The sequence below is a fragment of the Aureimonas sp. ME7 genome, assembly GCF_903970965.1.
GTDB lineage: Bacteria > Pseudomonadota > Alphaproteobacteria > Rhizobiales > Rhizobiaceae > Aureimonas.
The window spans coordinates 56,677-113,093 of record NZ_CAJCKW010000007.1 but is presented as its reverse complement, the minus strand read 5'-3'; the positions used below and the strand labels follow the sequence as shown (position 1 = coordinate 113,093).

The following is a 56,417-nucleotide window of genomic DNA, read 5'->3' as shown; positions in this document are numbered from 1 at the left end:
CTCGTCGATCCTCCGCCGGGGACTTCCGAAACAGTCTCCTAGTCCGACTTGCGCAGGCCGCGGCGCACGAAGCCGGCTGAAACGCTGCGGGTGAGCTCGGTCTCGATCTCGTGCTGGCGGCGGGCGAGGGTGCGGATCGCCAGAAGGAGATCGCCCCCCGCCTGCGCCACGACCTCGTCGACCACGGCATCGAGCTCGTCATGTCGGGCGGCAGCGTGCATGGGAAACCCTCGTGTCCATGATTCGATGAGGGCGACCATGGCACGTCGCGCGAGGGCGCAGGACCTACACGCCGCGCTCTGTCCACCGCTTTCGCAAGGATGTGGATTTCAGGCGGGGGAGGGGTTCCGTGTGGCGCCCGGGACGATGCACCCGGCGATTCGGGTGAGCGCCGCGACGACGCCGGAAGGCGGGTAGGGCTTGGGCAGGAAGAGCCCGCCCTGCGGCAGGTCCTCCTCGCGCGGCCGCATATGGCCGGAGGTGACGATGATGGACACCGGCGGCCAGCGGTCGCGAACGGCATGGGCGAGCCTCAGCCCGTCCATGGCGCCGGGCATGTCGACATCGGTGAACAGGACGCGGATGTCGGAATTCCCCTCCAGAAGCCGGATCGCCTCGTCGGCATGGCTCGCCCCATAGGCCTTGAAACCGGCGTCCTCGACGAGATCGAGCGCGTCGAGAAGCAGGAGCGGCTCGTCCTCGACGACGAGCACCGCGATCGGGGAGGGATGGAAGGATTGGGCCATGCGGGCAACGACGCGAGAACGGTTTCGGGGCGCGACGGGTGTTCCCCCGCGCCCTTCGGGCATGTCGTATCGTCTAGGGCAAGGAAGGTTCCCATCCCGTGAAGAAGGGCGTCGATCCTGCGCTCGATCCTTCGCCGCCAAGTCGGCCGGTTCGCGGCTGCCAACGGTTCTTCAAGCTTCGCACGATAGAATTTGGCGGAGGTCTGCTATAGCAGTGCCCGCCAAACGGGCTAGATCGTTGCGTGTAGTCCACGCGCGCTGCGCGAAAAGCCACCCGAACCGGAGACCGATGCATGGATCCCAGCCTCTACACCGGAACCAAGTGGGGCGTCAGCTCGGCAGCCGGCACCGGCGGCGGCGTCGTCAGCTGGAGCTTCAACCTGTCCGGTGCGAGCCTTTACACGTTCGACGCCGCGATCGCGGGCGGCGCACAGGCGCTGATCCGCGCCGCGTTCGACGTCTGGGAGCGCATCGCCAACATCGACTTCCAGGAGGTCGCGAGCGCGGCCGCCGATATCCAGCTCGGCTGGGACAGCTTCGACGGCGCCTATGGAACGCTGGCGCAGGCGTCCTGGACCTACCAGGGCGGGCAGACGGTGCAGGCCGAGATCGCCTTCGACACGGCCGAAAGCTGGGCGCCGTTCGACGCGGGCGGCTCGTCGTTCTTTCTCGTCGCCGTCCACGAGATCGGCCACGCGATCGGGCTCGCGCATACCGCCGACCCGGCCTCGATCATGTATCCCTATCTCCAGTCGAACGCGCAGCTTTCGCCCGGCGACGTCACCGCGATCCAGACGCTCTACGGCGCGGCCCATTCGGGCACCTATGCCCCGATCGGCTCCGACGAGCGGATCGGGACGGCGGGCGCCGACAGGCTGGAAGGCACGGCGAATGCGGACTTCGTCCACGGGCTCGAAGGCAACGACGCGATCTTCGGATATGGCGGGGCGGACACGCTGTTCGGCAACCAGGGCAACGATACGATCAACGGCGGCTTCGGCAACGACGTGATCTACGGCGGCAAGGACGACGACGTCGTGTTCGGCGAGCAGGGCGACGACACCGTCAACGGCAACATGGGCAACGATACGGTCTATGGCGGCAAGGGCAACGATCTCGTCCACGGTGGCCAGGGCAACGACGCCGTGTTCGGCAATATGGGCAACGACACGCTCTATGGGGGCCTCGGCGACGACACGCTGACGGGCGGGGCGGGAAGCGACAGGTTCGTGTTTCTCGCCGGTCATGGCCGCGACGTCGTCACCGACTTCAGCGCGGCCGAGGGCGACCGGCTGGATTTCGACGGGCAGACCTACACGGCGAGCGAAGCGGGCGGCTCCACGATCCTCGCCCTGTCGGGCGGCGGCGTGGTGACGCTTCTGGGCGTCACGGGCGCGAGCTTCGAGGCGGCAATCGCCTGAGGGCGATCACGGCTCGATCGCCGTCTGGGGCAGCACGAATGGAACGGACGGGGGCGGGACGACACCGACCCGCAGCGACACGCCGAAGACGCGGCGAATCGTTTCGTCGCGCATCACGCGTCCCGGCGGCCCGTCGGCCGCGATGCGCCCGCCCGCCACCGCGATCATCCGGTCGGCGAAGCCGGCGGCGAGGTTGAGGTCGTGGAGGACGGCGACGACGCCCCCGCCCCCTCCCGCGAAGCGGCGGGCGATCCGCAAGACGCCGAGCTGGTGGCGGATGTCGAGGCTCGACACCGGCTCGTCCAGAAACAGGAAGCGCGCCGATCCGTCCGGCGAGACCGGCTCACCGATCTGGCAGAGAACGCGCGCCAGATGGACGCGCTGCTGCTCGCCGCCCGACAGTTCGCCGTAGAGCCTAGCGGAAAAGCCGGCAAGGTCCACCTCGGCGAGCGCTGCCCCGATCGCACCTCCCTCCCGCGCCCGCCCGCCCGCTTCCAGCCCGAGCCGCACGACCTCGGCCACGGTGAAGGGAAAGGCGAGCCCCGAGCCCTGCGGCAGCACCGCGCGCCGACGCGCCAGGATGGCAGGGTGGAGCGTGTGGAGATCTTCGCCCGCCCAGCGCACCGTTCCACGTTCCGGCCGCATCTCGCCCGTCATCAGCTTCAGGAGGGTGGACTTGCCCGCCCCGTTGGGGCCGACGATCACGGTGAGCGCGCCGGGCTCGACGCCAAGCGACACCGCCTCGATCACCGGACGATGGGGGTAGCCGAAGCCGGCCTCGACGAGTTCGATCATGGCCGTCTTCAGAAATCGGAAAGCGCGCGGCGGCGCAGGAGGATCCAGAGGAACACCGGCGCGCCGATGGCCGCCGTCAGGATGCCGATCGGCAGTTCGGCCGGGGCGACGAGGAGCCGCGCCGCCATGTCGGCGAGAAGCAGGAGGATCGCGCCGCCGAGCGCGGCATTGGGCAGGAGATGGCGGTGATCGGGTCCGAAACCGAGGCGCAGGAGATGGGGCACGACGATGCCCACGAACCCGATCGTGCCCGACACCGCGACGGCTGCGCCGGTCGCCAGCGCCACGACGAGGATGGAAACGCGCTTCAGGGCCTGGACGCGGATGCCGAGATGGAACGCCTCCGCCTCGCCGAGCACGATGCCGTTGAGACCGCGCGCCAGAAAGGGCGCGGCGAGAAGCGCGAGCGCCATCATCGGCCCGGCCGCCCAGAGCTTGGTCCAGTTGGCGCCGGCGAGGCCCCCGAGGCTCCAGAAGGTGATGTCGCGCAGCTGATTGTCGTCGCTCATGAAGACGAGGAGCCCGGTGCCGGCGGCCGCAAAGGCGCCGAGCGCGATGCCGGCCAGAAGCAGGAGCGCGACCGAAGAGCGGCCGCCCCGCGTGCCGATCCGGTAGATCAGGAGCGTCGCGAGAAGCCCGCCGCCGAAGGCCGCGAGCGGCAGGGCATATGCGCCGAGGAGCGCCGCTGCGGGCGCCAGCACGCCGCCCGACAGGACGATGGTGGAGACCGCGCCGAGCGCCGCCCCCGACGACACGCCGATGAGGCCGGGGTCGGCCAGCGGGTTGCGGAACAGCCCCTGCATCACGGCGCCGACGAGCGCCAGCGAGGCCCCGACCAGGGCCCCGACGAGAGTGCGCGGCAGGCGGATCTGCCAGACGATCACGGCATCGGCCACCGGCACGCCCGGCGCATGCGGCCCGGCGAGGAGGATCGCCGCGACGCGGGCCGGTGCCAGCATCGCGGGGCCGGTGCCGAGCGAGACGATGAAGACGGCGACAAGGGCGAGCGCCAGGACAAGCGTCGCCGCCCGCGCCCGCGATCGCCGATCCCCGGCAATGGCGGGCGCCGGCAGGCTTTGAGCGTCAGCGCGCAACGGCGGCCGCTTCCAGCCCGGCATCCGGGTAGAGCCGGCTGGCGAGATCGCGCAGGGCGGCGGGAAGGCGCGGCCCGAAGCCCAGGAGATAGCCGGCGTCCATGCGGATCACCGCGCCGGTCTGGCCTGCCGGGGTCGCCTTCAGGGCGGGGATGGCCAAGGGGTCGCCGCCCCCCGGCCCCGCCCGGTCCAGCATCAGGATCACGTCGGGCTGGAGCGCCGCGGCCGCTTCCGGCGACAGGGTCTGGTAGCCCTTGGCGTCGGCAAAGACGTTCTCGGCCCCTGCAAGTCGGATCACGGCGTCCGCGCCCGTTTCCTGGCCGGCCGCACGCGCCCGCCCGTCGGCGAGCGAGAGGATGAAGAGGACGCGCTTGCGCGCGCCCACCCGACCGAGATCGCGCTCGAGCCCACCGAGCTCGTCCTCCATGCGCCGGGCGATCGCCTCGCCCTCCGCCCCGCGGCCGACCGCGAGGGAGACGACGCGCACCTTTTGGAGAAGCTCGGTGATCGTATGGCCGCTCGGCACGTGGGTGACGGGAACGCCGGCGGCATCGATCAAGGCGACGGCCTCGGGCGGTCCCGCCCCGTCCTCCATCAGGATGAGGTCGGGACCCAGCGACAGGACGCCCTCGGCCGACAGCGCGCGCATGTAGCCGACATTGGGTTTTTGCGCGAGGGCTTCGCGTGGGAAGATGCTGGTCGTGTCGACGGCGGCGATCCGGTCCGCCTCGCCCACCGCGTAGAGGATCTCGGTCACCGCCCCGCCGATCGAGACCACGCGTTCGGGCGGCTCCGCGCGGGCCGGGGCGGCAAGGGCCATGGCGGCCGTGATGACCAAGGCGGCGATCGTGGTTCGCATGACGCGTTTCTTCCCCGCGTGTCGGATTCTCCGGGGACTAACGGCCAGTCGCGATCCGCGTCAAGGCAATAGTTACAGTCTGGAATTGTTCGAATATTCAAGCCGGTCTTGGAATTGTTATCATTCCATTGCTTTCAGGGCACATGAGCGAACCATATAGGGAATAATATTCAAATATTCGACTCCTCGTCCCTGCGCGGCGCTATAGGGCAAAGGCCTGAAGTGTCGGATCGAATACATTGGAAACGTTCTGATCTCCGATCCATCGAACTTCGGCGCGGTGCTGATGTCGAAGGATCCCGTCCCATGCGTTGCTTGAAGGTTTCTCTATCTCTGGGTGTCGCCGCATCGGCGATGCTGGCATCCGCCACGCTGGCGCAGGATGCCCAAACGAGCGACGACGCCATGAACCTCGAAGCCGTGGTGGTGACGGGGGGCGCCCAGGCCTCCGAGCCGGCGGGAACGGTGACCACGACGACCACGGGCCGCACCACGCTCGACGATCGCCAGATCGACGACATCGGCGATATCGGCCGGACGGAGGAAGCCGGCGTTTCCTTCAACCGGGTGAACAACAGCCTCAACATTCGCGGCCTCGACGGATCGCGCGTCCTGACCACCGTGGACGGGGTGCGCGTGCCCTATCTCCTGGACGCCACGCGCGGCGCCAGCGGGGGCATCGACACGATCGACTTCAACGCCCTGTCCTCGCTCGACATCACGCGCGGCGCCGATCCGCTGCTCGGCTCGGGCGCGCTCGGCGGGGTCCTCGCGGTGCGCACGCTGGAGCCGGGCGATCTCCTGCTCGGCGGCCGGCGGATCGGCGCGCTGTCGAAGAGCGGCTACGATTCCACCGATCGGAGCTGGTTCACCAGCAACGCGGTGGCGCTTCGCGCCGGCGACACCACGGCGCTTCTCCAGGGCAGCTATCGCGGCGGCCACGAGACGGACAGCCAAGGCACGATCGACGCGATCGGTCCGGCCCGCACCGAGCCGAACCCGCGCGATTACGACACCTACAGCCTTCTCGGCAAACTCTATCAGGACATCGAAGGCGGCCATCGCCTCGGGATCACCGCCGAGATCTATCACCGCCAGGACGATTTCGAGACGCGCACGACGCAGAGCGAAACCGGCACCTATCGCCGGGGCGACCATTTCTCCGGCGAGGAGGTGGAGCGCCGCAAGGTGGCGCTGAGCTACGACTACGAGGCGCCGGCACGGGGCGAGGGTTTCCTCGACGAGGCGCGTGCCGTTCTCTACTACCAGGGCATCGACCGCAATTCCACGGTGGACGCACGGCGTACCGGGACCTTGCCCGGCATCTTCACGCGCGACAATTCCAACGAGGAGGAGGCTTTCGGCTTCAACGCACACGCCGCCAAGGACTGGCAGCTCGGCAGCCTCGATCAGCGACTCGTCTTCGGCACCGAGCTGCGAACCGCCAAGACCACGCAGTATTCCGCCGGCATCGACGGCTGCCTCGTCACCCCGAGCAACCGCTCCTGCGGCAATCTCCACACCAACCAGGCCGACACGCCGGAGGTGGAGAGCAACCTCGTCGGCCTGTTCGCCGAGAACGAGACCCGCCTCTTCGGCGATCGCCTGCGCCTGACGCCCGGCATCCGCTTCGACTGGTACGAGAACACGCCGGAACTGACGCCGGAGTTCGAATCGAGCGCCGCCTACGACGGCACGCTGCCCGATGCCTCCAGCGACACGGCCGTGTCGCCGAAGTTCCTGGCCGAATACGACGTCGCCCCCGGTCTCACCCTCTACGGGCAATGGTCGCGCGGCTTCCGGGCGCCGACGGTCGGCGAACTCTATTCGCGCTTCGGCGCGGTCGGCACCTATCTGCGGATCGGCAACGAGGATCTGGAGGCGGAAAGGAGCAACGGGTTCGACGCCGGCATCCGAGCTGGCGACGAAGACCTCGGCGGCCGGCTTAACGTTTTCACCACGCGTTACCGGAATTTCATCGATACGGTGACGCTGGCGCCTCCGGGCGGCCTCTACCCGCAAGGGGGCGTGTCGTCCTACGAAAACATCCCCGACGCTCGCATTTCGGGCGTCGAGTTCGCCGGCCACGTCCGCTTCCTCGATCATTGGCGCGCCCGTGCCTCGCTCGCCTATGCGGAAGGGCGCAACCTGACGGACGACACCTATCTCGATTCGGTGTCCCCGCTCACCGCGATCTTGGGTCTCGGCTACGAGGAGCGCTGGTGGGGCGGCGAGGTGTCGACCAAGCTCGCCGCGCGCCGCGACAAGGTGGACGACGGGTTCAAAGCGCCGGGATACGGCGTCGTGGACCTCACCGCCTGGGTCGAGCCGGAAGCCCTGCCGGGCCTCAAGATCACCGGCGGAATCTTCAACCTCTTCGACAAGACCTTCTACGACGCGGTGAGCGTGCCCGACAGCCGATCGCAACCCGATCTCTACTATTCCGAGCCCGGCCGCGCCTTCAAGCTCAACGCGATCTACAGGTTCTGAGAGCGCTTTCCCGACAGGCCTGAACGGTCGTCATCGTCCTGCGGACGCTTGGCTCGCGGCGAAGCGCTTTCGCTCCGCGCCAGCATGGCTTGTCGCGAGCCGAAATCGCTTGCCTGCCGACCATCCAACCCAGGTGGAAAACGCCCTAGGCGGCGAGCGCGCTCCGGATCTGGTCGCGCCCGCAGCGCTTGGCCTCGTAGAGGCAGGCGTCCGCGCGCCGGGCGAGGTCGGCGATCCCGGCATCCTCCAGCTGGCGCACGGCGACGCCGAACGAGGCCGTCTGGCTGGCCGAAAGACCCTCGCGGCTCCAATCGTGCGCGGCCATGGCGTTGCGCAGGTCGATCGCGACCCGCTCGGCACCCAGCCCCAGGCGTCCGGGAACGTAGAGGACGAATTCCTCGCCGCCTGGGCGCCCCGCGAGCGCGCCCGGCGGCAGGACCTGCCGGATCAGGTCGGCGAAGGCGATCAGCACCCGGTCGCCCGCATCGTGTCCGAACGTGTCGTTGACGGCCTTGAAGTGATCGAGATCGCAGGACACCAGACCGTCTCCCGGCTCGCCGCCGATCCGGGCGACGGCGCTTTGAAGGCCCCGCCGGTTGAGAAGGCCGGTGAGCGGGTCCGCGTCCGCGTCGCGGCGGTAGCCGGCGAGCATGTCGGTTGCGATCGCCAGGAGCGCGGCGATGGCGAAGGCGAGTCCTGTCAGAAAGGCGCTCGCCTGCATCAGGTAGGCGTAGTCCGTATCCGCGAACGAGGCGAGGGTGCCGCCCGGCGCGGTGAGCGGCGCAATGGCGGTGCGAACGAGATTGTCGACCACCACCAGCCAGGATACCGCGATCACCGCACGGTCGGCCGGGGTGGGCGGCCAGACGCGAACCAGGAGAAGCGCGAACGCGACTTGCCCGGCGCATCCGATGTCGGAAAACAGAAGCTCGAGGGGAAGGCTGTCCAACCAGAGAACGGCGATCGCGGACGCGGCGATCACCGCGAAAAGGAAGGCCAGCCGCGCCCTTGCAAATTGCCTGACCCCGTAGCGCGCGACGAGCGCTTCGCCGAAGCAGAAGAAGGCGGTGGCAAACAGCGTGTCGGCGGCGAACGCCACAAGGGGAACGGGCAGAACGGGCAGAAGCGCGGGCACCGCGAAGGCCGCCCCGCTCAGGATGAAGCCGAGGCCCCAGAACCTTGCCTCCACCGGTGCGCCGGCCCGGCGCGCGCAAAGGAACAGGAAGCCGAACGCGCCATGGATCAGCGGGATCGTCCAGGCGAAATCCTCGCCCATGGTTCAAGCCTTCCGTTGCCGATCCGTTCGTTGCGCAGCTACCGTTCTGCACCCCGAGCGGTTTCGGAAGGATTGAGACACTCCCGAAAGCTGGAACGACCGCCGAATCGGACCGATCCGGCGGCTTGGCCCCGATGCCTCGCGCGTCAGCGCAGCGGGACTTCGCCCTCGTCCTCGCCGTTCCAGAAATGGATGCGGGTGGCATGGACCTTGATGAGGACGATGCCCGGCGTGTCGATCCCATCCTTGAACCAGTAGTCGAGATCCTTCGTCCAATGGGCTTCGAAAGCGCCCTTGTCGCGGATCAGCTCGGCATGGCCCTCCACGGAGATGAAGAGCGGCGGCTTGCCCAAAAGCCCCTTTTTGCCCTGGAAGCCGAGACCGACCTTGGGGTCGCGCTCGATGTCGGACACGGTGCGCGCCGCTTCATAGGTGAAGAAATACGAATCGCCCTCGTAGGCGACGTCGCCGTTGTTGCTCATCGGCCGGGCCGCGATCTCGCCGCCTTGCGTGCGCGTGGACAGCATGCAGAAGTCGATGTCGCCCATCGCGTCCGACAGGTCTTTCAGCGTCATCTCGCCCATTTCGGGTCTCCCGTGTCTCGGATGTCCTTCCAACGCGCGAAAGCGCGATCCGGCTCCGCTTCGGGTCAGCCGGACGTCACGGCACGTCGGGATTTTCCTTGATCGGCATGTCGTCGAGGATCGGAACGGTCTGGCGCTCGATCATCCGGTGGACGCGGGGGCGCTCGGTGCCCCGGTGCAGCGCCAGGAGCCGCTCGTAGATCACGGCATCGGCCTTGGTGCGGCGCATGTTGTGCCGGACATACTCGACCCAGGTCGGCACATGATAGGTTTCGGTCCAGATCTCGGGATGCTCGAGGTCGCGCAGGAGCGACCATTGTCGTGCCCCGTCGCGGATGCGGATGCGCCGCCGCTCGGCCATGGCACGCAGGAAGGGCTGCACGTCCCCTTGCGCGATCTCGTAGTCCACCATCACCATGATCGGACCGGAGCGCGAGCGAAGGTCGAGCCGGACCGAGGGTTCCTGGAACTGGCCGAGCGGGTCGAGGTCGAGCGACACGAGGGCCGGCACGGGAAAGCGCAGGCCCACCACCGCCCCGAAGGCGAGCGCTGCGGCGGCAAGGCTCAGCGCCATCGCCGGCCCGTAGGCATGGGCCGCCACGCCCCAGAGCCAGCTGCCGAGCGCCATGCCGCCGAAGGTCGCGGTCTGGTAGATCGACAGGGCGCGGCCGACCACCCAGCGCGGGGCCGACAGCTGCACCGTGACGTTGAAGAGCGACAGGGCGAGCACCCACGAGGCGCCGGCCGGCAGCAGTCCGAGACAGCTGATCCATGTGCTCGAACTGTTGGCGACGATGAGCGCGCTCGCCCCGAAGCCGAGGAACGCGCCGCGCACGATCGTCTCGCTGGCGAAGGCCTCGCGAAGGCGCGTGTTGAGGAAGGCGCCGCCGATCGCGCCGATGCCGAAGGAGCCGAGGAGGATGCCGTAGGTCGTCGCCGTGCCGGACACGAGGTCGCGCGCCACCAGCGGCAGGAGCGCCAGCATCGCCACCGCGCCGAGGCCGAACAGGAAGGCGCGCCCGATCGCCGTGAGGAGGTTGGGCGACATGGCGACGAAGGACAGGCCCGCCCCCATCGCCTGCCCGAAGCTTTCGCGCGGCAGGCCGATGGGCGCGCGCGGGCGCTTCCAGGCCAGAAGCGTCAGGATGATGGGCAGGTAGCTGACGGCGTTGAAGGCGAAGGCGCCTGCGGCCCCGGTCAGGGTGACGAGGAAGCCGCCGATCGCGGGTCCCACCGAGCGCATCAGGTTGAAGGCCATCGAGTTCAGCGTGACGGCGGAGGGAATGTCGCCGCGCGGCACGAGATCGCCGATCGAGGCCTGCCAGGACGGATTGTGGAGCGCCGTGCCGCAGCCGATCAGGAAGGTGAGGCCGAGAAGCGTGTAAGGTCCGAGCTGCCCGCTGAAGGCCAGCCAGGCAAGAACGATGGAGGTTCCCATCATCAGCCCCTGCGCGGCGATGAGGATGCGGCGCCGATCGAAACTGTCGGCGAGCGCGCCGGCCGCCAGCGAGAAGATCATGATCGGCAAGGTGGTCGCGGCCTGCACCAGCGCGACCATCTCGTCCGAGGCGCCGATCGTCGCCATCATCCAGCCGGCGCCGACCCCCTGCACGAGGCCGCCGAGATTGGACACCAGAACCGCCGACCAGAGAAAGCGAAAATCCCGACTGCGAAAGGGCTGGGTCAGCGAAGACGACAAGCGGCGGTTTCCTGGACTGCGAGAACGCGGACGGCGGCAAGGGAGCGGTTTTGGCGCTTCGCCGCTCGGCTTCCCACCGTCCTGAACGCAGTTATAGGCGCGAATGCGGTGACTTCGATGCGCAAAGCGCGGGCCGACCGCTCACGGAGCCGCCGGGCGATAACGGGGTTCACGTCGCGCCGAGGCGAGCCGCGACGAGATAGGGCGCTGTCAAGGTCCGTTGGCGGGCCAACTCGGCGGCGAGCGCCGGATCGGCCGTGCGCCGCGCTTCCTCGGCCGAGAAGCGCAGGAGGCCGTTCGGGCAGTAGCGCTCGTCGTCCCAGCCGGGATGGTCGAGGACGGGGTAGAGGCAGATGCCCTCCACCGGCACGCCGAGGCGCATGGCGGCGCGCGTCTCCTGCGCGACATAACGCAGCCATTCCGCGCGACGCTCGCCCTCCGTGCCCGTTTCGGCGATGAAGATCGGGCGGCCGTAGCGGGCATAGGTTTCGGCGAGGATCGCGCGCAGCGGCTTGTAGAGCGGATGGCCCCAGTCGATCGGCGGGCCACCGTGGATCCACTGGTTGTTGTAGTAGTAGTTGACGCCCACGATATCGAGCAGCGCCTCGCGCCCGCCGATCTGCGGCCAGGCGCGCCCGGCGATCATGTCCCAGGCCTGGAACTGGGCCTGCCGGTGACCTTCGGCATGCGCCGCCTCGTGCGGGCGGCCGGGATCGGTCGCGACGTTGATGACGGGGTCGGCATGGACGAAGCGGGCGCTGGGATCGACCGCCAAGATCGCTTCCATGGCCGAGATCGCGGCGCGCGACAGCTGCACCTTCAATTCGTGTGCCCGGCCGTGGAAGAACGGGTTGAGATAGCCGGCGTCGCCCCCACCCCAGGCGAAGAAGGAAATCTCGTTCACCGGGGCGTAGAACGGAACGCCATCCGTGCGCGCCCCGATCCGCCGCGCGGCCTCGGCGGCGAAGCGCGTGAAGCGCGTGACGAATTCGGGCCGCCAGATGTCGAGATCGTCCGGCCAGCCGTAGTGGAGGATGTCCCAGACGACCTGCGTTCCCGTGGTCTCGGCCGCCGCGAGCTGCGCCTCAAGGCTCGTCCAGTCGGTACGGCCGGGTTCCGGCTCGATCAGGTGCCAGCGCAACCCGTCGCGCACCGTGCGGATGCCGTGGCCCTGGAGCGCGCGGTAGTCGGCGCCGGCGAAGCGGTCGTGGTAGCTCGCCGCGATCATGTCGATGCGACGCCGGTCGTGGGCGCGGCGATGGGTGGAGGATTCGAACCCGCCCTGGAAGAAGGAGCGGAAGAGAGTGGGCACCGGGGGAGCCGAGCGGGCTTCCGCCAGCACCTCCTCGAACAGCGCTTCCCATTGGCGGATCACGACGGGGATGGCGTAGGTCCGCTCGACCGTCTCGCGCAGCGCGGCACCGAGTCGCCCGGCGCGCGCGGGGTCGGCGAGAAGCCCGAGCACGGCCTGCGCCACGGCCTCCGGACTTTCGTGCGGCACGAAGAGACCGCTTAACCCCTCCTCGATCTGCTCCAGCGTCCCGTTGTCGGCGGTGGCGACCACGGGCAGGGCGGCGGCGCCCGCTTCCGCCACCACATGCGGCATACCCTCGCCGCGCGACAGCCAGACGAAGACGTCGAGCGCGGACAGGAGTTCGGGTACGTCCGCCCGGTCGCCGAGGAAGCGCAGGGCGCTGCCGAGACCCAGCCGCGCGGCCTGGAGTTTCAAGGCGTCGGCGTATTCGGGTAGGAACGCGTCCGGCCCGCCGATCACCAGAAAGCGCGCGTCGGGGCGCGCCTTCAGGACGAGCGCGGCGGCGTCCAGAAAGTCCTCCACCCGCTTCTTCGGATCGAGCCGCCCGACCCAGCCGATCACCGGGGTTCCGGGCGCGAAACCGAGAGTCTGCCGCATGCGATCGCGGTGAGCGAGGTCGAAGACGCCGAGATCGACGGCGGACGGGATTTCCAGCGCATGATGCTCGCGGCCGGCCATGCGCGAGGCGGCGGCATCGCGGATGGTGCGGCAGACGCCGACATAGCGGTGGGTGAAATGCTTCGGCCCGCCGAGCGCCTCCGCGACGAGGCCGCCGTGCTCGATCAGGGGCGGGCGCAGACGGAGCCGCTCCAGCGCCGGGTAGATGTCGGCGACGTTCTGGCAGGACACGACGAGATCGTATCCCGGCACCTTGCCGGCGAGATAGGAGACCGTGTCCTCGAAGGAGAGCGTGTAGGGCGTCCGGTCGACCGAGACGCCCAGCGCTTCGAGCTGCCGGTGCGTCTGCTCCGGCATGCCGTCCTTGCGAAAGCAGGCGACGACGTCGATTTTGTAGCGCCTGGGGTCGAGATGCTCGGCCAACAGCCGAACCTCGGTTTCCTCGCCGCCCACCACCAGCCAGGCGAAGACGAAGAGGATGCGGACCGGCTCGCCCCTTGCCTCCATTATTCAGCGACCTGGAAGACGACCTGGAGGAAGTCCGGCCGCTCGGTGACGAGATGGGCGAGAAAGGCCGGCCCGTCGTCGAAGGGCACGACATGGGTGATCAGCTGCGAGCGGATGTCGTCGCCGCGTGTCTCGAGGAGCCCGATCGTTTCCTGCGCCAGACGACGCCGGTTCCATTCGAAGCCGAGGCCGCGCGGCACGCGGTTGATCTGCGCGCAGCGAAGGTTCAGCCCGTTGTGGTGAAACTCCTCGCCAAGCCGCACCGCGCCCGCTCCGCCCTGGTAGAAGGCGAGGTCGATCACCGTGCCCTGAGGCCGGAGAGCACGGAACGCGGCGTGGAGGCTCCGGTCGTCGGCGCGCGTCTGGAAGACGAAGTCGGCGCCTCGGTCTCCGCCGCCGTGGTGCCAGTTTGCCTTGGCGTAGGCCCAGGCTTCCTCCTCCTCCATGGCGGTGAAGCCGAGCGCCTCGATCCGGGCGCGGCGGAAGGGCGAGGGGTCGGCGACGACCACCTCGGCCGCACCGGCGCGCGCCGCGAACAGCGCCGTCAGGAGACCGACGACGCCCCCGCCGATGACGAGAACCGGACGGCCGGCAACACCCTGCCCCAGGCGCTCGACATGGGCGCCGGCGAGTTCGGCGTCGGCATGGAGGATGCCGTTGGCCGCGATCGGCCCCATCTGCGCGACATAGATGCCGAGCATCGGGTCGATCCCGGTTGGCAGCTTGACGAGGAGGTCGTGGAACGGATCGGCCGTGTGGCCGCTCTTGTGGGCATAGGTCGAGGCGACGACCTCGCCGGGCCGGAAGCCGCCGGCGCGCGATTCGGAGACGCGCCCCACCTCCATGTAGCCGAGGAAGGGCACGGGGAAGTGCTGCCCCGCCTCGCCGGGCACGAAGACGCCCCGCCCGCCGTCCCAGCGCGAATGGAGATAGGGGTTGGTGTTCTTGTAGAAGGTCAGCTCCGTACCGGCGGAAAAGCCGGTGTAGAGCGTGTCGAGCCGCACCTGGCCCTCGTCCGGCGGTCCCTCCTCGTATTGGAGGAAATAGGCCTCGCCCGGCCGCTCGACGCCGAGCGATCGGATGTGGCGGTGGCCGGGCGGCAGCCCCGCCGGGGGCTCGTGCCGGGGCTGGGGGCGAAGGGGCTGAAGAGGCGCACGGCTCAAGGCCGGATGTTTCACGGGAATCACGTCACCGCTGCGCGCGGACTGCGAGACCGCCAGCGCCAGACGGTGCGTCGCCAGGGCGTCGGCATAGGTGCAGCGGATGTGGTTTTCGCGGCCCGCCACGGCGTCGATGAAGTCGCGGTCCTCCCGCCAGACGGGGTCGCCGTCCGCCCCGCGCACCGGGCGTCCGCGACCGACATCGACCATGATGTCGTGGTCGGTCAGCTCGATCGCCAGCTTGTCGGCGAAGATGTGGAGGCCGACGCGGTGGTTCCAGCCGAGAAGGCAGGTGGAGGCGACGTTGGCGACCGTGCCGTTCTCGAAGGTGAGCGTCGCCGTGGAGGTGGTCGGCACGTCGAGCCCGGGAAACTCGCCGCGCTCCTTGTGGCTGGCGCGCCCGTAGACTTCCGTCACCTCGCCGACCAGGAACCGCGCGAGGTCGAGAAGGTGCGTCGCCTGCTCCACCATCTGCCCGCCCGAGCCCGCCTGCTTCCACCACCACTCCGGCGGCGGCGTCGAATCCAGCCAGTAGCCGGACAGGAGCTGGGCGGGATTATCGGCCAGAAGCCGGCGCGCTTCGTCCACCGTGTCGAGATAGCGCCAATGGTAGCCGACGCCGGTGACGAGACCCTTGGCTTCCACCTCGGCCGCGATCGCCTCTGCGGTCTCGATGTCGAGCGCCACCGGCTTTTCCACGAAGAAGGGCAGGCCGCGTTCGATCGCGGCGCGCTCGGGGCCCCCATGGGCGAAGGGCGGGATGCAGATGTAGACGGCGTCGGGTGCCACCGCGTCCATCATGGCGGCGGCGTCGGTGAAGGCGCGCGCGCCGAAGCGGTCGGCGGCACTTTTAGCGCGAGGCAGGTCGGTGTCGGCGAAGCCGACGATCACGACGTCCTCGAATCCTTCCAGGATGCCGAGATGCCGGTGGGCGATGCCGCCGGCCCCGATGAAACCGATGCGCGTGGGCGTCATGGGGCGATCCTTGGCTGTGTTCGACGATGAGGGAGAAAGGCGACGGTAGAGCGCGGCGGTCGCCGCGCCCATGGTCTGGGCGCGAAAGCGGGCCGTGAAGCGCTCGTGCCCGGCGCGGCCCGCGTGGGCCATAGCTGTGGGGTCGGCGAGCGCTTGCAACAGGGTCTCGCCGAGGGAGGCTGCGTCGCCCGGCTCGGCGAGCCAGCCGGTGATCCCATCCACCACCGCTTCCGCGGTTCCCCCGATGCGCGTTCCCACCACGGGCCGCCCGGCCGCCATGGCTTCCAGGACGGCGAGCGGCAGGCCCTCGAAGAGCGACGGGAGGACAAGGAGATCGGCGGCGAGAAGAAGGTCGGCAACGTCACCCCGCTCCCCAAGGAAGCGGACGGCGTCTCCGAACCCAAGGGCGCTCGCCTGCGTCTCCAGCGCGGCTCGAAGCGGGCCGTCGCCGGCTACGAGGCAACGGAGGCCGGGATGACGACGGATCACGGCGGGGAGGGCGCCGAGAAGCGTGGCATGGCCCTTCTGTTCCGTCAGTCGGGCGACCGCGAGGAGGACGGGCGCGTCTTGCGCGATCGCCAGCTCGCGGCGCATGACCTCGCGGGTGCGCCGGGCGACGGGCGGGCGGATGCCGTTGCGGATCACGTGGGTGCGGGCGGGATCGATGCCGGCCGCCATGAAGCTGTCGGCGGCGCTCTGCGAGACGCAGATCACCCCGTCCAGCGTCGCGACGCCTTCCAGGTATTCCGCCCGCTGCGCCGGGTCGGTGAGGACGAAGGGCAGGTGCTCGGTGCGCAGGATCGTGGCGACGCCGGCCTCGCGCGCCGTCCGTGCCAGGGCATGTCCCTCCCAGCCGATCCCGGCATGGAGGTGGAGGATATCGGGGCGGAAGCGGGCGAGCGCCCCGGCGAAGGAGGCAGGATCGCCCGCGTCGAAGGGAAGGCCGGCGATGTCGAGCCCCACTGCGCGGGGCCCGAGACCGGAGCGCGGATCGGCGGCGACCGCGACGTCGAAGTCGCCGAGTTCGCCGGCCAGCGTCAGCATGTGCTCGCCGACGCCGGACGGCAGGAGGCTGTCGGTGGCGACAAGGACGCGAAGGCGGCGGCCCGCCGAAGGGGCTCGGCTCAAACGGAGGGCCCCGCCGTGACGCTCGCCGCCGCCGCGCCGGCGCCCGCCGGCTTGCCCGTCATCCGCGCATAGGTGGCGAGCGCCTGCGCCACGACCTGATCCATGTTGTAGTAGCGATAGGTCGCGAGGCGCCCGACGAAGCTGACATCCGGCGTGGCGTTGGCCAGCGCCTCGTAGCGCCGGTAGAGCGCCTGGTTCTCCTCGCGCGGCACCGGGTAGTACGGATCGCCCTCGTCGGAGGGGAACTCGTAGGACAGGCTGGTCTTGTCGTGGCGCTGGCCGGTCAGGTGCTTGTATTCGGTGATGCGCGTGAAGGCGACGTCCTCGCCGGGATAGTTCACGACGCCGACCGGCTGGAACTCGGGCCTATCGTGCGTTTCGTGCCGGAAGGCGAGGCAGCGATAGGGCAGGCGCCCGAAGCGGTGGTCGAAGAACTCGTCCACCGGCCCGGTGAAGACGGTATGGCCGACCTCGACCGTTTCGCGGATGTCGCGGTGGTCGGTGGAAAGGCGCACCGTGATGTTGGGGTGATCGAGCATGCGCTCGAACATCGCGGTGTAGCCACCCTCCGGCATCGCCTGGAAGCGGTCGGTGAAGTAACGGTCGTCCGTGTCCGTGCGCGCCGGCACGCGGGCGGTGACGGAGCGGTCGAGCGCCGAAGGGTCGAGACCCCATTGCTTGCGCGTGTAGCCCCGGAAGAAGGTTTCGTAGAGTTCGCGCCCGACGGCGCCGACCACCTCGTCCTCCGCCGTCAGCGGAACGGCGACCGGCTCGGCGCGCGCCTTCAGGAAGGCGGCGGCGTCCGCGTCCGATCGGAGGTCGCAGCCGAAGAGCGCGTTCAGGGTGGTGCGGTTGATCGGGATCGGCAGGAGCTTGTCGCCGACCCGCGCCAGGACGCGGTGCTCGTAGGGGCGCCAGCCCGTGAAGCGCGAGAGATAGTCCACCACCTTCGGGCTGTTGGTGTGGAAGATGTGCGGCCCGTAGCGATGAACGAGGACGCCGGCCTCATCCAGGTGGTCGTAGGCGTTGCCGGCGATATGGTCGCGCCGGTCCACGACGAGGACGCGTCGGCCGGAGCCTTCCGCCAGCCGCTCGGCCAGAACCGCGCCGGCAAAGCCCGCTCCCACCACCAGCGCGTCGAAGCGCTCGCGGCGCGGCTTGGCATGAATGGCGGGCAGGGACGGCTCGTCGTTGGCGGGATGGGCGCCCGCGCGCCGGGCGGCGAGGATCGCCTCGTCGAGAATGGCCGCCATCGCCCCTTGCGTCCGGTCCCAGGACATGTCGGCCAGGAGCGCGTCGGCCTCGTCGCGCCAGCGGCCCGTGGCCCCGAGGGCGAGCGCGCGCTCGCAGGCCGCGACGAAGGCGGGCGCCTCGCCCGCGATCCCGACGCCTTCCAGCGCGCCGTAGTGGCGCACGACGTCGGCGACCGGCGTCGACACCACCGGGCAACCGCCGGCGAGATATTCCGGCGTCTTGGTCGGGCTGATGAAGCGCGTCGCCTCGTTGATGGCGAAGGGCATCAGCGCCACGTCCCAGCGGGCGAGATAGGCCGGCAGCTCGTCGTAGCCTTTCCCGCCCAGCCAATGGAGGTTCGCGGCGCGGGGCAGGTCGGCCGGATCGATCTTGGCGACGGGGCCGAGCATCGCAAGCGTCCAGTCGGGCCGGGCGCTCGCGACAGCGGCGATCAGCTTGAGATCCAACCGCTCGTCGATCACCCCGTAGAAGCCGAGAACGGGGCCGGGAAGGGCTGCCTGATCGGTGGGCGGAGGCAACGTGCCGGCGCGCGCTCGGCCGAAATGGGCGACGTCCACCGAGGAGGGGAAGGGGTGGATGTTGGCGTGCCGGTGGCGCTTGGCCTCGAAAAGGCTCCAGCCGCCGGTGAACACGGCGTCGGCGCGCGCGAGGAGTTCCCCTTCCAGCGCGACGAGGCGCGGATCGGCGAAGCGGAAGGCGCTGAGCTCGTCCATGCAGTCGTAGACCACGGCCGCCGCCGGCACGCCTCCAGCGAAGGCGAACATCATCGGCGTGTAGAACCAGAGAACCGGCGGCGCCGCCATCGCCGTGTCGACCAGCATGGCGAGAAGCTGTGCCAGCCCCGCCTCGCGCTCCTCCAGGCTCCACCAGTGCGGCAGGCGCGGGCGGAGCGCGATGACGCCGTCAGCGGGGAAGGGGTGGAATTCGAGATAGGGCAGCGGGTGGTCGCAGGGGATGTGCTCCTCGAAGAAGAAGACCTTTCGGTCCCCGGCGAAGCGGCGCATCAGGTGTTGCGGGCGCTGGGTGACGAAGTCCCAGCGCAGATGCGAGAAGCAGATGATCGGGGGGTGGTCGGATTGTGGTTTGACGCCGTCGCCGAATCTGGCTCCCGATGGCCCGGAAGCGGTCGCAAACTCTGGCGTCATCACAACCCCTCACATGGTGGGCCCGGACCTAGCCGATCCCGGACGCATTCCGCCATGCGACCAATCGCGGCACGCCTATTTCGTGAGCTGCGACCGGAAGCGCTCGATCGTATGGGGCCAGATCCACCGCTCGCAAGCGATTTCGCGGGGGCGAAAGCGTTCCAGGCTATCGAGCATCCCCACCATCGCCGCGCCGAAATGCTCGGCCGGCGCGGTGCGTCCCGTTTCCGGCGTGATGAACTGGAGCCCGCAGGCGAGGCGCTCGTTGGCGAGAACCGGCAGGCCCGCCAGCATGTATTCGGTGAGAATGGCCGGGGCGCCGTCGTCGACCCCGCACACCACGCCGATCCTGGCCGCGTTCATCAGCCGGTTGACCTCGGCAAAGGGAACGCCGGGCGGGCCGACGAAATCGACCTGAAGGCCACGGGCCATCGCCTGTTCGCGAAGCTCGCCCCCCATCTCGCCATATCCGAAGACGCAGAGCGCCCGCAAAGGTCGCGGGGCGCTCGCCAACGCGTCGAACAGGATGTCGTGCCGCTTGTAGGGTTGGGCAGCGGCGACATAGACGACGTCGTAGGGCTTGGGCTCACCGAGCGGACGGAAGGTCTCGGGATCGGCGAATTCCGGCCCGATCGGCATCACGGCAGTCGTCATGCCAGGGTGGCGCGCTTCCACCTCGCGCGACTGCCAATCGGCGCCGGTCAGGACGAGGTCGAAGTGACGGCCGATCTCGGGGGGCACGCGAAGCGCGGGCGCGTCGATCGAGTTGTAGACCTTGAGGCTCGCCCGGCAGGCCTCGAGGATGCGCTCCTCGACGCCCAGCCCCAGGACGACGAGAATCTCCGGTGCGCCGACGGTCTCGATGAAGCGCAGCATGTCGGTGGAGCGGAAGGGCGCGCCCTCCCCGTCCAGCCGGAACACGCGGCGGGCGAGATGCGGGCTGTCGCGCCGCAGGGGCGGAACGTCGGCCGAGCGGGCGAAGTGCCAGATCTCGGCATGGTCGGCGAGCCCGGCATGCACGCAGGCGAGCGGCAGGCGTTCGAGATAGCCGCCGTGGACGGCCGGCGGGGCGCTCCCGGCGCCGGCGCCCGGCCCGAACGGCTCGGCGGCAAGGCGATCCGGCCAGCCGGCGGCCTGCCGTTCGATCGCCTCCGGCTCCATGTCGTGCGGCGGCCAGCCTTCCACGAGATCGCCGATCACCACGATCGCGGGTGGTCTCGCCGGCGTCGTCGGGAGTGCCATGATTCGTCCTTCGCGCCGGAATGCGGGCGGTTTCCCTTAACGGAGCGGCCGGACCCGGGGCAACGGCGGCGGGGCGGAGAATCCAGTATGTCGCAGCCCGCCGGTTGACGAGCCCACCGGAAAGACGAGCTTTTGAAACGCGCGAACCGCTGCCCGTTCCCTCGGCCCGGTTTCGCCAGACCCTTAGGAAAGGCCCGTCATGAACGCTCTTCCCCCGTCCCCAAGCCCCAAGCCGGTGTTTCGCGAGGTCGTCGGCGAGGAGGCGTGGGCGCGGCTGGGGAGCGCCGTGCGTCGGCACTACTTCCTGCGGCCGGACACGGACGACGCCATCACCGTTCGCGGCCGGATGGGCGAGGTCCGGCACAGCGCCCTTGCCACCTTGATCCTGCCCTTCGCACGCATCGCCGGCGCGCTGGTGCCCTATCAGGGCAGGGACGTGCCGATCGAGGTGCACTACCGCGTGCGTGGCCCGCGCATCCATTGGGACCGGGTGTTCCACTTTCCCGGTCGTGCGCCCTTCCACTTCCGCTCGTTCATGGTGCGCTCAGGGTCCGGCGAGGTGATCGAGTTCGTGCGCTTGGGGATCGGCATGCGCATGAGGGTGAGCGTCGAGAACGGGGCGCTGGTGTTTCGCGGCGCGGGCTATGTCTGGCGCCTGTTCGGCCGCGACTGGCCCATTCCCGCCGGCCTCCTCCTCGGCCGCGCCGAGGTGGTGGAAGGGCCCTGCGAGGGGCCTGACCGCTTCGAGATGGCGATGCATCTCCGCCATCCGCTGTTTGGCGAGCTGTTCCGCTACGACGGACGGTTCGAGCTCGGAGCCGAGGCGCCGGCGAGCGTTCCCTGAAGGCTGTCTGGCACGGCATCGACGAACCGGGCGCGCTCGGCTAGCGAGGGTACCATGCAGGTGTCGCGGCGCCCGAGCAGGCGGTAGCGGTTGCGAGCCAGAAGCCGGTAGGCCGCGTCGCGAAGCGGGCGCGGCACGATCCGCGCGAGCCGCAGCCACCGCCACGGGGCGGGCAGCCGATCGTACAGCGCCAGCACCGCGTCGCTTTCCTGCAAGGGCCGTCCGCGATCGAAGAACATGAAGGTGGTCGGGTCGTCCGGATCGAGCCCGTGGCGCGCCGCCAGATGGCGCCCGTAGGGCGACTGGATCGCGGTGAAGCGCAGCGCGCCCGCCCGGTCGATCTTCAGAAGAAGCTGCACCTGCCCCGAGCAGAAGTTGCACACGCCGTCGAACACCATCAATCCATCGGGCGCGTCGGGGTCGTGAAGAGATCGGGAGGGTTGCATGGGGGATGAACTGTTCAACGCGGAGGGCGGTTTCAAGGGCCCACCGGCATGTGGCGCAATCGCTCGAAATCGAGGCGACGCGTCAAGAAAGCGTCCACGAAAACCGGCCCCTCCCTTCGCGCAGCGCATTTCGCGCTCGCTTTCGGCTGGTTGTCCTCTACAACCCATGCGCAGTCATCGGGGGAGTTTCGCATGATCCGGCCTGTGTTCGCAGCCGCCCTTTTCGCATCGGTGTCGAGCCTGCCGGCCTTGGCGCAGACCTTCGACCAGAAGCCCGAGCCGGCCGCGGCGGGCACCAGCGAGTCGGTTGCCAAGGTCCGCGACGCCTTGATCGGCTATGTCACGGCGATCCCCTTCGATCGCGGCGTCCTGCGCGTCGAGCCCGACCCGGCCGGGCAGCGCATCACCATCGATCCGGCCGCCGTCCTCACAGAATTCGTCGGCACGCCGGTGCGCTTCGCCCCCTTCTCCTATGTGGTCAGCGAGCGGGCGGACGGAACCTGGAACGTCTTCAGCGACGACAGGCTGGACATTTCCGCCTCGCCGGAGCTGAACGGGGTCCGGCAGAGCTTCGTCTACACGCTGGACCGGCAGATGTTCAAAGGCGTCTTCTCGCCCGAGATCGCCGCCTTCCTGTCGGCGGAGGCGGGTGCGGAAGGCATGGTCAACGAGCAGAGCGATCCGTTCAGCCGCTCGGTCACCAACGTGCGCACCACCAAGATGACGCTGACGGGGGCCCCGAGCGCGGAAGGCGGTGCCGATCTCGGCTTCCGCCAGACCTACGAGGGCTACAAGCAGACCACCACGATCACCGTACCGACCGACGAGGGGCATGGTCCGGACGGCGAGGCGACGCCGGGCGAAGAGGCCGCGCCGAACGGCGAGACGACGCCCGGCGAGGCGGCGGTGCCGTTCTCCTTCGGCTTCGAGGCGAGCGCCGACGCGGTGGAGGCCGAAGGGTCGATCCGGAACGGGCGCACGGTCGCGGTCGCCGACCTCTACGCGCTGGTGCTGCGCCACGCCGACGACCTGGAGAAGGATGCCAAGGCGACGCTGGCGGGGCCGTTCGGCACGGAGCTCAAGACCGCCCTCCAGGCCGTCCTGCCCGTGTGGAGCGAGCTCGGCGGGTCGGCGTCGGCGCGGAAAATGGCGATCACCTCGCTCTACGGCGGACTCGAGATCGGCGAGGCGCGTCAGGCGCTGCGCTTTTCCGGTGTCCAGAACGATGCGTCCTTCGACATCGACTTCGGTTTGAACGCGATCGCGGTCCAAAGCCCGTTCGTGCCGTCCTGGGCCGTCTCGCTCCTGCCGCGCGAGATGGCGCTCGGGCTTGCCGTGTCGGGCGTCGATCTGAAGACGCCGGCCGACCTGGCGCTCGCCGAGGTCGACTTCGCCAAGGACCCGCCCTTGTCGGAGGAGACGCAGGCCCGCGTGTCCGCCGCCTTCGATCCGTCGAAGATCCGCACGAAGCTGAAGCCCAGCCGCATCCGCGCGGACGATTTCGACATCGCCTTTTCCGGTGATTTCGCGTTTGCCGACGAGCAGCCCTCGGCCGAGATCGCGGTGGATGTCGGCGGGCTCGACACCGCGATCGCCACCCTCCAGAAGGCGGCCGCCGAGCAGCCGGAGCTGTATCAGGCGGTGGGCACGCTGCAGTTCGTCAAGGGGATCGGGCGCCCGCGCGCCGACGGGCGCCTGGAATGGCTGGTGGCCGCCGCCGCCGACGGGTCGGTCAGCGTCAACGGCACGGTGCTCAAGGGGCCCGACACGCTGGACGAGCCGGACGGCGGAGACGGCCAGGATCTCCTGCCGGGCGACGAATTCCCCGGCGACGAAGCGCCCTTTGATGAAGCGCCCGGCGATGCGCCGGCGGACGAGGGCTCCGACCTTTAGGCCTCGGCCGATCGGCAGCACGCGACCCAGTGAGACGCCCGCGCCCGGTCAGGCACCGTGCGCGGGCGTCGCCTCCATCGAAGCCTGGACCGGCGCCCGAGCGGGCGCGAGCGCCCGCACGAGAACGTAGAACAGCGGCGTCAGGAACAGGCCGAGGAGGGTGACGCCGATCATCCCGGAAAACACCGCAATGCCCATGGCCGAGCGCATCTCCGCACCCGCCCCGGTCGAGAGCACGAGCGGCAGGACGCCCATGACGAAGGCGAGCGAGGTCATCAGGATAGGCCGGAGGCGCAGGCGCGCCGCCTCGATCGCCGCTTCGCGCGCCGATCGCCCTTCCGCTTCCAGTTCGCGCGCGAACTCGACGATGAGGATGGCGTTCTTGGCCGACAGGCCGACGAGCACGATCAGGCCGATCTGGGTGAAGATGTTGTTGTCTCCCCCCGTTGCCCAAATCCCAAACAGCGCCGAGAACAGGCCGGCCGGCACGATCAGGAGGATCGAGATCGGCAGGGTGAGACTCTCGTACTGGGCGGCCAGCACCAGAAACACGAGAAGGATCGCGAGCGGGAAGATCACGACGCCCGAATTGCCGGCGATGATCTCCTGATAGGTGAGCTCGGTCCATTCGAAGCTGAAGCCGGGCGGCAGGGTTTCCGCCGCGATGCGCTCGACCGCGGCCCGAGCCTGGCCGGACGAGAAGCCCGGCGCCGCGTTGCCGTTGACGTCGGCGGCGAGGAACCCGTTGTAGCGCAGCGCCCGCTCGGGGCCGGCGACCGTGTCGACCTTCATCAGAACCGATAGCGGGATCATCTCGCCCGAGTTCGAGCGCACCTTGAGGTTGCCGATGTCTTCGGCCCGAGCGCGGTAGGGCGCGTCGGCCTGGACGCGCACCGAATAGGTGCGGCCGAACTGGTTGAAGTCGTTGACGTAGAGCGAGCCGAGATAGATCTGCAGCGTGTTGAAGATCTCCGTGACGGAGACGCCGAGCTGGCGGGCACGGGCGCGGTCGACGTCGGCAAAGAGCTGGGGCACGTCGATGCCGTAGCCGGTGAACATGCCGGTGAGCTCGGGCGCCTGATAGGCTTTCGCCAGGAAGCCCTGCACCACGTCGTCGAGCGCCTGGTAGCCTTGCCCTGCGCGATCCTCGATCTGCAGCTTGAAGCCGCCGATCGTGCCTAAGCCCTGCACGGGCGGGGGCGGGAAGATCGCGGTGAAGGCCTCCTGGATGCCGGCGAACTCGCCGTTCAGCTTCTGGGCGATGGCGCCGGCCGACAGCTCCGGCGTTTCCCGCTCCTCGAAGGGTGCGAGCGTCAGGAACACCACGGCGGCGTTGGAGGAATTGGTGAAGCCGTTGATCGATAGGCCCGGGAAGGCGATCGTCGATTCGACGCCCGGCACTTTGAGCGCGATCTCGCCCATGCGGCGCGCCACCGCGTCCGTCCGGTCGAGCGAGGCGCCGTCGGGCAACTGCGCGAAGCCGACGAGATACTGCTTGTCCTGCGCCGGCACGAAGCCGCCGGGCACCTTTTGAAACAGAACGGCGGTGAGCGCGACGAGGACGACGTAAAGCCCCAGCATCATCCCCTTGCGGGTGACGATACGCCCGAGCCCGTTGCCGTAGCGGCGCGACGAGGCGCCGAAGAAGCGGTTGAAGCCTCGGAAGAACCAGCCGAGCGAACCGTCGAGAATGCGCGTCAGCCGGTCCTTGGGCGCGTCGTGGCCGCGCAGGAGGAGGGCGGCCAAGGCGGGGGAAAGCGTCAGCGAGTTGAAGGCCGAGATCACGGTGGAGATCGCGAGCGTCAGCGCGAACTGCCGGTAGAACTGGCCGGTCAGCCCCGAGATGAAGGCGAGCGGCACGAACACGGCGACGAGCACCAGCGCGATCGCGACGATCGGACCCGACACCTCGCGCATTGCCTGATAGGTCGCCTCGCGGGGGTTCAGGCCGTTCTCGATGTTGCGCTCGACGTTCTCGACGACGACGATCGCGTCGTCCACGACGATGCCGATCGCCAGCACCAGGCCGAACAAGGACAGGGCGTTGATCGAGAAGCCGAGGAAATGCATCACCGCGAAGGTGCCGACGATCGACACGGGCACCGCCAGCAGCGGGATGATCGAGGCGCGCCAGGTCTGAAGGAAGACGACCACGACCAGCACGACGAGGACGACGGCTTCGAGAAGCGTGTCGATCACCGCCTCGATCGAGGCGCGCACGAACTGCGTCGTGTCGTAGACGATCTCGTAGTCCACGCCCTCGGGCATGGTCTCCTTGATCTCGGCCATGACGCTACGCACCTCGTCGGCGATCGCGATGGCGTTGGAGCCGGGCGCCTGGAACACGGGGATCGCGACGGCGGGCTCGTTGGAAAGGAGCGAGCGCAGGGCGTATTCGGACGCGCCGAGTTCGACGCGGCCGATGTCGCGGATGCGCGTGATGGCGCCGGTTTGCGCGTCGGTGCGCACGATAATGTCGGCGAACTCGTCCGCGTCCTTGAGGCGGCCTTGCGCGTTGACGGACAGCTGGAATTCGACGCCGGCCACGCTCGGCGAGGCGCCGATGACGCCGGCGGCGGCCTGGACGTTCTGCTCGCGGACGGCGGAAACGACGTCGTTCGCCGACAGGCCACGGGCCGCGGTCTTCTCGGGGTCGAGCCAGATGCGCATGGAATAGTCGCCCGAGCCGAAAAGCTGGACCTGGCCCATGCCGTCGATGCGCGCGAGGCGATCGCGCACATTGAGAAGCGCGTAGTTTCTGAGATAGGTGAGGTCGTAGCGCCCGTTCGGCGAGGTGAGGTGGACCACCAGCATGAGGTCGGGCGAGGATTTGACCACCGACACGCCGAGGCGGCGCACTTCCTCGGGTAGGCGCGGCTCGGCTTGTGCCACACGGTTCTGGACGAGCTGCTGCGCCTGATCCGGGTCGGTGCCGATGCGAAAGGTGACGGTGAGTTGCATCACGCCGTCTGTGGTCGCCTGGGAGCTCATGTAGAGCATGCCCTCGACGCCGTTGACGGATTCTTCGAGCGGCGTCGCCACCGTTTCGGCGATGACCGCGGGGTTGGCGCCGGGATAGGTCGCGCGCACCACGACGGACGGGGGCACGACCTCGGGATATTCGGAGATCGGCAGGGCGAAGATCGAAAGAAGGCCGCCCAGAAAGATCATGACGGACAGGACGCCCGCAAAGACCGGGCGGTCGATGAAGAACCGGGAGATGTTCACGGGGAGGGGTCTTTCGGACGAAAAATGGGAGGGGGCATCGACCCCGACGGAGCCGGAGAGAAAAGCTCCGCCGGGGGACGCCGGTCAGCGCGCGGGGGACAGGTCGGCGCTGGCCTGCCGGTCGAGGGAGCGACCGGTTTCGATGGACACCATCTGGGGGGCGACCTTGGCGCCGGGGCGAAGGCGCTGCAGGCCGTTGACGACGACGCGCTCGTTGGCCTTGAGCCCGCTTTCCACGACGCGCATGTCGCCCGCTGCGGGGCCGAGCGAGACTTCGCGGTACTGGACGGTGTCCGTGTCGTCGACGACGAGGACGTAGCGCTTGGCTTGGTCGGTGCCGACCGCGCGCTCGGACACGAGAAGCGCGGGCTCGGCGCGCGGGGCTCCGAGGCGGATCCGGGCGAACTGGCCGGGAAGAAGCGTGCCGTTCGGGTTGGCAAAGGCGACGCGGATGCCGACCGTCCCGTTGGCGGCGTCGACGCTCGGGTCGATCAGCTGGATCCGACCCTTGGCCACCCGGCCGTCGGCCAGATCGAGTTCCACGGGCACGTCCTCGGCCCCCTGCCACCCGCCGGCGCCCGACACGAGGCGCTCAACGGCCTCTTCGTCGGCGTCGAACGCGGCATAGATCGGGTCCACCGAGACCATGCGGGCGAGAACCGGCGAGGCGGCGCCGGCCGAGACGAGGTTTCCGGCGGTCACTTCGAGGCGGCCGATCCGACCCGAAACGGGCGCGCGGATGTCGGTGTAGGCGAGGTCGAGCCGGGCGGTGCGCAGATTGGCGTCGGCACTGGCGACCGCCGCTTCCGCTTCGCGCGCGCTCTGGACACGGCGGTCGTATTCGGAGGCCGCGATCGTGCGGTTGCCTTGGAGCTGGGCGCCGCGCTCGAGCTCGCCCCGGGCAAAGAGAAGGCGGGCCTTGGCGGCTTCGAGGTCGGATTCGGCCCGCGACACGGCGGCCTCGTAGGGCGCCGGGTCGATGGTCAGAAGCGGGGCGCCTTTCTCGACGAGCGAGCCTTCGCGAAAATGCGCTGCCTCGACCGCGCCGGGTACGCGCGAGCGGATCTCGACGCGCTCCACCGCTTCGAGACGGCCGGAATAGCGTTGCCAAAGCTCGACGGGCCGGCGCTCGACGCGCGCGACGGAGGCGGGAACGGCGGGCGGCGCTGCCGGCTCGGCGGCTTCCGCCCCTCGGGCGACGCCCGCCTCGCGCGCCATGATGCCGAGGCCGAGGAATGTGGCGAAGAAGGCGGCGGCCGCGGCGGCCGCGAAGACGGCGGCGGCCCAGTTCAGAAGGGAGCGGATGCGGGCCATGGGATTTCCTTCACGAGAAGCGGGCACGAGAAGCGGGCGGAGGTGGTCAAAGGAGAAGGGCGTTGATCTCTGGAGGCGCGTCGAGGTGCTCGGGAGCGGCCGAAAATTCATTCTTGCGGGCGGCCGGCGCCCCATCGTCCGGAAGGCCGGCGCGCGGGGTTAGAAACCGCAGGAGGCGGGTGGCGAGGCGATCCGGGACGGTTTCGGAGGGTGAAACGGGAAGGCAGAGCGACATGGGGAACATCCTTGTTGGCGAGCGTCGGCGACAAATCGGCGCGATCAGGACAAGGCTCGCCCGCGGCCCTTCGGCCGCGGGCGAAGAGGGCGGTCAGAAGCTGTCGGAGCCCGGCACCAGAATGCCGCTCGAAGCCGAGACCGGAGCGCCGGCCGTCCGGTTGGCGGCGCGATCGTCCGCTTGGTCGGAGGCGCGGATCGTTTCGTGCGTCGTCGGGTAGCCGAAGCGGGTGTCGGCACGCTCGCGAGAGGCGTAGTGGCCGGTGGCCACCGCCGTGTCGCCGATCGACTGCTGGCCGCGAACGCTCGTGTCCGAGCCCGGGACGAGGCCGTTGGCAAGGCCGAGGCCCGTGGACAGGAGAAGCGTGGCGGCGGCGGCTGCAAGAATGCGGGTCATGGGATATGTCCTTGGTAAAATCGGGTCGCGTTCGTCCGGCCGCGGCCGGGGGCCGCGGATCGCTGTGCGACCCGTGATGGTTTGGAAACCGGGCAGGCGGAATGCGAGGACGCAATTCGTCGGCCCGCCGCCCGGCACCATGCCGGCGGTCGGTGGTGGTCATGCGGGGCCGGCGACAACGCTGGCCGGCTCGCGTCGGCGCCCTTCATGGGCGGCCGTCGGAACCATCGGCAGGGAACCTTTCCGGTTCATTACCGATCGGTATGGAACGAATTAAGGGCTTGGAACCAACCTGTCAACGGAGTATTTTACCGACAGGTATAAAAATTTGGAGGCGGCCGTTCGAGCCGCCCGGTCGAGAAGGAGACGAGAGATGGGTGTCGGTCGTCCGCGCGAGTTCGATGCCGATGTGGCGCTCGACAGCGCGATGGAGCTGTTCTGGCGACAGGGCTACGAGGGAACGTCCCTGTCGGACCTGACGGAGGCGATGGGCATCGCCAAGCCGAGCCTTTATGCCGTGTTCGGCAACAAGGAGGAGCTGTTCCGCAAGGCGCTCGACCGCTACGCAGCCAAGCGCCCGGATGCCGCCTGCGACGCTTTGAAGGAGCCGACCTCGCGCCGGGCGGTGGAGCGGATGCTGCTCGCCTTTGCCGGCGTCGACGCAGAGGGCGATACGCCCAAGGGCTGCCTGATGGTGCAGGGGGCGCTGGTCTGCAGCGAGGCGAGCGAGGCGATCCGCCAGGAGCTCTGCTCGCGGCGCGCTCAGAACGAGGCCGCGCTCTGCCGGCGGCTGCAGGAATGGAAGGACGCCGGCGATCTGCCGGGCCATGCCGACCCCACCGATCTCGCCCGCTACGTCATGTCGGTCGCCAACGGGATCGCGGTTCAGGCGGCCAGCGGCGCCAACGCCGAGGATCTCCGCCGCGTCGTCGCCATGACGATGCGCACCTGGCCGCCCGTGTGAGGGCGCGCTCCGCCGGCTTGAGGGTCCGGTGGACGCGATCGCCCGAACGGCGATACACTGAGCCCATCCGAGGCGGGCAGGGACACGAGCGACGAACGGAATGCGGCTTCTCCTGGTGGACGACGATGCCGAGATCCGCGCGCTTCTCGGCCGGTACCTGGAAGCGCAGGGCTTCCGCATCCGTCTGGCGACGAGCCTCCACGAATGCGAGCAGGCGCTCATTGAGGGCGGCATCGACCTCGTGGTTCTCGACGTCATGCTGCCGGACGGCTCCGGCCTCGACCTGTGCCGTCGTCTTCGGGGCGAGCGGCCGGGGCTTCCCGTGATCCTGCTGACCGCCTTGAAGGAGGATATCGACCGCATCGTCGGGCTGGAGATCGGCGCCGACGACTATCTCGGCAAGCCGTTCAACCCGCGCGAGCTGGTGGCGCGCATCCGCGCGGTGCTGCGCCGGCAAGCCTCGCCCGTGCCGGCCGGGGCAACGCCGGAGCCCGCGCCGGCGCCCGGCGAGGCGCTGTATCGCTTCGAGGGCTACAGCGCCGACCCCGTGTCGCGCGCCGTGCGCGACCCGGAAGGGCGCGAGATCGCGTTGACGGGAACCGAATTCGATCTCCTGCGCATCTTTCTCGACCATCCCGGCCGCCTCCTGTCGCGCGACGCCCTGTCGGAGCGCCTCTACGGCCGTTCCTCGCCCGATCCGCTCGACCGGACGGTGGACGTCGCCATGAGCCGGCTTCGCCGCAAGTTCGGGGACAACGGCGTGTTTCGCATGTTCAAGACCGTGCGCAACGGCGGCTACCAGTTCGCCGCCCGGATCGAGCGGGACGCCCGGCTCCGGTGAACTCGCTGCGCACCCGGCTGATCCTGTTCCAGGTCGCGGCGATCGTCACCGTGGTGGTTCTGGCCGCCGGAGGCACGTTTCTCCTGGTGGACAAGCCGGACGACGGGATGCTCCTGCGTGCCCAGGTCGAGCAGGTGGCGGCCACCGCGCGCCTCGTGGGCGGCTCGCCCGAGCGCGCCGAGGCGGCCGGGCTGAAGCTCGGGTCCCGGCCGGCGGGGGAGGCGGTGGACGAGGACGAGACGCGGGAGATGCAGGAGGCGCTGGCGGCGGCGGGCACCCCGCTTCCCGTTCTGGTCGCGAGCGCGGGCGGACGGATGCGCGAGGTCGCCGTGCCGCTTGGGGGCGGGCCTTGGGTGTTTCTGCGCTTGGCCAGCGCCCCGCCGCCGCCCGTGCGCCCGATGCTGGCCTACGTGTCGCTCGTGATCCTGGGTGCGGGCGTGGTTTCGCTCGCCGTCGCCGCGCGCGTCCTCAGGCCCGTGCGCCTGATGGACGAGATCATCGCGAGCGTTCGCACCGACGGAACGCTGTCGCCCGTCGCCGAGCGCGGGCCGCCGGAGGAGCGGGCGATCGCGCGCGCCTTCAACGCCCTGTCGGCGCGCCTGTCGGCCGGGGTGGAAAGCCGGATGCGCTTCGTCGCGGCGGCCGGCCACGACCTGCGCACGCCGATGACGCGGCTTCGCCTGCGCGCCGAGTTCCTGCCCGAGGGCGAGCGCGCGGTGTGGCTGCGCGATCTCGCTGAGATGGACGCCATCGCCGACAGCGCGATCCGGCTGGTGCGCGAGGACGTCGATCTCGCCTCGTTCGATCCGGTCGCGCCGGCCGACCTCCTCGCCGAGATCGCCTCCGAACTCCACGATCTCGGCATGACCGCCGAACTCGGCACCCTGTTTCCCGCCGCTCTGGTAGAGGCCCAGCCGCTGGCGCTCAAGCGCGCCCTGCGCAATCTGGCGGAAAACGCCGTCCGCCATGGCGGCGGGGCAAGCATCGCAATGGAGGGTGACGGGAACACCGTCGCGATCACGATCGAGGACCGGGGGCCCGGCATTCCCGAGCCGCTTCTCGGCCGCGTCTTCGAGCCGTTCTTCCGGGTCGATCCGGCCCGTCGCAAGGGCGACGGCGGCACCGGGCTGGGCCTCGCGATCGCCAAGGATATCGTCGAGCGCCAGGGCGGGCAGCTGACGCTGCGCAACCGCCCGGGCGGCGGGTTGCGCCAGGAGGTCCGCCTTCCGCGCCTCGACGAGGGCGCGCCTAGGGAGTGAGCGTTTCGCCGACGGCTCCCGCCACCGCGCGCGCCCAGGACCACCCGCTGCGCGCCAGCGAGCCGATCCGCCCCTCGCCCTCTCGCACGGGTTCCAGAACCGCCGCCGGCTCGGGATCCGCCATGGGAATGGAAGCGGTCATATCCGCCGCTTCGGGGCCGGGCCCTGGAGCGGTATCGGCGACCGGCGCCGGGACGTGGTTCGCCGCCAGCAGCGGATCGCGCGACTCGCAGCCCGGCACACAGCGGTCGAACAGGAGAACGCCGTTCGAAACCTCCGGTACCGTACGACGCTCGGCGAGCCGGACGGGCGCGGGCGGCACCGGGCGGATCCAGACCGGCAGCCGCCCGGTTCGGGCGTCGGCCGGGCTCCTGTCCTGCGCGAAGGTCGTGGCGGCTGGGGCCGGTCCTGGGGCGGCGTGGGCGGTCGCCTCGGGCGCTGGCTCGGGCTCGATGGCCGTCGTCCCGGGAGTCAGGAAGCCGGGGCCGAGGTGGAGTACCGTCTGGATGCCCCCCATCGCGATGCTGGACACCAGGGCCTGAAGCGCTACGCGGCGAAGAAAGCTGCGAAGGATCGACATCGGCCTAGCGGCGCTCCAAGGCGACGTCCACGAGGCGTACGCCCCGTTCGCTCGGCAGGCAGGTCGTCGCCTCGCTCGAAGCGGAAACGGGACCTTCGGCGATCTCGTCCATCTGGGACGGGGCGATCTGCCGTTCCCGATCCGCCCTCAGATCGGGTATGGCATAGAGAAACAGCGCGATCCCGGTGCACGCCGCGATGCGAAACGCGATCTCGCCGACCGAAGGCGGCACCCGTTTGTCCCCAGTCTTCATCCGCTGACCCTTCGTGTCGTGGCAAGGCGAGGGGTAGCGGCGGGCTGCGGCGGAAGGGCGTCACCCACGTGACGAAACGTTACGATTTGTATCCGTGGCTGGAGCACAACACCCGCGCGGCGGCGGCTTGGCGCTTCCTTGTCCCTCCCCTAAAGCTCGGCCATGGTTTGGCTTCGCATCCTTCGCGCCGTGCGCGCGCCCTTCGAACGTCGCAAGAGGATCTCCCCGCCGCCACCATCACCGCAGACGGCCCCCGATCTCGGCACGCTCCTGCCGCTTTGCTCCGTGTTCGCCGATCCGGATTTCCGCTTCGGCCACTGGCAGGGGGGCGAAGCGCGGGACGGGGTGGTGGAGATGGCCTGGTTCGCCTTCTCGCCGGAGGCCGACGCCTTGATCGCGGCGGCCTATCGCGGCCATTGGGTGCGGCCGGAGATCGATTGGGCGACATGGGGGCGCGGGCCCGAATGCGCGCGGCTGCGCTCCGACCCGGCCGCACTGGCATCCGCCTCGGCGAGCGAGCTCGCCCATCTCCTGACCCTCCTCGTGCGGGGCGACCGCTTCAACGAGGGGTTTCTCAACGCCGCCTTCGAGGAGGGCCTCCTTCATCGCATCCTGGCGCGCGTCGAAGCGCTCGCCCGTGCGCGCTGACGGATCCGATCCGTCGCGACGCTTCCCCATACGCTTTCATGCTGTTCAAGTGGGTTGAACATCGCCGGGTTTGCGGGCCATATCGGCTCTCGCACCGGTTGTTTGCATTCCGAGAGTCCCATGAGTTCGGCCCCAAACGTTCCCAAGCTGAAGAACGCCCTCTCGGGCAGCCTCGATTCGGCGCCTGCCAAGCTCGGCATGCGGCTCAAACTCGCCCGGCAGACGCGGGGGTTGACGCTGAAGGGGCTGGCGACCGCCGCCGGCTGCTCCGAAAGCCTCCTGTCCAAGGTCGAGAACGGCAAGGCGTCCCCCTCGCTTCCCATGCTGCACCGCCTCGTCGAGGTGCTGGACACCAATATCGGGCGCATGTTCGAGGAAGCCGACGGCGAGGAGGGCGTGGTGTTCCGTGCCGGGCAGCGCCCGCTGATCACGCTGGATCCCCTGCGCCAGGGCGAAGGCATTTCGTTGGAACGGGTGATCCCCTATTCCACCGGCCATCTCCTGCAATGCAACATCCATCATATCGACGGGGGCGGCGCCAGCGCGGGGCCGATCCGCCATGTCGGCGAGGAGGTCGGCTACGTCATCGCCGGCGAGATCGAGCTTCATGTCGGCGATCATGCGTTCCACTTGAAACCGGGCGACGCCTTCGTGTTTCCTTCCGACCGCCCCCATCACTACCGCAACCTCGGAACGGAGCGTGCCAGCATCTTCTGGGTGAACACGCCGCCGACATTCTAGGCACGAGGCGGGGTCGAGCCCCTGCTCGAAATAGCGAAACCGAGGCGCTATCGAACGTTTCGTGTTCGAAAACCAGCAGCCCAATTTTCATGCTGCGATGCACAAGGATGCAGCAGTTGCAAACGCTGCGAAATTCTTCGTCAATATCATTGACACGCATTCAAGTCTCTTGAATTCTATCGCTGGCCCGACGGCTCGGCCCGCGGATGGAACCGCTCGATCAAGGAGACTCGGAAAATGCGCCTTCCCCAGCTTCTCGCCGGCTCTGCCGCCGCGCTCGCCCTGTTCGCCGGCCTCGGCTCGGCCGCCATGGCCGATACGTTCGCGATGGTGACGATCAACAGCCAAGCCCTCTTCTTCAACCAGATCAACGACGGCGCGAAGGCGGCGGCCAAGGCCGCCGGCGCCGAGCTCGTGATCTTCGACGCCAACAACGTGCCGGCCGCCCAGAACACGGCGATCGAGAACTACGTCACCCAGAAGGTCGACGGCATCATCCTGATCGCGATCGACGTCAACGGCGTGAAGCCGGCCATTACCGAAGCCAAGAACGCCGGCATCCCGGTGATCGCGATCGACGCGCAGATCCCGGACGGGGACAACGTCTCGTTCGTGGGTGTCGACAACATGATGGCCGGCGAGGAGATCGGGAAGCACTACGCCGACTATGTGACGAAGGAGATGGGGGGCGAGGCGAGCGTCGGCGTCGTCGGTGCGCTCAACTCCTTCATCCAGAACCAGCGGCTCGACGGTTTCAAGAAGGCGGTGGGGATGAGCGGCGCCAAGGTCACCTTCCTCGACACGGTGGACGGGCAGAACGTCCAGGACGTGGCGCTCGGCGCCGCCGAGAACCTGATGACCGCCAACCCCGCGATGACGACGCTCTACGCCACCGGCGAGCCGGCTCTCATCGGCTCGGTCTCGGCGGTGGAAAGCCAGGGGCGCCAGGGCGACGTCAAGGTCTTCGGCTGGGACCTGACGGCCCAGGCCGTCAAGGGCATCGACGAGGGCTGGGTCGCCGCCGTGGTGCAGCAGGATCCCGCCGGCGAAGGCAAGGCGGCCGTGGAAGCGCTAAGCCGTCTCAAAAAGGGCGAGACGGTCGAGCCGATCATCAACATCCCGGTGACGATCGTCACCAAGGACAACGTCGACCGGTTCCGGGGCATGTTCCAGTAACGCCGCTTAAACCCCAGGGCGGGGCCATTGGCGCCCCGCCGCATACCCTTCCTGCAGCCGGAGGCGTCATGACGACCATTCCCGACCGGGTCGCGATGACCGGGATCTCGAAACGCTACGGGCCGATCCAGACGCTGGACGACGTGTCGATGCGTCTGGCGCCCGGCGAGGTGCTCGGCCTCGTCGGCGACAACGGGGCCGGCAAGTCCACCCTGTCCAAGGTCCTGTCCGGCGCCGTGGTGCCCGATTCGGGCACGATCGAGATCGACGGGAAAAAGGTATCCTTCTCCTCGCCGGCCGATGCGCGCGCCGCGAAGGTCGAGATGGTCTACCAGGACCTGTCGCTCTGCGACACGGTGGACGTGGCGGGAAACCTCTTTCTCGGGCGCGAGCCGCGCCGGCGCATTGCCGGCCTCCACCTTCTCGACAAGCACCGCATGCATGCGGACGCCAAGGCGATGCTGGAGCGGCTCGGCATCGTGATTGCCGACACGAAGCTGTTGGTGGAAAACCTGTCGGGCGGCCAGCGCCAGTCGATCGCCATCGGCCGGGCGGCCTCGTTCGAGCCCAAGGTCCTCATCATGGACGAGCCGACGGCGGCGCTCGCCGTCGCCGAGGTCGAGGCCGTGCTGGAATTGATCCGCACCGTCTCGGCCCGAGGCGTCAGTGTCATCCTGATCACCCACCGGCTCCAGGACCTCTTCCTCGTCTGCGACCGGATCCAGGTCATGTACGAGGGGCGCAACGTCGCCGAGCGACGCGTCGCCGACACCCATATCGAGGAGGTCGTCAACCTCATCGTCGGGCGCAAGTTCCAGGCGCGCTCGGCGCGCGCGGGCGAAGGACCGGCCCCCACGCAAGGAGCGCACGCATGACCCCGACCGGCATCGCCGACGGCCAGCCCCATCTCCATGCGCCGGCAAGCTCTGCCCGCGTGCGCGAGGCGACGCTTCGCGACCGCTTCGTTGCCAACGGCGCGGTCGGCTCGATCGCGATCTTCTTCGCCCTCGTCTGCCTCCTGTTCGGGCTGACGACCGACGCCTTCCTGTCGACGCCCAACCTTCTCAACATCGTGCGCCAGTCGGCCCCGCTCCTGATCGTCGCGGCCTCGATGACCTTCGTCATCACGACGGGCGGTATCGACCTGTCGGTCGGCTCGGTCCTGGCGCTGGTCTGCGCTCTGTCGGCGACGCTCCTGCAAAGCGGCCTGCCCTGGCCGCTGGTGATCGTCGCGATGCTGGCTCTCGGCGCCCTCGTCGGCGCGGTGCAGGGTTTCTTCATCGCCTACGAGGGCATTCCCGCCTTTATCGTGACGCTGGCGGGCCTGTCGGTGATCCGCGGCGTCGCGCTTCTGATCACCGGGGGCTACTCGATCCCGATCGAGCCCGGAAGTTTCTTCATCACCATGGGGCGCGGCTGGCTCCTCGGCGTGCCCATTCCCGCCTGGATCGCGCTCGCCGCCCTTCTCGTCGCCTACCTCGTCTTCAACGCAACGCGCTTCGGCCGATACGTCACCGGCATCGGCGCCAACAAGGAAGCGGTGCGGCGCGCCGGCGTCGACGTCCGGCGCACGCTCATCGCCGTCTACATCCTGTCGTCGACGGCCGCCGCGCTCGCCGGCATCGTGCTCGCCGGGCGCCTCGGCTCGGGCTCGTCGAACTCCGGCCAAGGCTTCGAGCTCGAGGTCATCGCCGCCGTGGTGCTCGGCGGTACCTCGCTCTTCGGCGGGCGCGGCACGATGATCGGCACGATCCTCGGCGCGCTAACCGTCGCCGTCATCGCCAACGGGCTGATCCTGTCGCACATGTCGCCCTTTCTGACGCCGATCATCACCGGCACGATCATCCTCGTCGCGATCTGGCTGAACTTCCGCCTGTTCCGCGGCGCCTCGCGCGGGCGCTGAAGACGATGGCGCTCGATTTCCAGGATGCGGGAACGCGGCGGGCCGGCACCGCCGGGATCGGGGTGCGCTCAGGGCATGTGATGACCGTGGACGGGCCGATCCCGACAGGGGACATGGGCGTGACGCTCATGCACGAGCACGTGTTTCTGGACGGCGCCAAGTCCTGGCGCTGCCCGTGCCACCCGCCCGATCCGGTGCTGAACGAGGGCCCCGTGCGCATCGAGATCATCGGCGAATTGCGCATGAACCCCTACATGAACCGCGACAACGTCTCGCTGGACGACGGGGATCTCGCCCTGTCGGAGCTGAAGATGTTCCAGGCGCTCGGCGGCCACACGGTAGTGGACCCGACCAACTGGGGCATCGGGCGCAACCCGGAAGGCTTGCGGCGCATCCAGCGCATGAGCGGGCTCCGGATCGTCATGGGCTCGGGCTTCTATCTCGAGTTCAGCCATCCCGAATGGCTGGCCGCCATGGATGTCGAGGAGGTCGCGGACCTCATCGTCGCCGATGTCGGCGGCGGACCCGAGCGCCCCGAGATCATGGCCGGCATCATCGGCGAGGTCGGCGTATCCAAGGACTTCACGCCCACCGAGCGCAAATCGCTGCGCGCCTCCGCCCGCGCCTCGGCGCGCACGGGTGTTCCCTTGTCGATCCACCTGCCGGGCTGGGAGCGCCTCGCCCACGAGGTGCTGGACGTCGTGGAGGCGGAGGGCGCCGATCTCCGGCACACGGTTCTCTGTCATATGAACCCGAGCCACGACGACCTCGCCTACCAGACGAGCTTGGCGAAGCGCGGCGCGTTCCTGGAATACGACATGATCGGCATGGACTATTATTATGCCGACCAGGACGCGCAGTCCCCTTCCGACGAGGAGAACGCGCGCGCCATCCGGAAGCTGGTGGACGCCGGCTTTGCCGACCGCATCCTTCTCAGCCAGGACGTCTTCCTGAAGATGATGCTGACGCGCTACGGCGGCTTCGGCTATGCCCACGTGCTTCGCCATTTCGTGCCGCGCCTCCGGCGCCACGGCGTCGACGAGACGGTGATCGACGCGATCATGACGGATAATCCGCGCGCCGTGTTCCAGGCGGCCTGAACCTCTTTCCCCCTATCCACTTCCAAGGAAATACGATGTCCCGCAAGAAGGTGCTCCTCGCCGGCGAAAGCTGGGTGTCCACGGCGACCCACATCAAGGGCTTCGACCAGTTCCCGACCGTGACCTACCACCAGGGCGCGGACGAGCTTCTCGATGCCCTGAAAGACAGCCCCTACGACATCACCTTCATGCCGGCCCATCAGGCGCAGCGCGACTTTCCGCTGACGATGGAGGGCTTGGCGCAGTACGACGCGGTGATCCTCTCCGACATCGGCGCCAACACGCTGCTTCTGCATCCCGACACCTGGATCCACTCCCGGCCGACGCCGAACCGGCTGAAGCTCCTCCGCCAATATGTCGAGGAGGGCGGCGCGCTCCTGATGTTCGGCGGCTACTACTCGTTCCAGGGCATCAACGGCGGCGCGCGCTATGCCCGCACGCCGGTCGAGGACGTCCTCCCCGTCACCTGCCTGCGCTTCGACGACCGGGTCGAGGTGCCCGAAGGCTTCGCGCCCGTGGTCACGGGCGATGCCGCCCATCCGATCCTCGAAGGGCTCGGCGCCGACTGGCCGATCCTTCTCGGCTACAACGAGGTCGAGCTGAAGCCCGGCGCCGAGGTTCTGGCGACGGTGTCGGGCGAATACGGCTCGCAGCCGCTTCTCGTCACCGGCACCTACGGGAAAGGCCGCTCGGTGGTCTGGACCTCGGATGTCGGGCCGCACTGGCTGCCGGGCGACTTCATCCGCTGGGACGGCTATGCCAAGCTGTTCTCCGCCATGCTCGGCTGGGCGACCGCGAAGTAGTTCGCCCGCATGGTCGTTCATGTCCTCGGCAATGCGGCGCTCGACACGACGTTCCGCTTGTCGCGCTTTCCGCAGGCCGGCGAGACGCTGAACGCCGACGGGGCATCGGTGGCGCTCGGCGGCAAGGGGGCGAACCAGGCGCTCGCGGCCCTGCGGGCCGGCGCCGAGGCGACGCTCTGGGCGGCGGTCGGTGGGGATGCGGAGGCGGACCTCGTCCGCCGCGCTCTTCTTGCCGAAGGCCTGTCTGATCGCGGCCTGACGGCGCTGGACTTGCCGACCGACCGCTCGACGATCCTGGTCGAGACTTCGGGCGAGAACCGGATCGTCAGCGCCGTCGCCTGCGCGCGCGCCTTCGACCCGGCGGCAAGCGGGTGGGCCGAGGAGGCACGAACCGGCGACGTTCTGGTTCTTCAGGGCAACCTCGCCCCGGACGCGACGCGCGCGGCGCTGGAAACCGGGCGGGCCTTGGGGTTGCGAACGGTCCTGAACGCCAGCCCCTTGGACGAGGGGCGCGCGATGCCGCTTGCCCCTGCCGCCGTTCTCGTCGTCAACCGCGGGGAGGGAGAGGCGCTGACTGGGGAAAGCGAGCCCGGCCGGATCGCGCGGAACCTTGCCGCGCGCGGCGGCGCGGCGGTGGTGACGCTGGGGGGCGAGGGCGCGGTCTACACCGAGGCCAGGGAGGGCGCGCCGCGCCGCGTTCCCGCCTACCCCGCGCGTGCGCTCGACACGAGCGGGGCGGGCGACGTGTTCTGCGGGACGCTTGCCGCGCGCCTCGCGCTCGGCGACGGGTTCGAGGCGGCGATCCGGCTCGCCATCTGGGCGGGCGCGCTGGCGGTGACGCGCCCTGGCACCTTCGGGTGCGGCCCGACCCGAGACGAATTCCAGACGGAACTTGAAAAGGACGACGCATGACCGACACCCGCAAACCCATCGGCCAGGCGGCCGGCGACACGCTTCGGGCGATCTTCGGGCGCTCCCAGGCGATCATCGGCGTCGTGCATCTGGCGCCGCTTCCCGGCAGCCCGCGCCACGACGGCGAGGCGGTGGAGACGATCTACGAGCGCGGGCTTTCCGATGCGCGCGCCTATCTCGCGGGCGGCTGCGACGGGGTGATCGTCGAGAACCACGGCGACGTGCCCTTCTCCAAGCCCGACGCGATCGGCCCCGAGACGGCGGCACACATGTCGGTCGTCGCCGACCGCATCCGGCGCGATCTCGGAAAGCCCATCGGCATCAATGTGCTGGCCAACGCCGCGATCCCTGCGCTCGCCGTCGCCAGCGCCTCGAACGCCGCCTTCGTGCGCGTCAACCAGTGGGCCAACGCCTATGTCGCCAACGAGGGCTTCGTGGAAGGCGAGGCGGCGCGCGCCATGCGCTACCGCGCGGCTCTGCGCGCCAAGGGCATCCGCATCTTCGCCGATGCCCACGTGAAGCACGGCGCCCATGCGATCGTCGCCGACCGGCCGGTGGAGGAGCAGGTCAAGGACCTCGTGTTCTTCGACGCCGACGTGGTGATCGCCACCGGCCAGCGCACCGGGCACGTCGCCGAGCTTTCCTATATCCGCATGATCAAAGAGGCCGCCAACCTGCCGACGTTGGTCGGCAGCGGCGTGACGCCCGAGAACGTCGGCGATATTCTCCAAGTCGCGGACGGCGTCATCGTCGCGAGCTCCTTGAAGTACGACGGCGTCTGGTGGAACCCGGTCGATCCCGATCGCGTCAAGGCCTTCACCAAGGGCCTTCCCCGGTGACGAGCCGGCCGGCGATCCGCCCCGAGCGTCTGGCCGAGCGCATCCGGCGCTTCGCCGCGATCGGCGCGACGGGGCGCGGCGGCGTCGACCGGCAGGCGCTGACGCCGGGCGACCGGGACGCCCGCCGGCTTCTGAAAAGCCTTGCCGAAGCGCGAGGCTTCTCGGTGCGCCAGGACGAGATGGCCAATCTCTTCGTCCGGCGCGAGGGGCAGGGGCCCGACCGCCCGCCGCTGCTTCTCGGCAGCCATCTCGACACCCAGCCGACCGGCGGGCGCTTCGACGGGGCGCTCGGGGTTCTCTCCGCCTTCGAGGTGCTGGAAGCCCTGGAGGACGCCGGAGCGCGAACGCCCTGCCCCGTCGAGGCGGTCGCCTGGACCAACGAGGAGGGCAGCCGCTTCGCGCCCGGCGCCATGGGCTCGCAGGCCTTCGCGGCCCGCGCCCTCGATCCCGAATGGCTCGAAGCGCGCGCGCCGGACGGGGCCGTGTTGCGCGACGAACTCGCCGCGACGCTCGCTTCGCTGCCCGATCTCGCGCCCGTCGCCCTCGGCGACCCGGTCGCCGGCTATCTCGAACTCCATATCGAGCAGGGCCCGGTTCTGGAGCGCGAGAACACGCCGATCGGCATCGTCACAGGCATCCAAGGGACGTTGTGGCTGGAGATCGCGCTGGGAGGGCGGGCGGCGCACGCCGGAACCACGCCGCTCATGTATCGCCGCGATCCGATGGCGGCGGCGGCCGCCATCCTCGCGTCGCTCTATGCCGGCGTGATGCCGGGCGACGCGCACGCGCGCTTCACCGCCGGGCGGATCGAGGCGTGGCCCGGCTCGGTCAACGCGGTGGCCGAACGCGTGGCGTTCACGGTGGACCTGCGCCATCCGGATGCCGCCGTGCTGGAGCGCCTGGAAGCCGAGCTTCGCGTGGTCTGCGCGCGCGAGGCCGAACGGGCGGGTTGCTCGGTCGCGGTCCGCACCCTGGTGCGCATGGCCCCCACCGCCTTCTCGCCCGCCATGGTCGCCGTGGTGGAGGCGGGCGCCCGCCGGGCGGGTTTGCCTGCCCGCCCGATCGTTTCGGGCGCCTTCCACGACGCGCTGCACCTTGCCCCTCTCGCGCCGACCGCGATGATCTTCTGCCCCTGCCGCGAGGGGATCAGTCACAACGAGGCGGAGGACGTCGAGCCGCGCTTCGTCGAGGCGGGCGCGGCGGCGCTTCTGGGAGCCAGCCTGGAGTTTCTCGAGCGGGGTTAGAGCGTTTCCGATCGAAGCCATGTCGGCTTCGGCGCCCGGACAACGCGTCGAAACAGGAGGCTAGAGCGCGAACGCCTCCTCGTGGCGGCGATAGGGAAAGCGCGCGAGCGCCGGCGCGAAGGCGGGGCCCGATCGAAGGGCCCGAAGCGCCGCGACACGGTCCCCCCGCCCCGGCGCGTCCGGGCGGATATGGGCGAGATGCTCCTCGATCCCGGCGATCTCGGCCTTCGGCTCGGTGCCCCGGTCCCACGACCGGCAGGCGCAGGCGAACAGGATGTCGACCTCGTCGGCGAAGAAGCCGAACCGTTCGAGCCGCTGGAGCCGCTCGCCCGCCATCGCATCGAACCCTTCCTCGTCGATCCGCCGGCCGAGGGGCACCGCGTAGAACTCGTCCATCCGGCGACCGAAGCCGGACAGCGCCAGCATGGAGTCGATGCGCTGCCCCAGCACGCGTGCCGACTGGTCCATGCGATAGCGCCAGCCCATGGCGTCGAGGTGCTTTTGCGCGTCCAGTCGTTCGCGCGGGATGAAATGCAGCATGCCGCGCCGGAAGTGGACGTCGGCGTCGCCCTGCGTGAAGTGCTTCCCCTGCCACCGCGCCAGAAGCGGCGAGCGGACCGCCTTGAACATGTGGAGCGTGTTGAACGGCTGGAGATGCTCCAGAACGAGAAGCATGCGAAAGGCGTCGGGATCGGCTGATACCGGTCCCGTCTCGAAGGCGAAGACATGGCGGTCGTCGAGTTTCTCCCGCCCGACCAGCCGGAAAGCCCCGCGCGCCTCCACCAAGGCGGGTAGGTCGAAGAGCGCGCTCGACGCCATCGCGGCGATGCGCGCGCGCTCCTTGTCGTAGTCGGCGCGGATGCGGGCGGGCTCGGCCTTGTGATCGAGAAGGAAGCGCAGCATCGTGCGCCGGTCGATGGTCCGAGGGTCGAGCGCCTCGTAGCCTTGCGCGAGCGCGCGATAGGTCGGCAGCTTCCCGTATCGGCTTCGCTCCTGCCGGGCGAAGACATCGCATCGGGTCGCCGTCTCGCGGATGGCGAGCGCGGAAGGGCTCTCGGCAAAGGCCGGGAAGTCCGGCGGCCAGTCCGCGTCGATCAGGGTCCATTCGTCGATGCCCGCCGCCAGCGCGCCGAGCCATCCCCGCACGAGTTGCCGGTCGCCCGCACCGTCCGCAAGGCGCGCGATGTCGGCGACGAGATCGAGCCAGGGGCGCGGGCGCGCGGGCCTCGCCTCGTCGTAGCCGATGGATTCGAGCTCGGCCGCCAGCCGCCCGCGCGTGTCGGACGTGTCGTAGAGCGCCTGGAAGGCGTAGAGTTCGCGGGCGAGGTCGCGCTTCGCACTGGGAGAAAGAGGTGAGGCGAGCGCGAGGCGGATGCCGTCCTCGACGAGGTCCTCGATCGTGTGTTCCGACACGGGCGTCCTCCTTTCGAGGGATCTTTCAGATGATTCCCAGCCACCAGAGAGCGTAGACCGCCCCCGATGCGCAACCGAGGATCGTTCGGGGGATCGCCATGTCCTCGCCCTGGAGAAGCCAGCGGCGGTGAAGGCGAAAGCCGTGGCCGGCGAGAAGCGAGGTGCCGACCGCCACCGCGCCGAGCGCGAACCACGCGCCGAGAAGCGCGAGCCAGAGCGGAACCATGAAGGCGAACAGCATCCAGGGCATGGCCAGGACGACGAGCGCGACACCCCAGTCGATTCCGGCAATCGTGCACGAGCCGATGGAGCCGGCCTCGGTCGGATGGCAGTCCGGCAGGCGATCGGCGATCGCGCCGACCAGGAAGGCGATCGCGACGAGCCCGAAGGGAATGACGAGGAGGATGCCGAGTACGCGCAACCAAGTCTTCAGGCGATCGTCGGATCGCAGGGTTTCGCCTCTCCTCGGCAGGGGCGGATCGGTATCGATGAGGCGGCTTCCCTTCATCTGGTGCCGAACCATGGTGCCTCGTTTCGCTAGGGGGCTCGACCGAAAAGCAGCAAGGGCTCGCCGTTCCAGGAGACCGATATGTCGCCGCTCGTTTCGTTGACCGCGCGGTGGAGGGCGGCGAACGGATCGGCGATGGCCGGCGCGCCGAAGGCTTCGCGGATCGCCACGCGTCCCTTTCCGGGCGTTGCGGTGGCGAAGCGCTGCCCTTCGTAGGGCCAGGGTTCGTCCAGCGCCTGTTCGAGGCGCCATTGGCGGGCGAAGTCAGCCCAGTTTCGGCGGGCTTGGCCGAGATCCGGCTCGCCGACGAAGCGCAGGGCGTCCCGCCAGCCGGGAAGGCCCGTCGCCATCCCGACGAACGCTTGGAAGTTCGGAGCGAGGATCCCGTAGGATCCTTCCGAATCGATCAGGAGAATGCGCCCGTCGGACAGAACGCGAAATTCGCCGCCCGCTCCGTCACCGGCGAGGTACGAGGTGCCGGGCGGCTGGATCGTGTAGCCGAGATCGGCGCTCTCGGGCGGCGATGACGAGTCGATCTCAAGGATCGCACCGATTTCGGCGCGCAGGGGCGAGGCCTCGATGCGTTGGACGATTCCGGCGACGTCGCTTGCCGTCTCGGCCATGGCCCAGCCCATACCTGCGTAAAGCGTCGACACGGCGAGCGCGATGCGAAGCGTAAGATTCTTCCACGCCGGTCTTCCCAGCTTGCAAGATGCGCCGCCGTTCAAGCGGGTGCGCCCGGCAGGCCTTGGCCGCCGGCCGGCGCGCGGATGCGCCCCGGCGCGGTGCCGACCACGCGCTTGAAGGCGCGGCTGAACGAGGCTTCCGAATCGTAGCCCAGCCGGTGCGCCGCTTCCGCGATGCGCATGCGGTCGCGCGTGATCCACTGGCGCGCTTGGTGCATGCGCACCTGCGTCACGTAGCGCGAGGGCGTTTCGCCGACGATCGCGGCGAACTTGGCGGCAAAGCCCGAGCGCGAGACGCCCATGACACCGGCCAGCTCCTGCACCGTCCAGTCCCGCTCCGGCTCGGCATGGACGGCCGCCAGCACCCGGCCGACTTCCGGATCGCGCACCGCCGCGATCCATCCGGCGGCATCGCCGCAGCCGTGCTCCACCCAGGAGCGAATGATCTGCGCCGCCATCACGTCGGCGAGCCGCGCCAGGATGCCGCTCGCCCCGACCCGGTTCAGCCCGCATTCGGCGATCATCGCGTCGAGGAGGTGGGGGATCGCGGGCTCGCTCACCATCAGCTCCTGCGCCCGCATCAGGTCGGGCATCATCCGCATCAGGGGGTGGAGCGCGTCGAGGTTGAAGCGCATCGACCCGCAGAACAGAACCGTGGCATGGCCGGGGTCGGCGCCCGGCTCCTCGTAGTCGAGGACGTTGTCGCAGATCGCCCGGCAGTCGCGGCGCGGGAAGGGGCGCGGCTCGATGCCCGGCGCGCTGGCCAGCCCATGCGCCGCGCCGTGCGGCACCAGCACCGCGTCGCCGGCCGTCAGCCGGCTCCATTCGCCGTCCGGTCCCTGAAGCCAGCAGCCCTTGCCCGAAACGAAGTGGAAATGGGCATGCGCCTGCGCCGGGTAGTGGAAGCTCCAGTCCCCCGCCATGCGGCATCTGGCATATTCGACGCCGTCGAGCCGCAGCCCGCGCAGCATGTCGGTCAAGGGATCGGCGGATGGTTCGAATTTGGACGATCGGTCAAGCATGAGGGATTTTCTAGCATGGAAACGCTTGCCCGGCGAGTCTAAGACGGACGCCAACCACCAACGACCTCGAAGGTCAGGATCCATGTCCGACATCACGCTTCCGGAGGCCGCCGCATCCGGCGAGCCTTCCTCGCTCACGCCCGCCGCCGACGCGCCGCCGCAATGGACCGCCGTGTTTTCCCTGTCGTTCGGCGTCTTCGGGCTCGTCACCGCCGAGTTCCTGCCCGTCAGCCTCCTGACGCCGATGGCGGCCGAACTCGGCGTGTCCAACGGCGCGGTGGGGCAGGCGATCACGGCGACCGCCGCCGTCGCGGCGATCGCCGGGCCGCTTCTCGTCCTGTTTTCCGGGCGGCTCGACCGGCGCGACATCGTCTGGACGCTGATGGCGCTGCTCGTCGCCTCCAGCGTGGTGGCGGCCTATGCCACCGATATCACGACCCTTCTCGCCGCCCGCGCCCTTCTCGGCTTCGCGCTCGGCGGCTTCTGGGCGATGATGGCGGCTCTCGCGCTCCGGCTGGTGCCGAGCGCCCTGGTGCCGCGAGCCATTTCGATCATCATCATGGGCGTGTCGCTGGCGACCGTCTTCGCCGCTCCGCTCGGCGCATTCCTCGGCGAACTCTGGGGCTGGCGGGCGACCTTCCTCGCCGCCTCCGCCCTCGGCGCGCTGGCGCTCGCCATCCAACTCGTGGCGCTGCCCCGTCTTCCCTCGGCCGCCTCGCCCGGCCTCGCCTCGTTCCGGGCCGCCCTGTCGCGCCGCTCGGTCCTGATCGGGCTCGGCACGGTGATCCTCGTGATCTCCGGCCATTTCGCCGGCTTCACCTTCGTGCGCCCGTTCCTGGAGGAGATCCCCCGGCTCGAGATCGCGACCATCTCGCTGGCGCTTCTCGCCTTCGGGATCGGCGGCTTCGCGGGCAACGTCGCGGGCGGCGCGGTGGCCGCCCGCAGCCCCGCCCTCGCGGTGGCGGGCTGCTCGTTTCTCGTGGCCTTGGCGACGCTCGCGCTGATCCTTTTCGGCGCGCTTGGGCCCGTCGCCTTCGCCGCGACGGTGCTCTGGGGCTTCGCCTTCGGCGCGTTCCCGGTTTCCGTGTCGATCTGGAACGCGCGCGCGGCGCCCGATCTCGCCGAAAGCGCCGGGGCGCTCCTGTCGGCGAGCTTCCAGGTGGCGATCGCATCCGGCGCGGTTCTCGGCGGTCTCCTGATCGACGGAACGGGGCCGCGCGGCGTCATGGTCTATGCGACGCTGGCGGTCCTCGCCGGCGCATCCGCTATGCTGGTGCTCGGGCGCGCGGTGGAGCGTCGCAGGGCAACCCAGGACGCCCTCGGCTAGGCGCTTCGGCGCAGCGCGTCGACCAGGGCCCTGAGGGCCGGCGGCACCTGCCGACTGGGATAATACAGGTGGCAGCCGGGAAAGGGCACGCACCATTCGTCCAGCACCTGGACGAGGCGCCCGTCCGCGATCTCGGCGGCCACGTCGTGCTCCAGCATGTAGCCGAGGCCCGCGCCGCCCCGCACGGCGGCCGATGCCAGCCCTTCGTCGGTGACGATCAGTTGCCCCACGACCTGCATCCGGATCTCCTGACCGTTTCGCTCGAATTCCCACGGCAGGAGACCGCCGCCGCCGACCAGCCGGTAGTTCACGCACAGGTGGTTCTTGAGGTCGGCGGGCGTCCGGGGCGGGGGATGGCGGGTGAAATAGTCCGGCGTTCCCACCACCACGGTGCGAAGGTCCGGGCCGACGCGAACGGCCACCATGTCGCGCTCCACCGTTTCGCCGAAGCGGATGCCGGCATCGAACCCGGCGGCCACGAGATCCACCAGCCGGTCGTCCACGATGACTTCCACATGGATGTCGGGATGGTCGAGAAGGAAGCGGGGCAGGCGGGGCTGGAGGATCTCGCGCGCCGCATAGCCGAAGGTGGTGAGGCGCAGCGTTCCCGACGGCGCGTCGCGCCAGTCGGCCAAGGCGGCCAGCCCTCGCCCCACCTCGTCGAGCGCGGGCCCGAGGGAAGCCAGAAGCCGCTCGCCGGCCGCCGTCGGCGCGACGCTGCGCGTGGTTCGCGCCAGGAGACGGACGCCGAGTCGGGCTTCCAGCGCGCGCATCGTGTGGCTGAGGGCCGAGGGCGACACGCCGATCGCAGCGCCCGCGCGCGTGAAGCTTCTCGCCTTCGCGATGGCCGCGAAGGCTGCGAGATCGTCGAGGTCGCCGCGCTTCATTCCTGCAGATCCTTCACAAGCCCTTGCGCGATCCTGCCGCTAATCCGGAGGGCCGATCGGGATTATGTCGTGATCGGTCTTGTACCGACAACAGGAATGGCATCGATGACCTATCGCACGCTCGGCCGATCCGGCCTTCTCGTCAGCCCGCTCGCGCTCGGCACCATGACCTTCGGCGCGGGGCGCTGGGGCGCCGACGAAGCGGGATCGCGCGCCATCTTCGACGCCTATGTCGAGACCGGTGGCAACTTCGTCGATACGGCGGATGTTTATTCCGGCGGAGAAAGCGAGGCGATGCTCGGGCGCTTCGTGGCCGAGCGTGGGCTTCGCGACCGGCTGGTGATCGCCACCAAGGCCGGTTTTCCGCGCCGCGACGACACGCCGCTCGCCGGCGGCAACTCGGCGCGCAACATCCGGGACGGGATCGAGGGCTCGCTCAGGCGGCTCGGCACCGACCGGATCGATCTCTTCTGGACCCATGTCTGGGACCGCACGACCCCCGCCGAAGAGGTTCTGCGCGCGCTGACCGACGCCGTGCGGCGCGGCGACATCCTGTATTACGGCTTCTCCAACGCCCCCGCCTGGTATGCGGCCGAGATCGCCACCTTGGCGCGCGCCCATGGGCTGCCCGAGCCGGTCGGGCTGCAATATTCCTATTCGCTGGTCGACCGGGGCGTCGAACTCGACATCCTGCCGGCGGGCGCGGCCATGGGGCTGGGACTGGTGGCGTGGAGTCCGCTGGCGGCGGGGCTTCTCACGGGCAAGTACGGGCGCGAAAAGATCGCTGAGGCGGGGCCTGCCGGAAGCCTGCCCAATCGCACGGGCGAAAGCCCGAGCGGGGGCAGCGACGGGCGCTTGAACGGCGACAATCCCTATGGCGGCATGCTGTTCACGGACCGGAACTTCGACATCGTCGACGCGCTGCGAAGCGTCGCAGGCGAGATCGGGCGATCCATGGCGGAGGTCGCGCTCGCCTGGGTGGCGGGGCGGCCGGGCGTCTCGTCGGTGCTGATCGGGGCGAGCCGCCCGGAGCAACTTCGTGAGAACGCGGCGGCGCTCGACATCGACTTCTCGGCCGAGCATCGGGCACGTCTCGATGCGATGGGTGCCCCGCCGATGCTCAACCCCTACTTCATCTTCGACCTGCCACGCGAGCGCATCTTCGGCGGCCATCCCGTCGCGCCCTGGGGTGGGACCGCGCCGGGGCGATGAGCGCCGATCTTTTGCCCAGGTGCGGGTCGCCGGGAGGGATTTTGCTCGAAGAGGCCCGAAGGCGGGAGGAATAATCCCCCCTCGGGGTCCGGTAGGCGATGCAGGTGCGTTGGCGCGATATGTCGAGCGGCTTAGTGTTCTAAACGAGACTTCGGGGCCCGTTCGCGTTCGGTCTCCTCCGCTCGCCTCCCGCTGCTTTGCTTCGAAAGCCCGCTTCGATGAAGACATTCCTGTCCCGGTCCCTCCTTCTGGCTGCCGTCGGCGCCGTGGCGTCCCTGGCGATGACGGCATCGGCCTCGGCCGAGGAAGGGCGGATCCGCATCGCCCAGCAGTTCGGCATCGTCTACCTCCTTCTGAACGTCGTGGAGGATCAGGGTCTGATCCAGAAGCACGGGAAGGAACAGGGCATCGACATCACGCCGGAATTCATCCGCCTGTCGGGCGGCTCGGCAGTCAACGATGCGCTTCTGTCGGGCAATGTCGACATCGGCGGCGCGGGCGTCGGCCCGCTCTTCACCCTGTGGGATCGCACGCACGGCTCGCAGAACGTCAAGGGCGTCGCCTCGCTCGGCAACTTTCCCTACTATCTCGTGTCCAACAATCCGGCGGTGAAGACGATCGCCGACTTCACCGAGAAGGACCGGATCGCGGTGCCCGCGGTCGGCGTGTCCGTTCAGTCGCGCATCCTGCAATGGGCGTCCGCCAAGGTCTGGGGCGAGGAGAACTTCGACAAGCTCGACGCCTATTCCGTCGCCGTGCCCCATCCGGAGGCGGCGGCCGCGATCATCTCGGGCGGCACCGAGATCACCGCCCATTTCGGCAACCCGCCCTTCCAGGAGCAGGAGCTCGCCGGCAATCCGAAGGCGCATATCGTCCTGAAGTCCTACGACGTGCAGGGCGGCCCGGCGTCCTCGACGGTGCTCTACGCAACCGAGGCCTTCCACGACGAAAGCCCGAAGACCTACGCGGCCTTCGTCGCCGCGCTGGACGAGGCGGCGCAGTTCATCGGAGAGAACCCGGAAAAGGCGGCCGACATCTACCTGAAGGTCGCCGGCGGCAACGTCGATCGCAAGCTCCTCCTCGACATCATCCAGAACCCGGAGGTCACCTTCAAGGTGGAGCCGGAGAACACGCTGGGGCTCGGCCAGTTCCTCCACCGCGTGAAGGCCATCCGCAACGAGCCGAAGGCGCTCGCCGACTATTTCTTCGACGATCCGCGCGTGTCGAACGGCTCGTGAGCACCGCGCGTCCCATCACCGTCCGCGAAGCCGAGGCTCCGGGTCCCACCCCCGTCGCCTCGGTCCTTGCGGACGGTGCCCCGTTTTCCGGCCAAGCGTCTCCCGCCCTGTCCGAGCCGCTTCTGCGGGTGCGCGGGCTGTCGCTCGAATATCGCACGAGAGACCACGTGGTGCGCGCCACGCACAAGGTCGATCTCGACATCTTCGAGGCCGATCGCTTCGTTCTGCTCGGGCCGTCGGGCTGCGGCAAGTCCACGCTTCTCAAATCGATCGCCGGGTTCATTCCCCCGGTGGAAGGCGAGATCGTCCTCGAAGGGCGGCGGGTCGTGGAGCCGGGGCCCGACCGGATCGTGGTATTTCAGGAGTTCGACCAGCTGCCGCCCTGGAAGAGCGTTCTCGACAACGTCGCCTTTCCGCTTCTCGCCTCGCGAAAAGTCTCGCGGCGCGAGGCGCGCGAGCGGGCGCGCCACTTTCTGGGCAAGGTCGGCCTGTCGGCCTTCGCGCAAAGCTATCCCCATCAGCTGTCGGGCGGCATGAAGGGGCGCGTCGCGATCGCGCGCGCGCTCGCCATGCAGCCGCGCGTCCTCCTGATGGACGAGCCCTTCGCCGCGCTCGACGCCCTGACGCGCCGCCGCATGCAGGAGGAGCTTCTCCAACTCTGGGAGGAGGCGCGCTTCACGCTTCTCTTCGTCACCCACTCGATCGAGGAGGCGCTGGTCGTGGGCAACCGCATCGCCCTCCTGTCGCCGCGTCCGGGCCGGGTGCGCGCCGAGATCAACGCCCACGAATGGAGCCTTGCCAGCCTCGGCGGCGCGGCGTTCCAGGCGGCGGGCGCGCGCATCCACCGCCTCCTCTTCGAGGACGGGGCGGGAACGGTGGCGCGCGAGGCGGCCGATGCCGGGCTGGAGACAAGCGCCCGATGACGCTGCTTCAACCACCCGTCCGGCCGGAATACGAGCGCGAGCTGGAGCCCTTCACCGGCGGAACGGTGGAGCGCCAGCTGCCGCTCGCCGCCCGCATCTGGGCTCAAGGGTGGCTGCGCAAGGGCCTGATCCTTCTCGCGCTGATCGCCTTGTGGGAGGCCGCTGCGCGCTGGCAGGCCAACCCGCTCCTCCTGCCGACGTTCGGGGCGACGGCACGCGCCTTCGTTTCGGGGATCGCCAGCGGCGAACTTCTGGAGCGGACGCGCATCTCGCTTCTGGTTCTCGTCCAGGGCTATGCGCTCGGCATCGTCCTTTCGCTTCTCCTGACGACGCTCGCCGTCTCGACGCAGCTTGGGCGCGACCTCCTGTCGACGCTGACGGCGATGTTCAACCCTCTGCCCGCGATCGCCCTCCTGCCGCTCGCGCTCCTGTGGTTCGGTCTGGGGCAGAACAGCCTGATCTTCGTGCTGGTGCATTCGGTGCTCTGGCCTTTGTCGCTGTCGATCTTCGCCGGCTTCCAGGGCGTGCCCGAAACCCTGCGGATGACGGGGCGCAACTACGGGCTCAAGGGCTGGCGCTACGTCTGGCAGATCCTCCTGCCGGCAGCCCTTCCGTCCGTCCTGTCCGGCCTCAAGATCGCCTGGGCCTTCGCCTGGCGCACGCTGATCGCGGCCGAGCTCGTGTTCGGCGCCTCGTCCGGGCGCGGCGGGCTCGGCTGGTACATCTTCCAGAACCGCAACGAACTCTACACCGACAACGTCTTTGCCGGCCTCGCCCTCGTGATCGTGATCGGCCTCCTCGTCGAGAATCTCGCCTTCGCCAGCCTCGAGCGCGTCACCGTGCATCGTTGGGGGCAGCAGCGATGACCGCGCCGACAGAGTTCCTCTGGTACATCCCGAACCAGGCCGTCGCCGGCCATCGCGGCGACACGACTGATGCCGGCCACAACAGCCTGGGCGCGCTGGTGGCGCAGGCCGAGGCGATCGAGCGCCACGGCTGGCGCGGCGCGCTTCTGGGTGCCGGCTGGGAGCGGCCCGACACGTTCACCGTGGCCGCAGCGCTCGCCGCGCGCACGAAGGCGTTCGAGCCCCTGATCGCGATCCGGCCGGGCTACTGGCAGCCTGCCCAGGCGGCCTCCGCGCTCGCCACGCTCGACCACCTGTCGGGCGGGCGCGTGCGCGTCAACATCGTGTCTGGCCTCGACAATCCGGAAGCCTACGGCGACGGGTCGATCGAGAAGGAACGGCGCTACGAGCGCACGGGCGAGTTCATGCGCCTTCTGCGCCGGCTGTGGACGGAAGAGAACGTCACGCACCAGGGGCCGCACTACGCGCTGAAAGGCTCCACCGCCCAGCCGCGCCCCCATGCGCGAGAAGGGCGCTTGCATCCCAAGCTCTACTTCGGCGGTGCTTCCGGGCCGGCCGAGCGGGTGGCCGCAGCGGAGGCCGACGTCCAGCTCTTCTGGGGCGAGCCCCTGGCCGACGTGGCCGAGCGCATCGCCCGGCTGAGGGCGCTGAGCGCCGAGCTCGGCCGCGAGCACGCCCCCCTCGAGTTCGGACTGCGCATCACGACGCTGGTGCGCGACACGAGCGAGGAAGCCTGGCGCGACGCCGAGGCCAAGGTCGCCGAGATGGCGCGCACGGCGGGCGCCGGCTGGCACGACCATCGCGGCGAGGTCGCCGTCGGCCAGCGCCGGCTTCTGGATCTCCAGGCGCGCGGCGAGGTGCTGGACGATCGTCTCTACACCGCGCCCGGCCGCTACGGCGGGGGCGGGGCGGGCACCACTTGGCTGGTCGGCTCGGCAGCGGAGGTGGCGGAATCGCTGCGCCGGTATCGCGACCTCGGCATCTCGCATTTCGTCCTGTCCGACACGCCGTATCTTCGGGAAATCGAGCGGCAGGGAACGACGCTCCTGCCGCTTCTGAGGGACTGACGCCGCCGGGGCGGCACGACGGGGAAAGGGCGGCGCGATGGATATCGAGGCATCGAGGGAGGCGGTCGGCATCCCGACACCGGCGACGGCCGACTTCTGGTGGGCGCGGCTACGGCGCGAGGCGGAGGGCGTCGCCGCGCGCGAGCCGGTGCTGGCCGCCCTCGTCCAGTCCACCGTTCTCGACCAGTCCTCGCTGGAGGACGCGCTCAGCCATCGCCTGGCGAGCCGCATCGCCGGCGTGCTTCCGGCCGACGCGCTGCGCGCGGTGCTTCGGGAGGCGTTCGGGGTCGAGGCGCTGCGCCGCGCTCTGCGCTTCGATCTGGCCGCCCTGATCGACCGGGACCCCGCCAGCGACGCCGCGCTCGACGCCGTCCTTTATTTCAAGGGTTTTCACGCGCTGGAGGCGCATCGCGTCGCCCACCATCTCTGGCGGACGGAACGGCGCGACCTCGCGCTCTATCTGTCGGACCGCGTCGCGGAAGTCTTCCAGGTGGAGATCCATCCCGCCGTGCCGATCGGCAGCGGCACCTTCATCGACCATGCCACCGGCATCTCGATCGGGGCGAGCGCCGAGATCGGCGACAACGTTTCCATGCTGCAGGGCGTCGTCCTGGGCGAGGCGGAAGAGCCGGTGCCGGGCGGGCGGCGCCATCCGCGCGTCGGCCACGGCGTTCTGATCGGGGCGGGCGCCAAGCTTCTCGGGCCCATCGAGATCGGCCATTGCTCGCGCATCGGCGCGGGCTCGGTGGTCACGCGCTCGGTTCCGCCTAACACCACGGTCGCGGGCGTGCCGGCCCGCATCGTCGGCCATGCCGGCTGCGCCGAGCCGAGCCGCGCGATGGACCAGATGGTGTTCGACGTCGGTCTTTAGCGCCTTTCCGCCGACACCGGTTTTGCTTCCGCTCTTGAGATGACGCCCGTCCGGCGCCATTTCGCGCGCTCGCCCTTCCTCGACAAGGATTTCTGCCGATGACATCCGCCAAGCAGCTGAAGCTCGGGGCCTTCATGCGGCCCGTTTCAATCCATGCCGGCGCCTGGCGCTATCCCGGCGCCTGGCGTGACGCCAACTTCAACTTCGAGCGGCTGCAATACCTCGCCCGCCGGCTGGAGGCGGCGCGCTTCGACGCGTTCTTCATGGCCGACCACCTCGCCGTCCTCAATATCGGGCGCGAGGCGCTCCGGCGCAGCCACACCGTGACCTCGTTCGAGCCCTTCACGCTCCTGTCGGCGCTGGCCTCGGTGACGAGCCGCATCGGCCTCGTGGCGACCGCTTCCACGAGCTTCGACGAGCCCTACCACGTCGCGCGGCGCTTCGCCTCGCTGGACCACCTGAGCGCGGGGCGCGCCGGGTGGAACATCGTGACCACCTCCAACCCGGACGCCGCGCGCAACTTCGGCCTGGAAGAGCATCTGGACCACGCCGACCGATATCGCCGCGCCCGCGAGTTCTACGACGTGGTGACCGGCCTTTGGGACAGTTTCGACGACGACGCTTTCCCGCGCGACACCGACAGCGCCACCTATGTCGATCCCGATCGCATGCACGTCCTCGCCCACAAGGGCGAGTTCTTCGATGTGCAGGGGCCGCTCAACATCGCCCGGCCTCCCCAAGGCTGGCCGGTGATCGTCCAGGCCGGCGCCTCGGAGCCCGGCCGCCAGCTCGCCGCCGAAACGGCGGAGGTGATCTTTGCCGCCCCGAGCCGCCTGGAGGACGGGCGCGCCTTCTACGCCGACGTCAAGGGGCGCATGGGCCGGATTGGGCGCGATCCCGATCACCTCAAGATCCTGCCCGGCGCCTTCGTGGTGGTGGGCGACAGCGACGAGGAGGCGCGCGAGACGCGCGAGCGTCTCGACGCGCTGGTGAGCTACGACAACGCCATCGACCAGTTGTCGACCATGCTCGGCACCGATGCGCGCGCCTTCGACCCGGACGCGCCCCTGCCGGAGATCCCCGACACGAACCAGTCGAAGTCGAGCCGCGAGCGCACGATCGAGCTCGCCCGGCGCGAGAACCTGACCGTCGGCCAGCTCGCCCGGCGCCTCGGCGGCTACGGCGGCCTTTCCTTCGTCGGAACGCCCCGCACCATCGCCGACGCCATGCAGGAATGGCTGGAATCGGACGGGGCGGACGGGTTCAACGTGATGTTCCCCTTCCTGCCCGAAGGGCTCGACGGCTTCGTCGACAAGGTCGTGCCCGAGCTCCAGCGGCGCGGCATCTTCCGGCGCGAATACGAAGGGGCGACCTTGCGCGACAATCTCGGGCTGCCGCGCCCCGTCAACCGCTTCTTCGCCCCCTGAGCCGGCGGTTTTCGGGGAACGGGCCGGTCCGGTCCGCCTTGCATGTCGGCGCCGGAACGGCCCATATGCCGCGGATCGAACAGGCGGGCACTCAAACCCGTCTCCTTCCGCGAGCCGGCGGGCCGCAGGCCTCGATTCGCGGCGGGAGGAACACCCGAAAGAGCGGCCATGGCGCGATTCGACGGCATCATCTTCGACTGCGACGGGGTTCTCGTCGACAGCGAGGTCCTGGCCCGGCGCGCCATGCAGTCGGTCTACCGGCAGGCGGGAATCGAGGTCACGACCGACATGGTCAATGCCATGGTCGGCATGAAGATGGCCGACATCCTCCAAGGGATCGAGGCGCGAACGGGGCGCTCGCTCGGCCACGAATACCATCCCCGCTTCTGGACCGAGACGAAGGCGCTGTTCACCGCCGAACTCGCCCCCGTGCCCGGCGTCGTTCGGTTCCTGGAAGGTTCCAGCCTGCCGCGCTGCGTCGCCTCCTCGTCCGACCACGAGCGCATCCGGCACAGCCTGAAGGTGACGGGCCTCGACCGGTTCTTCGCGGCGGAAGCGATCTTTTCCTCGCACGACGTCCGGCGCGGCAAGCCGGAGCCCGACCTCGTGCTCCATGCGGCCGCGCGCATGGGGTTCGATCCTGCGCGCAGCCTGGTGATCGAGGATTCGCGCTTCGGCGTCATGGGGGCCAAGGCGGCCGGGATGGTGGCCTACGGGTTTCTGGGCGGCGCGCATCTCCTGGCCAACACCGGCGATGCCCTGCGCGCAGCCGGCGCGGACTTCGTCGCGCGCACCTACGGCGAGATCGCGGCCGAGATGGACCGTTGAGGACGCGTCCTTAAGCCGAATCCGGTGAGCGCGCAGGTCTGGGCGACGAGGCAGGCGAGGGAATCCAGAAGGATAGCGGGGGATCGCGGCGTCAGCCGGTCGGCAAAGCCCACCAGCCCCGCCCCGCCGAGGATCACGACATCGGCGCCGTTGTCTCGCGCCCGTTCGATCTCGCCGAGAACGAGGGTCTCCGCTCCAGCCGGATCGGCGGCGAT

At 69.4% G+C, this 56,417-nt stretch carries 50 protein-coding genes (1 of these 50 running past the window's edge); 26 read left to right on the top strand and 24 right to left on the bottom strand.

Features of this window, described 5'->3' with window-relative positions:
• Window positions 1-38: 38 nt before the first annotated feature.
• Both H7A85_RS13540 and H7A85_RS13535 read right to left on the bottom strand, forming a co-directional pair.
• Entirely contained in the window at window positions 39-221 is a 183-nt protein-coding gene (locus H7A85_RS13540; RefSeq protein WP_182086475.1) for a hypothetical protein, read from the bottom strand.
• Between the two features lie 108 nt (window positions 222-329).
• Window positions 330-746: a response regulator gene (locus tag H7A85_RS13535; RefSeq protein ID WP_182086474.1), complete on the bottom strand. Its 417-nt coding sequence runs from the start codon at window positions 744-746 to the stop codon at window positions 330-332.
• A gap of 293 nt (window positions 747-1,039) precedes the next feature.
• Here H7A85_RS13535 and H7A85_RS20750 point away from each other — a divergent pair, with 293 nt between their 5' ends.
• Window positions 1,040-2,167, top strand: coding sequence for a matrixin family metalloprotease (locus H7A85_RS20750; protein ID WP_210270256.1), 1,128 nt, complete (start codon window positions 1,040-1,042; stop codon window positions 2,165-2,167).
• Between the two features lie 6 nt (window positions 2,168-2,173).
• Here H7A85_RS20750 and H7A85_RS13525 read toward each other — a convergent pair whose 3' ends face one another.
• From H7A85_RS13525 to H7A85_RS13515, 3 genes are read right to left on the bottom strand one after another with little or no spacing between them, the layout of a single operon-like run.
• Window positions 2,174-2,962 (bottom strand): heme ABC transporter ATP-binding protein, encoded by a 789-nt coding sequence (locus H7A85_RS13525; RefSeq protein ID WP_182086473.1) that lies wholly within the window; start codon window positions 2,960-2,962, stop codon window positions 2,174-2,176.
• An 8-nt stretch (window positions 2,963-2,970) separates the two neighbouring features.
• A complete protein-coding gene (locus H7A85_RS13520; RefSeq protein WP_244631187.1) occupies window positions 2,971-4,056 on the bottom strand; it encodes an iron ABC transporter permease in 1,086 nt (361 codons plus the stop codon).
• Entirely contained in the window at window positions 4,046-4,915 is an 870-nt protein-coding gene (locus H7A85_RS13515) for an ABC transporter substrate-binding protein (RefSeq protein WP_182086471.1), read from the bottom strand. Before H7A85_RS13515 ends, H7A85_RS13520 begins: the two co-directional genes overlap by 11 nt.
• A 306-nt stretch (window positions 4,916-5,221) precedes the next feature.
• Here H7A85_RS13515 and H7A85_RS13510 point away from each other — a divergent pair, with 306 nt between their 5' ends.
• A complete protein-coding gene (locus H7A85_RS13510; protein ID WP_182086470.1) occupies window positions 5,222-7,405 on the top strand; it encodes a TonB-dependent hemoglobin/transferrin/lactoferrin family receptor in 2,184 nt (727 codons plus the stop codon).
• 145 nt (window positions 7,406-7,550) lie between these two features.
• Here the strand turns inward: H7A85_RS13510 and H7A85_RS13505 are convergent, their stop codons facing one another.
• The 7 genes from H7A85_RS13505 to H7A85_RS13475 all read right to left on the bottom strand — a co-directional run bounded on the left by H7A85_RS13505 (window position 7,551) and on the right by H7A85_RS13475 (window position 20,308).
• Window positions 7,551-8,681, bottom strand: a complete 1,131-nt coding sequence (locus H7A85_RS13505; protein ID WP_182086469.1) for a GGDEF domain-containing protein — start codon at window positions 8,679-8,681, stop codon at window positions 7,551-7,553.
• 146 nt (window positions 8,682-8,827) lie between these two features.
• On the bottom strand, window positions 8,828-9,265 hold the full coding sequence (locus tag H7A85_RS13500; RefSeq protein WP_182086468.1) for a pyridoxamine 5'-phosphate oxidase family protein: 438 nt from the start codon (window positions 9,263-9,265) through the stop codon (window positions 8,828-8,830).
• 76 nt (window positions 9,266-9,341) lie between these two features.
• Window positions 9,342-10,964 (bottom strand): MFS transporter, encoded by a 1,623-nt coding sequence (locus H7A85_RS13495; RefSeq protein ID WP_182086467.1) that lies wholly within the window; start codon window positions 10,962-10,964, stop codon window positions 9,342-9,344.
• 169 nt (window positions 10,965-11,133) lie between these two features.
• Window positions 11,134-13,404: a glycosyltransferase gene (locus H7A85_RS13490; protein ID WP_182086466.1), complete on the bottom strand. Its 2,271-nt coding sequence runs from the start codon at window positions 13,402-13,404 to the stop codon at window positions 11,134-11,136.
• On the bottom strand, window positions 13,404-16,667 hold the full coding sequence (locus tag H7A85_RS13485) for a glycosyltransferase (RefSeq protein WP_280514925.1): 3,264 nt from the start codon (window positions 16,665-16,667) through the stop codon (window positions 13,404-13,406). Before H7A85_RS13485 ends, H7A85_RS13490 begins: the two co-directional genes overlap by 1 nt.
• Window positions 16,664-18,925: a UDP-galactopyranose mutase gene (gene glf, locus H7A85_RS13480; RefSeq protein ID WP_182086596.1), complete on the bottom strand. Its 2,262-nt coding sequence runs from the start codon at window positions 18,923-18,925 to the stop codon at window positions 16,664-16,666. The genes H7A85_RS13485 and glf overlap by 4 nt, the downstream gene beginning before the upstream one ends.
• Window positions 18,926-19,141: 216 nt before the next feature.
• Entirely contained in the window at window positions 19,142-20,308 is a 1,167-nt protein-coding gene (locus tag H7A85_RS13475; RefSeq protein WP_244631186.1) for a glycosyltransferase, read from the bottom strand.
• A gap of 199 nt (window positions 20,309-20,507) precedes the next feature.
• On the opposite strand from H7A85_RS13475, the gene H7A85_RS13470 reads away from it, so the two are divergent.
• Window positions 20,508-21,152: a DUF4166 domain-containing protein gene (locus H7A85_RS13470; protein WP_182086465.1), complete on the top strand. Its 645-nt coding sequence runs from the start codon at window positions 20,508-20,510 to the stop codon at window positions 21,150-21,152.
• On the opposite strand, the gene H7A85_RS13465 is transcribed toward H7A85_RS13470, so the two are convergent.
• Complete coding sequence (locus tag H7A85_RS13465) at window positions 21,101-21,598, bottom strand: thiol-disulfide oxidoreductase DCC family protein (RefSeq protein ID WP_182086464.1); 498 nt, start codon at window positions 21,596-21,598, stop codon at window positions 21,101-21,103. The two genes, H7A85_RS13470 and H7A85_RS13465, sit on opposite strands and share 52 nt — an antisense overlap.
• Window positions 21,599-21,790: 192 nt before the next feature.
• Here H7A85_RS13465 and H7A85_RS13460 point away from each other — a divergent pair, with 192 nt between their 5' ends.
• Entirely contained in the window at window positions 21,791-23,491 is a 1,701-nt protein-coding gene (locus tag H7A85_RS13460; RefSeq protein ID WP_182086463.1) for a hypothetical protein, read from the top strand.
• 48 nt (window positions 23,492-23,539) lie between these two features.
• On the opposite strand, the gene H7A85_RS13455 is transcribed toward H7A85_RS13460, so the two are convergent.
• The 3 genes from H7A85_RS13455 to H7A85_RS13445 all read right to left on the bottom strand — a co-directional run bounded on the left by H7A85_RS13455 (window position 23,540) and on the right by H7A85_RS13445 (window position 28,664).
• Entirely contained in the window at window positions 23,540-26,719 is a 3,180-nt protein-coding gene (locus H7A85_RS13455; protein ID WP_182086462.1) for a multidrug efflux RND transporter permease subunit, read from the bottom strand.
• Window positions 26,720-26,803: 84 nt separating this feature from the next.
• Window positions 26,804-28,033, bottom strand: a complete 1,230-nt coding sequence (locus tag H7A85_RS13450; protein ID WP_182086461.1) for an efflux RND transporter periplasmic adaptor subunit — start codon at window positions 28,031-28,033, stop codon at window positions 26,804-26,806.
• Between the two features lie 328 nt (window positions 28,034-28,361).
• Window positions 28,362-28,664: a hypothetical protein gene (locus H7A85_RS13445; protein WP_182086460.1), complete on the bottom strand. Its 303-nt coding sequence runs from the start codon at window positions 28,662-28,664 to the stop codon at window positions 28,362-28,364.
• 373 nt (window positions 28,665-29,037) lie between these two features.
• On the opposite strand from H7A85_RS13445, the gene H7A85_RS13440 reads away from it, so the two are divergent.
• The 3 genes from H7A85_RS13440 to H7A85_RS13430 all read left to right on the top strand — a co-directional run bounded on the left by H7A85_RS13440 (window position 29,038) and on the right by H7A85_RS13430 (window position 31,728).
• Complete coding sequence (locus tag H7A85_RS13440; RefSeq protein ID WP_182086459.1) at window positions 29,038-29,628, top strand: TetR/AcrR family transcriptional regulator; 591 nt, start codon at window positions 29,038-29,040, stop codon at window positions 29,626-29,628.
• A 100-nt stretch (window positions 29,629-29,728) separates the two neighbouring features.
• A complete protein-coding gene (locus H7A85_RS13435; RefSeq protein ID WP_182086458.1) occupies window positions 29,729-30,469 on the top strand; it encodes a response regulator transcription factor in 741 nt (246 codons plus the stop codon).
• Window positions 30,466-31,728: an ATP-binding protein gene (locus tag H7A85_RS13430; protein ID WP_182086457.1), complete on the top strand. Its 1,263-nt coding sequence runs from the start codon at window positions 30,466-30,468 to the stop codon at window positions 31,726-31,728. Before H7A85_RS13435 ends, H7A85_RS13430 begins: the two co-directional genes overlap by 4 nt.
• Here the strand turns inward: H7A85_RS13430 and H7A85_RS13425 are convergent.
• A complete protein-coding gene (locus H7A85_RS13425) occupies window positions 31,718-32,308 on the bottom strand; it encodes a hypothetical protein (protein WP_182086456.1) in 591 nt (196 codons plus the stop codon). The genes H7A85_RS13430 and H7A85_RS13425 overlap by 11 nt on opposite strands.
• 4 nt (window positions 32,309-32,312) lie before the next feature.
• The gene (locus H7A85_RS13420; protein ID WP_182086455.1) at window positions 32,313-32,561 is read right to left on the bottom strand and encodes a hypothetical protein; all 249 of its coding nucleotides are present in this window, start codon (window positions 32,559-32,561) and stop codon (window positions 32,313-32,315) included.
• A 162-nt stretch (window positions 32,562-32,723) separates the two neighbouring features.
• On the opposite strand from H7A85_RS13420, the gene H7A85_RS13415 reads away from it, so the two are divergent.
• The 10 genes from H7A85_RS13415 (at window position 32,724) to H7A85_RS13370 (ending at window position 41,927) form a co-directional block, all read left to right on the top strand.
• Window positions 32,724-33,209: a DUF6508 domain-containing protein gene (locus H7A85_RS13415; protein ID WP_182086454.1), complete on the top strand. Its 486-nt coding sequence runs from the start codon at window positions 32,724-32,726 to the stop codon at window positions 33,207-33,209.
• 120 nt (window positions 33,210-33,329) lie between these two features.
• Window positions 33,330-33,950 (top strand): cupin domain-containing protein, encoded by a 621-nt coding sequence (locus H7A85_RS13410; RefSeq protein ID WP_244631185.1) that lies wholly within the window; start codon window positions 33,330-33,332, stop codon window positions 33,948-33,950.
• A 237-nt stretch (window positions 33,951-34,187) separates the two neighbouring features.
• Window positions 34,188-35,126 (top strand): substrate-binding domain-containing protein, encoded by a 939-nt coding sequence (locus tag H7A85_RS13405; protein WP_182086453.1) that lies wholly within the window; start codon window positions 34,188-34,190, stop codon window positions 35,124-35,126.
• 68 nt (window positions 35,127-35,194) lie between these two features.
• Window positions 35,195-36,001 carry an ATP-binding cassette domain-containing protein gene (locus tag H7A85_RS13400; protein ID WP_244631184.1) on the top strand — a complete coding sequence of 269 codons (807 nt, stop codon included), beginning with the start codon at window positions 35,195-35,197 and terminating at the stop codon, window positions 35,999-36,001.
• A complete protein-coding gene (locus H7A85_RS13395; protein WP_182086452.1) occupies window positions 35,998-37,029 on the top strand; it encodes an ABC transporter permease in 1,032 nt (343 codons plus the stop codon). Before H7A85_RS13400 ends, H7A85_RS13395 begins: the two co-directional genes overlap by 4 nt.
• 5 nt (window positions 37,030-37,034) lie before the next feature.
• Window positions 37,035-38,129, top strand: a complete 1,095-nt coding sequence (locus H7A85_RS13390) for a phosphotriesterase (RefSeq protein ID WP_182086451.1) — start codon at window positions 37,035-37,037, stop codon at window positions 38,127-38,129.
• Window positions 38,130-38,164: 35 nt separating this feature from the next.
• On the top strand, window positions 38,165-38,932 hold the full coding sequence (locus H7A85_RS13385) for a glutamine amidotransferase (protein WP_182086450.1): 768 nt from the start codon (window positions 38,165-38,167) through the stop codon (window positions 38,930-38,932).
• Window positions 38,933-38,941: 9 nt separating this feature from the next.
• On the top strand, window positions 38,942-39,844 hold the full coding sequence (locus tag H7A85_RS13380) for a ribokinase (RefSeq protein ID WP_182086449.1): 903 nt from the start codon (window positions 38,942-38,944) through the stop codon (window positions 39,842-39,844).
• Window positions 39,841-40,683: a BtpA/SgcQ family protein gene (locus H7A85_RS13375; RefSeq protein WP_182086448.1), complete on the top strand. Its 843-nt coding sequence runs from the start codon at window positions 39,841-39,843 to the stop codon at window positions 40,681-40,683. The genes H7A85_RS13380 and H7A85_RS13375 overlap by 4 nt, the downstream gene beginning before the upstream one ends.
• Window positions 40,680-41,927: a Zn-dependent hydrolase gene (locus H7A85_RS13370; protein WP_182086447.1), complete on the top strand. Its 1,248-nt coding sequence runs from the start codon at window positions 40,680-40,682 to the stop codon at window positions 41,925-41,927. The genes H7A85_RS13375 and H7A85_RS13370 overlap by 4 nt, the downstream gene beginning before the upstream one ends.
• A gap of 60 nt (window positions 41,928-41,987) precedes the next feature.
• Here H7A85_RS13370 and H7A85_RS13365 read toward each other — a convergent pair whose 3' ends face one another.
• The 4 genes from H7A85_RS13365 to H7A85_RS13350 all read right to left on the bottom strand — a co-directional run bounded on the left by H7A85_RS13365 (window position 41,988) and on the right by H7A85_RS13350 (window position 45,556).
• Entirely contained in the window at window positions 41,988-43,340 is a 1,353-nt protein-coding gene (locus H7A85_RS13365; RefSeq protein ID WP_182086446.1) for a hypothetical protein, read from the bottom strand.
• A gap of 25 nt (window positions 43,341-43,365) precedes the next feature.
• Entirely contained in the window at window positions 43,366-43,863 is a 498-nt protein-coding gene (locus H7A85_RS13360; protein ID WP_182086445.1) for a hypothetical protein, read from the bottom strand.
• Between the two features lie 14 nt (window positions 43,864-43,877).
• The gene (locus H7A85_RS13355) at window positions 43,878-44,504 is read right to left on the bottom strand and encodes a hypothetical protein (protein ID WP_182086444.1); all 627 of its coding nucleotides are present in this window, start codon (window positions 44,502-44,504) and stop codon (window positions 43,878-43,880) included.
• Between the two features lie 68 nt (window positions 44,505-44,572).
• Window positions 44,573-45,556: an AraC family transcriptional regulator gene (locus H7A85_RS13350; RefSeq protein WP_182086443.1), complete on the bottom strand. Its 984-nt coding sequence runs from the start codon at window positions 45,554-45,556 to the stop codon at window positions 44,573-44,575.
• A gap of 82 nt (window positions 45,557-45,638) precedes the next feature.
• On the opposite strand from H7A85_RS13350, the gene H7A85_RS13345 reads away from it, so the two are divergent.
• Entirely contained in the window at window positions 45,639-46,883 is a 1,245-nt protein-coding gene (locus H7A85_RS13345; protein ID WP_182086442.1) for an MFS transporter, read from the top strand.
• On the opposite strand, the gene H7A85_RS13340 is transcribed toward H7A85_RS13345, so the two are convergent.
• Complete coding sequence (locus H7A85_RS13340; RefSeq protein ID WP_182086441.1) at window positions 46,880-47,770, bottom strand: LysR family transcriptional regulator; 891 nt, start codon at window positions 47,768-47,770, stop codon at window positions 46,880-46,882. The two genes, H7A85_RS13345 and H7A85_RS13340, sit on opposite strands and share 4 nt — an antisense overlap.
• Window positions 47,771-47,866: 96 nt before the next feature.
• Here H7A85_RS13340 and H7A85_RS13335 point away from each other — a divergent pair, with 96 nt between their 5' ends.
• From H7A85_RS13335 to H7A85_RS13300, 8 genes are all read left to right on the top strand, one after another.
• Window positions 47,867-48,982 (top strand): aldo/keto reductase, encoded by a 1,116-nt coding sequence (locus H7A85_RS13335; protein WP_182086440.1) that lies wholly within the window; start codon window positions 47,867-47,869, stop codon window positions 48,980-48,982.
• Between the two features lie 218 nt (window positions 48,983-49,200).
• Window positions 49,201-50,220 carry an ABC transporter substrate-binding protein gene (locus H7A85_RS13330; RefSeq protein WP_182086439.1) on the top strand — a complete coding sequence of 340 codons (1,020 nt, stop codon included), beginning with the start codon at window positions 49,201-49,203 and terminating at the stop codon, window positions 50,218-50,220.
• Between the two features lie 107 nt (window positions 50,221-50,327).
• Window positions 50,328-51,143: an ABC transporter ATP-binding protein gene (locus H7A85_RS13325; RefSeq protein WP_244631193.1), complete on the top strand. Its 816-nt coding sequence runs from the start codon at window positions 50,328-50,330 to the stop codon at window positions 51,141-51,143.
• Window positions 51,140-52,009, top strand: a complete 870-nt coding sequence (locus H7A85_RS13320; protein ID WP_182086438.1) for an ABC transporter permease — start codon at window positions 51,140-51,142, stop codon at window positions 52,007-52,009. Before H7A85_RS13325 ends, H7A85_RS13320 begins: the two co-directional genes overlap by 4 nt.
• Window positions 52,006-53,076 (top strand): LLM class flavin-dependent oxidoreductase, encoded by a 1,071-nt coding sequence (locus H7A85_RS13315; RefSeq protein WP_182086437.1) that lies wholly within the window; start codon window positions 52,006-52,008, stop codon window positions 53,074-53,076. Before H7A85_RS13320 ends, H7A85_RS13315 begins: the two co-directional genes overlap by 4 nt.
• Before the next feature lie 37 nt (window positions 53,077-53,113).
• Window positions 53,114-53,947 (top strand): serine O-acetyltransferase EpsC, encoded by an 834-nt coding sequence (gene epsC / locus H7A85_RS13310; RefSeq protein WP_182086436.1) that lies wholly within the window; start codon window positions 53,114-53,116, stop codon window positions 53,945-53,947.
• Between the two features lie 98 nt (window positions 53,948-54,045).
• Complete coding sequence (locus tag H7A85_RS13305) at window positions 54,046-55,374, top strand: LLM class flavin-dependent oxidoreductase (protein WP_182086435.1); 1,329 nt, start codon at window positions 54,046-54,048, stop codon at window positions 55,372-55,374.
• Window positions 55,375-55,542: 168 nt separating this feature from the next.
• Window positions 55,543-56,202, top strand: a complete 660-nt coding sequence (locus H7A85_RS13300) for an HAD-IA family hydrolase (RefSeq protein ID WP_182086434.1) — start codon at window positions 55,543-55,545, stop codon at window positions 56,200-56,202.
• Here H7A85_RS13300 and H7A85_RS13295 read toward each other — a convergent pair.
• Window positions 56,169-56,417, bottom strand: partial view of an aspartate/glutamate racemase family protein gene (locus tag H7A85_RS13295; protein WP_182086433.1) — the 3' end only. The gene runs 453 nt beyond the window's last position; the window shows 249 of its 702 coding nt (coding positions 454-702); the start codon falls outside the window, past its right edge; it ends in the stop codon at window positions 56,169-56,171. The two genes, H7A85_RS13300 and H7A85_RS13295, sit on opposite strands and share 34 nt — an antisense overlap.

Coding starts and splice junctions, on each gene's coding strand:
- H7A85_RS13540 (WP_182086475.1), bottom strand. CDS start 221: ATGCACGCTGCCGCCCGACATGACGAGCTCGATGCCGTGGTCGACGAG.
- H7A85_RS13535 (WP_182086474.1), bottom strand. CDS start 746: ATGGCCCAATCCTTCCATCCCTCCCCGATCGCGGTGCTCGTCGTCGAG.
- H7A85_RS20750 (WP_210270256.1), top strand. CDS start 1,040: ATGGATCCCAGCCTCTACACCGGAACCAAGTGGGGCGTCAGCTCGGCA.
- H7A85_RS13525 (WP_182086473.1), bottom strand. CDS start 2,962: ATGATCGAACTCGTCGAGGCCGGCTTCGGCTACCCCCATCGTCCGGTG.
- H7A85_RS13515 (WP_182086471.1), bottom strand. CDS start 4,915: ATGCGAACCACGATCGCCGCCTTGGTCATCACGGCCGCCATGGCCCTT.
- H7A85_RS13510 (WP_182086470.1), top strand. CDS start 5,222: ATGCGTTGCTTGAAGGTTTCTCTATCTCTGGGTGTCGCCGCATCGGCG.
- H7A85_RS13505 (WP_182086469.1), bottom strand. CDS start 8,681: ATGGGCGAGGATTTCGCCTGGACGATCCCGCTGATCCATGGCGCGTTC.
- H7A85_RS13500 (WP_182086468.1), bottom strand. CDS start 9,265: ATGGGCGAGATGACGCTGAAAGACCTGTCGGACGCGATGGGCGACATC.
- H7A85_RS13490 (WP_182086466.1), bottom strand. CDS start 13,404: ATGGAGGCAAGGGGCGAGCCGGTCCGCATCCTCTTCGTCTTCGCCTGG.
- glf (WP_182086596.1), bottom strand. CDS start 18,925: ATGCGCCGCTTCGCCGGGGACCGAAAGGTCTTCTTCTTCGAGGAGCAC.
- H7A85_RS13475 (WP_244631186.1), bottom strand. CDS start 20,308: ATGGCACTCCCGACGACGCCGGCGAGACCACCCGCGATCGTGGTGATC.
- H7A85_RS13470 (WP_182086465.1), top strand. CDS start 20,508: ATGAACGCTCTTCCCCCGTCCCCAAGCCCCAAGCCGGTGTTTCGCGAG.
- H7A85_RS13465 (WP_182086464.1), bottom strand. CDS start 21,598: ATGCAACCCTCCCGATCTCTTCACGACCCCGACGCGCCCGATGGATTG.
- H7A85_RS13460 (WP_182086463.1), top strand. CDS start 21,791: ATGATCCGGCCTGTGTTCGCAGCCGCCCTTTTCGCATCGGTGTCGAGC.
- H7A85_RS13450 (WP_182086461.1), bottom strand. CDS start 28,033: ATGGCCCGCATCCGCTCCCTTCTGAACTGGGCCGCCGCCGTCTTCGCG.
- H7A85_RS13445 (WP_182086460.1), bottom strand. CDS start 28,664: ATGACCCGCATTCTTGCAGCCGCCGCCGCCACGCTTCTCCTGTCCACG.
- H7A85_RS13440 (WP_182086459.1), top strand. CDS start 29,038: ATGGGTGTCGGTCGTCCGCGCGAGTTCGATGCCGATGTGGCGCTCGAC.
- H7A85_RS13435 (WP_182086458.1), top strand. CDS start 29,729: ATGCGGCTTCTCCTGGTGGACGACGATGCCGAGATCCGCGCGCTTCTC.
- H7A85_RS13425 (WP_182086456.1), bottom strand. CDS start 32,308: ATGTCGATCCTTCGCAGCTTTCTTCGCCGCGTAGCGCTTCAGGCCCTG.
- H7A85_RS13420 (WP_182086455.1), bottom strand. CDS start 32,561: ATGAAGACTGGGGACAAACGGGTGCCGCCTTCGGTCGGCGAGATCGCG.
- H7A85_RS13415 (WP_182086454.1), top strand. CDS start 32,724: ATGGTTTGGCTTCGCATCCTTCGCGCCGTGCGCGCGCCCTTCGAACGT.
- H7A85_RS13410 (WP_244631185.1), top strand. CDS start 33,330: ATGAGTTCGGCCCCAAACGTTCCCAAGCTGAAGAACGCCCTCTCGGGC.
- H7A85_RS13405 (WP_182086453.1), top strand. CDS start 34,188: ATGCGCCTTCCCCAGCTTCTCGCCGGCTCTGCCGCCGCGCTCGCCCTG.
- H7A85_RS13400 (WP_244631184.1), top strand. CDS start 35,195: ATGACGACCATTCCCGACCGGGTCGCGATGACCGGGATCTCGAAACGC.
- H7A85_RS13395 (WP_182086452.1), top strand. CDS start 35,998: ATGACCCCGACCGGCATCGCCGACGGCCAGCCCCATCTCCATGCGCCG.
- H7A85_RS13390 (WP_182086451.1), top strand. CDS start 37,035: ATGGCGCTCGATTTCCAGGATGCGGGAACGCGGCGGGCCGGCACCGCC.
- H7A85_RS13385 (WP_182086450.1), top strand. CDS start 38,165: ATGTCCCGCAAGAAGGTGCTCCTCGCCGGCGAAAGCTGGGTGTCCACG.
- H7A85_RS13380 (WP_182086449.1), top strand. CDS start 38,942: ATGGTCGTTCATGTCCTCGGCAATGCGGCGCTCGACACGACGTTCCGC.
- H7A85_RS13375 (WP_182086448.1), top strand. CDS start 39,841: ATGACCGACACCCGCAAACCCATCGGCCAGGCGGCCGGCGACACGCTT.
- H7A85_RS13360 (WP_182086445.1), bottom strand. CDS start 43,863: ATGGTTCGGCACCAGATGAAGGGAAGCCGCCTCATCGATACCGATCCG.
- H7A85_RS13350 (WP_182086443.1), bottom strand. CDS start 45,556: ATGCTTGACCGATCGTCCAAATTCGAACCATCCGCCGATCCCTTGACC.
- H7A85_RS13345 (WP_182086442.1), top strand. CDS start 45,639: ATGTCCGACATCACGCTTCCGGAGGCCGCCGCATCCGGCGAGCCTTCC.
- H7A85_RS13340 (WP_182086441.1), bottom strand. CDS start 47,770: ATGAAGCGCGGCGACCTCGACGATCTCGCAGCCTTCGCGGCCATCGCG.
- H7A85_RS13335 (WP_182086440.1), top strand. CDS start 47,867: ATGGCATCGATGACCTATCGCACGCTCGGCCGATCCGGCCTTCTCGTC.
- H7A85_RS13330 (WP_182086439.1), top strand. CDS start 49,201: ATGAAGACATTCCTGTCCCGGTCCCTCCTTCTGGCTGCCGTCGGCGCC.
- H7A85_RS13320 (WP_182086438.1), top strand. CDS start 51,140: ATGACGCTGCTTCAACCACCCGTCCGGCCGGAATACGAGCGCGAGCTG.
- H7A85_RS13315 (WP_182086437.1), top strand. CDS start 52,006: ATGACCGCGCCGACAGAGTTCCTCTGGTACATCCCGAACCAGGCCGTC.
- epsC (WP_182086436.1), top strand. CDS start 53,114: ATGGATATCGAGGCATCGAGGGAGGCGGTCGGCATCCCGACACCGGCG.
- H7A85_RS13305 (WP_182086435.1), top strand. CDS start 54,046: ATGACATCCGCCAAGCAGCTGAAGCTCGGGGCCTTCATGCGGCCCGTT.
- H7A85_RS13300 (WP_182086434.1), top strand. CDS start 55,543: ATGGCGCGATTCGACGGCATCATCTTCGACTGCGACGGGGTTCTCGTC.